The sequence below is a fragment of the Stackebrandtia soli genome, from assembly GCF_965137155.1.
In the GTDB taxonomy this organism is placed as follows: Bacteria; Actinomycetota; Actinomycetes; order Mycobacteriales; family Micromonosporaceae; genus Stackebrandtia; species Stackebrandtia soli.
The window spans coordinates 1-42,295 of sequence record NZ_CBCRZX010000003.1; the positions used below are offsets into that span (position 1 = coordinate 1).

Genomic DNA, 42,295 nt, shown 5'->3' on the forward strand with positions numbered 1-42,295 from the left:
ACGGTGCTGGCGCGCCGGACACCGGAGGTGCCGATGCGGGTGCGGACGGGGGTGGNCCCCACTGGNCGCCCTGTGGCGGGGGTGGTGGTGTTCCGGGGTTCCAGGGCGCTGGCGCGCCGGACACCGGAGGTGCCGATGCGGGTGCGGACGGGGGTGGCCCCCACTGGTCGGCGGGTGGCGCGGCCGGCGGAGCCGACGCGGGAGCCGCCGGAGGCGGAGCCCATTGACCGGGCTGCCCCGTCGTCGAGTCAGGGCTCCACGGCGCGGGTGTCGCAGGCGGGGGAGGGGTCGACGGGCGCCACGCTTGCGGTCGCTCGGGAGCCCAACCACCGTCGTGCTGCTGGGCGACGTCGGGCGGTGGCGGCGGCCCGGCCGGGCCGGTCGCGTTCGCCGCGTCCGCGTGCCACGGTGCCGGTGTCGCCGATTCGGGGGGTGGCGCGCCTCGTCCACCCGCGGCGAAACCGCCCGGAGGCGGTGCCATCGGCACACCGCACTGCGGGCAGCGCGGGGTTCCGCTCGCGACACGCGTGCCGCAGGCCACGCAACTGTTGTTGTCCATTTTCGCTCCGGCTCCAAGCCCAGCCAACACCGAGACGAACGGTCACGGCCGCAGCGAGCGGCGCCACCGACAGGCGTACACCGCAACCGGGGTGGCGGGGAGACCTTTCGTCGCTCTCAACGGTGCCACATGGCCGCAACCGCGTGACCGGCTGCACCGGTAGTTCCGGGTCGTCCGGTGAGTTGATCGTCTCAGGGCGTAGGCACGGGCGTCGAGGTCGTCCACGGCGGCATCACCTCCCGCGTGGTCGAGCGCCCGAGGCGGATCGGCGACAGGTGGAACGGGCCGCCGTGCTTCGGCATGCCGGAACCTTGACCGGCGCCGGAATCGCGTGGTGTCTTCGACCGAGCGTCTCGCCCGAGTCGGACGAAGCGTCGGCTCAGGGAGCCGGTGTCGGGGTCGTGCCCGGCGCGGGAGGCGGGTTCGCCTCGTCAGGCTTGACGGCCTCCTCGTCGCCGTTCGGCGGCGTCGGGATGTGCTCACCGTCGTCGAGCGGAGGATCGACGACGGTCGCCTCGACGACGCGGTGCGCGCCGAAGAAGTCGGCGAGCCACACCGGAACGATCTTGACGACGTCGCCGGGACGCGGCGCGTGCACCATCTGGCCGTCACCGATGTACATGCCGACGTGGTAGACCGAGGTCCAGTCGCCGGGACGGTCACCGTAGAAGATCAGGTCACCGGGCAGCAGCTTCTCGATCGGCACCGACATCGTGCGGGTCGCACGGAACTGGTCGTTGGCGACGCGCGGCAACTGCACCTTCTGCTTGGCGTACGCGGTCTGCACGAGCCCCGAGCAGTCGTAGGAGTTCGGCCCCTCGGCGCCCCACACGTAGGGCTTGCCGACCTGGCTCACGGCGAAGAGGACGGCCTCCTGCGCCTCTTCGGCGGCGACGAGACCGTCGATCTCCTTGCCGATGTCCTCCAGCTTGCGCTCGTTGTCGGCTTCTTCCTTCTTCTCCTGGAGCTCGATCGCCTCTTGGTTCTTGGCGATGAGCTTCTCGAGTTCGGTGTTGTCGTCCTTGAGCTGCTCGGTGAGCTCGGCGTGATCGTTCTCGGCGATCGACTGCGCGGCGAGGGCGGCGTCGTAGGACGCCAACGCGAGCTCGGCGGCTTCGGCGGCGTCGACGGCTTGTTCGGAGATCGCGGAGCTGTCGTCGTCGAGCAGGCCGGGGCGGACGCTGAACAGGTCGCCGAACTGGTCGGACAGGCCAGGAACCTGACCCGCAGAGTCCTGATAGGACTGGGTGGCCATCTCGCCCGCGAGGTCCGCGAGCTGGGCAGCCTCGGTCGCGAGGCCCTGCCAACGTTGGAACGCGGCGTTCGCGACGGTCGCCCGCTCGTCGACGTCCTCACTGGCGGCGGTGGTCGCCTCGCCGAGTTCGGCGACGCTGCGGGCCTGCTCCGCGATCCGGTTGGCGTAGGGGCCGCGGGTGATGCCCGGGCCCGCGACCGGGGAGTTGCCGGGGGTCGGCACCGGGTCTCCACCGACCAGACCGGGGTCGCCGGCTGGGCGGGAGCCATCGTCGGGGACGGCCAACTCGACGGGATCGGCGGACGCGGGGCCGCCGGTGGCCGCCGCGAGGACTGCCGCCGTGCCCAGACACAACACCACGCGGCCGACACGACGGGAGGAGGTGATCTTCATGTCTCGCCTTCGCAGGGGGGAGATATTTAGCAATGCCGATGAACACCATACGTGGACACCGCCCGTTGACACCAGTCGCACAGGTGAACGATTGTCACGAACTCGGGGTCGAGGGCGTGCGTGGGACCCTCGTCTCCCGCCACGCGACCTGTGGACGGCGCCTCACGCCGTCGTCCCACTCCCGCACCGTGACCGGCACGCCGGCGGCGTCGCGCCCCGAGTCCTTCGCCTCGCTAACGCGTCCACCTTCGAGTCCGATCGCGACGGCCAGCGTGGGTCCGTGCCCGGGCGGACCGGATTCGGCGGCGTCGAGCTCGCCCGAGGTGGACCGTCCGCACGTCCGCCTCGCCGAACGACGACACCTCGTGAGCACGACCGACACCGGCGAACCGGCGGTCTCCCCTCGCCGGTCGACCCGCGCCGCGTTCCGGTCGACCCGCGATGACGGGACGAGCAGGCGACCCTCGTTGAGAGGCATGAAAGAGAGCTGCCGCCCGGTCGGCCTCGCAGGGTGCGGCACGCGTCACGGCTGTAGGCTCCCTGGCACGTGGTTTCGAGGATCGAGGTGCGCGATGACGTCCGAAACGTTCAAACGCGAGATCGAAGAGAAGGTGGCTGCCGGGGAGCGACTGTCCCGTGAGGACGGTGTTGCCCTGTACGAGGTCGACGATCTCACCTGGCTGGGGCGTCTGGCGCATTCGGTGCGCGTTCGCAAGAACGGCGACCGGGTGATGTTCAACGTCAACCGGCACCTGAACCTCACCAACGTGTGCTCCGCGTCGTGCGCGTACTGCTCCTTCCAGCGCAAGCCGGGGGAGAAGGACGCCTACACGATGCGCGTCGAACAGGCCGTCGAGTTGGCCAAGCAGATGGAGGGCGAGAAACCCACCGAGCTGCACATCGTCAACGGCCTGCACCCGACCCTGCCGTGGCGCTACTACCCTCGCGTCCTGCGCGAGCTCAAGGCCGCGCTGCCCGAGGTCAGCCTCAAGGCGTTCACCGCCACCGAGGTGCAGTGGTTCGAGAAGATCTCCGGCCTGGAAGCCGACGCGATCCTCGACGAGCTGATCGAGGCGGGCCTGGAGTCGCTCACGGGCGGCGGAGCCGAGATCTTCGACTGGGAGGTCCGGCAGCACATCGTCGACCACGAGTGCCACTGGGAGGACTGGTCGCGCATCCACGCGCTCGCGCACGCCAAGGGCCTCCGCACCCCCGCGACCATGCTGTACGGACACATCGAGGAGCCCCGGCACCGGGTCGACCACGTGATCCGCCTGCGCGAGATGCAGGACGAGACCGGTGGCTTCTCCGTCTTCATCCCGCTGCGTTACCAGCACGACTTCGTGGACTCCAAGGACGGCAAGGTCCGCAACCGCATCCAGGCGCAGACGACCATGGCGTCGCCCGCCGAGTCGCTGAAGACCTTCGCGGTGTCCCGCCTGATGCTCGACAACTTCGACCACGTCAAGTGCTTCTGGGTCATGCACGGCCTCGACGTCGCCCAGCTCTCGCTGAGCTTCGGGGTCGACGACCTCGACGGGTCCGTCGTCGAGTACAAGATCACCCACGACGCCGACTCCTACGGCACCCCGGACACGATGAACCGGGAGTCGCTTCTGGAGCTCATTCGCGACGCCGGTTTCACGCCGGTCGAGCGCAACACCCGGTACGAGGTCGTGCGCACCTACGACCCGCCGGTCCCCGCTGCGCAGCGGCGTGCCGAACCCCAAGACGTGTGGAGCTGACGAGTCCGACAATGGCCGAGCGCAAGGAAACCCCCGAGGCCGAGGCGCCGCGCTTCCCGCAGCGCGACGAGGACGGCCGAATCGTGTCGCTTGTCGAGGCACTTGCGTACGCGCTGTTCATGGTCGCCGTCGGCGTCGTGCTGCTGTGCGTCATCGACGGTCTCTTCTGGATCTTCGGGGAGAGCTTCGGCCAGATCTCCGGCTGGATCAGCGGCATCCTCGCGGTGTTCATCTTCGTCGACGATTTCCGGGCCTGGCGTTTCGTCACGGCCCGTTGGATAGTCGCGCCCGTCGCCGCCGCGCTTGCCGTCGTCACCGGTCTCGGCCTCATCACCCTGCTGCCGGTCTGGTGGCTGCCGCTGCTGACGGGCGCCCTCGCCGTCGCGAGCGCCGTGGTCATCTACACGGTGCTGTGGTTCATCGGGGTTCGCCTGTTGAGCGGAGAACGCTGATGTCGCCGACAGTCACGTATCTGCTGGCCCGGCTCGCGCTGTTCGTCGTCATCGCGGTCGCCTTGTGGCCCACCGGTTTGCACCCGCTCGTCCTGGCGATGGCCGCGCTGCTCGGGGCGTACCTGCTGTCGCTGGTCCTGTTGCGTCGGCTTCGCGCCGCGATGCTCGCCGACGTCGACTCCCGGATGAATCGCCGCCGCGCGCACAAGGAACGACTTCGGGCGGCCCTCGCGGGCGAGGACGACTAGTCGTCAACGTCGGCGGAGACGTCCCGCGACCGTCCACCACAGCATCCGTGCCGTCGCGACCGGTCCGTACCGGACGCCGTCGGCGTACGGTTCGTCCCCTCTCAGCGTCGCGTCCGCGCCGCCGTCGACGAACACCACCTGTCCGGTCGTGAATCCGTCCGTCGGCGACAGCAGCCAGGAGATCGCCTCGGCGACGGCCTCGGGCGGTCCCGGGAATCCGAGTGGCTGCGGAAGCGCCTCGGCGACCACGCGCGCGGCGATCGGGTCCGCGAGGATCGTCCGTCGCGCGGTCTCGGTGTCGACGACGCCCGGTGCCACGGCGTTGATCGTCACTCCGGTTTCGGCCCACGTCGGGGCGGAGCGGCGGACCCAGCGATTCACCGCGATCTTCGTGGACCGGTAGACGGCGCCGCCACGGCGCCGGTCGACGGCGATCCGCGCCGCCTGTACCGCGTGGTCCTCGTTCCCGGACAGGCATGAGTCGACGATCGTCGCGTCGCCGTGCGACAAGGCGGAGGCCGAGGTGACGGCCACCGCGCGTCCGCCGGTCTCCGCGAGCGGTCCGTGTAGGCCGTCGAGCACCTCGACGGTGCCGAAGTAGTTGAGCCGCACGCCATCCGGCGTCGCCGCGCCGGTCCCGGCGCCGGTCGCGACGCCGTGCAGACGCGGTGCGAGCCGTCGGACGGCGGCGACCAGTGCCTTCCGTCCGGACCTGGTCGTGAGATCCGCGCGCACATCGACGTGGTCACCCGTTCCGCAGGCGATGACGGTCGCCCCGTCGCGGCGCAACAGATCGACCGTGGCCGCCCCGATTCCCGAGTCGGCGCCGGTCACGGCGTAGGTGCGTCCGGTGTGTCGCATGGTCTTCCTTTCGGTGCACTTGTGCATTGATGCACTAGTGTACTCTTTCCTTCGAGGAGGAACCATGACCGAGCACATGGGATTGAGGGAGCGTCGACGTCGTCGGACGCGCGCCGCCATCGTCGCCGCCGCGACCCGGCTGTTCTCGGAACGCGGCGTCGCCGACACCACGATCGCCGACATCGCCGCGGCCGCGGAGATCGCGCCCCGCACCTTTTTCCTTCACTTCCCGTCGAAGGAGGACGTCCTCTTCCACCACGTCGAGGAGTACGTGGACCTCGCGATCGACGCCGTCGCGCGGACACCTCTCGAGGACGGTCCACGACGCGCCGTCCGCTCCGCCGTCCGTTCCCTCGTCGACGCCTTCGACGCCACGTCCTCCGTGTCGGCCCTCGCCGACCAGCGGGCCGCGCTCGTCGCGCGCTCTGGGCCGGGCCTTCCCGCCACTCTCGCGGCACGCCTCGTCGACGCCCAGCGACGCGTGCTCTCGGCGGTCGCCGAACGGTTTCCGGGGCGGTCGGACAGCATGGTCGCCGCGCAGCTCGGCGCGTGCCTGTGGGCGGCCGCCTCGGCGGCGGTCGTCACGACGGGGGCCGCGCGCTCGTCGGCGATGCGCGAAGCGGTGGAGCGCGCCGCCGCCGGGTTCGACGAACCCATTTAGGTTATTGGCAATCGGCCGATTCGGTGGGCATCGTCGACCCATCGTCGGACGCGCCGCACCTTAGGGGCCGCCCGTAGAGGGCGCCCTTTCTCACGATGACACGCCGACACGTCGATGAACGTTCCGTAAATGATCAAGGCGATTCGACATATACGTCTGGTTGATTTGATTGCGATGAGATTGTCGACAATTTACCGAACGCGCGTCAACTCCCGCTTGTAATCCTCTGACCTGCGCAGACATGGCTCGATCGATCGTGGGAACACTCGCATTCGGCGGCATTTGAATGTGTCTTCGACGGCCGATTCGGCCGATGCCGATCCCCCTTTCGTCGCACTTCGGCGACCGAGATGGACAGCCTCTCGAAAAAATGATCGGGGTGCCTTTTCAACGCCCGAGTGGCGTCGTAGTATACGGTCCACTCACCGCATTCCATCTGTTGAGGAATGGCGGTTCTTCGATCATCATTCTTCGGCCCATTCGCGGGTCATTTCGCAGTTCAGGAGCATGCGCATGCACGCTATTTCACTGTCGGCCGAGCGCCTGTCTCGGCTGAAGGTCGGTTACACCGCCCGTGTCGTGGATCTGTCGGAACCCATGTTCCTGGTGAATGGCGCGGTGCCCCGTCGAGGCGATCTGATCGTGGCGCGGGTGAGTCGACTCGGCCAGCACCAGACGCTCGAGCAGCCCGGCGGTCGCCAGGCGACCCTGTACGAGGGCGACGAGATCCTCGTGGCCTGCGGCGCGCGTTACGCGCCGGACCAGTTCGAGGCGGAGCTCCCCGACGACCTCGGCCCCGCCGATCTCGTCGCCAAGGGCGGCGTCATGGCGAAGGTTCGGGCCCGGCACTCGACCATGGCCGCCCCGACCCAGATCGAGCCCCTGGGGCTGCTCGCGGGGCCGACGGGCCGCGTCCGCAATCTCGCCGACTACGCGATCGCGCCGCCGATCGAGGTCGTTCCCAACCCGCCGACGATCGCCGTCGTGGGCACCTCGATGAACTCGGGCAAGACGACGACCGTGGCGTCGATCGTGCGCGGCCTGAGCCTCGCGGGTCTGCGCGTCGGTGCCGCCAAGCTGACCGGCACCGGTTCCGGAGGCGACCCGTGGCTGTTCCGCGACTCCGGCGCGATCGAGGCGCTGGACTTCGTGGACGCCGGGCACCCGACGACGTACCGCGTCCCCATGGACGAGCTGGTGCCCGCCGCGAACGCGCTGTACGGCCGCCTCGTCAGCCTCGGCGTCGACGCGATCGTGCTGGAGATCGCCGACGGCATCATGCAGGCCGAGACGTCCCAGCTGGTGCAGCACCCGAGCCTGCGGTCGATGATCGACGCCTACGTCTTCGCGGCGGGGGACTCGTCGGGCGCGGTGTTCGGTGTCGATCGGCTGCGGGACTGGGGCCTGACCGTGTTGGCCGCCAGCGGCATGATCACGCGGTCCCCGTTGGGCATGCGCGAGGCGGGAATGGAACTCGACATCCCGGTGTACACCCCGAGCGACCTGGCGTCGCCGGAGATCGCGATGTCCCTGCACGACCGCGCGCGCGGCATCACCGTCGTCGAGTCGGCGATCCACGTCGGTCAGGCCGCCTGACGTCCGTCGTCGACGTCCACGAACCGTGACGATGGCCGGGACGACCGCGGCGGCTCGCCGCCGCGTCGTCTCGGATCCCGGCCGCCTCAGTTCGCCTGTTCGGCCGCCTGGCGCTTCTTCCGGTACGCGGTGAACTCCGGGTTGCCGAGGCCGTAGTACTCGTCGACGAGGGCGATCCGCTCGTACTGGAACTCCTGGACGACCGTGCGCGCCGCTTCCAGCGCGTACTGGAGGAACCGCTCCTCCTCGACGGCCTGCACGGTGCCGTCGGCGATCCGGACCTTCCAGTCCATGAGGGCGAGGGATCGCACTCGGACGATGTTGTCGCGGGAGGCGCCCTGCACCGTGAGCTGACGCAGCTCCGTCAGGTAACCGATGTCGGCGATCGAACCGGCCATTCGCGGATCGACGGTCCTCGTGCCGCCCGCCTCGTCGATGATCTGGTTGTAACCGCGCTGATACCCGGTGTACATCAGCTTCGCGAGGCTCGCCAGCTGGTGTTCCAGGGTGCGCTCGTCGTAGTACGGGTAGCAACCGGGCCGGAACTGAAGCTGGGGGTTCGTGAACCCTCCCTTGAGGACTCCGCGGATCTGGTTGTCCGGCGACACGACGCTGATGGTCATGCTCGCGGCTCGCTCGGCGATGGAAACCATGTGAAACCTTTCGAGGAGTGGTGAGCGTTGATACTGTAACCGCCCTTCCCATTCGAGCCCGTTAACCGCCCGCGCCGTGAAATCGCCGTGAGGTTTCGGGTGTGCTCTGTATGTAATGGCAATCGCTCGCTATCGTTCGATCCGGACACCGGACCGATCCGGACACCGGCGGGCAATCCGGAACACCCCGTGAGAAAGGTGCCTTGCATGGCAACAGAGATCAGTGTTGACGACCTGAGCCAGATGTGGCGGGTCGGCGCCGTCGACCTTCCGACGGCGGCCAACCAGTTCGCCGCGGCCGCGACCGCGATTCACGCCACCGCGGGGTCCGCGGACGGCGCTTTCACCGGCCCGGCCAGCGGGACGAGCCCCATGGCGGGGCCGTGGGCGACCCTGCGGAACACGTTGCAGGACAGGATCTTCGTCAAGACCAACGAGAACCTGAACAAGGCGGGCGACGTCCTGGCGGCGATGGCGATCGCCTTCTCCGAGCAGGACGCGAGCAACAAGACCGGTCTGGAGACCGCGATCGAGGGCATCGAGACCGGCCCCGACTACGAGCGTCCCCCGACGGAGCAGCACGCGCCGTCGTCGGACGAGCCCCAGTAACCCACTCTTCCTTACTCTTCCTCCAGGGTCACGGCACGAGCGATAGGACCCGTCGTCACGCGGGCGATGCCGACGGGCGTCCACGCCGCCGTCCCTCACATTCCCTCCCACACAAAGGTTCCAGCCAATGGGTGACACAGATTTCGCACAGCCGGTATCCGGGCGTGCCAAGGAGATCGAATACGTAAGCGCGGGCGACGTCGAGTCCGCCGTCAGCGCGATGATCGACGCGGCGGTCGACGCTCAGCACTACGAGGCCTCGATGACCTCGGGCTACTCGCGGGGCACCAACGTTCCGGAGCTCACGGACGCCTCCGACTACGACTGGATCAAGGCGTACTTCGAGCCGCTGTACGACCGCGAGCCGAACAACGCCTCCGACATGGCCGACGCCGTCGGCGCCACGAAGGAGTCGTTGGAGTCCGGCCGGACCACGGTCATCAGCCAGGCCACCAGCATGGTCGAGAAGTGGGCCGGTGAGGCGCAGCACGACTTCAAGAAGTACTTCCTCGACCCCTTCCCGAACGCGATCACCAACCAGAAGGCCGTCGTCGACGAGCTGCGGGTGGCCCTGCACATCTACGAGGGTGTCCTCCGGCAGGCCCGCGTGGACGCCAAGAAGATCGCCGACGAGACCAAGAAGGTGCTCGACAGTCTCAACGACTGCACCGCGGACGACTGGAAGGTCGCCCTCGGTCTCATCGGTGTCGCCGCGGCCGTCGTCGGCGCGATCCCGACCGGTGGCGCCTCCCTCGGCATCGCCGGGGCGATGGCGCTGGTCGGCGCGGGCGCGTCCCTCACGACGACCGCGATCGACGCCGCGAACATCGAAGGCGGTTCCGTCTCCTCCGTCCTGAACTCCTGTAAGGACGCCCTGGAGAAGGCCCGCGAGCAGATGACGAGCGAGGAGCAGGCGATCGCCGACGCGCTCAACGACAGCAACTCCGGCATCGACGGCGTTCTCTCCCAGATCGACCCGCTCGACGTCGCGACGGTCCTGCCGCACGAGCCGACCGGCGACGGCACACCCAACCTCACCGACGGCAATACCCCCGGCGAGGACGGTTGGCACCGCAACTGACCGGCTGAACCGTATGACGAACGTCCCGCCCGGAGCATTCGGGCGGGACGTTCGTCGTGAGTATCGTTTGCAGTCCGAAACCAGAGGAGAGACCGCGATGCGAGTGCTAAGGCGTGTTTGGGAGTCCACTTCCGGTGCGAGCGGGTCCCGGGTGGACGTGGCGCGAGGCGGAGGGGCCACCGAACACCGGTGGCGTCTTCGGGGTCACCGACACGGCGAGGCGCCGTCCGGGCCGCGCACAGTGAGTAGCGGGGCTGCCAAGTCCACCCTGGTTCTGTCGAGTGTGGTCGCGGCCCTGGTGCTGGCCGGGTGCGCCGGCACGGAGGAGCCGGACGACACGGCGTCGTCGAGCCCGCCGAAGCGCGAGCCGGTCGTGACGACCGAGGACGCCGGAGACGGTGGCGCGCTGGAGATCGTCGACTCGGGCTACTCCGTCGTGGAGACCGTCGACGGCCGGGTCGACGTCGCGTTCGCCGTCGAGGTGCTCAACACCAGCGAGACGGATCTGTTGGAGCAGGGCAACATCGGTCTGGTCTGGCAGTTGGAGGGCGGGGAGACCGCCACCGAGGAGTGGAACCACGTCATCGATCTGATGCCGGGGACGACGACGGTCATCGGTCGGGTCATGAGCCTGACGGCGGAGCCCGAGGACATGACGGTGGAGGTCACGGACGATCGGTGGTTCCCGTCGGATCGCCTGGGGGAGCTCGAGTTCGACGGAACGATCGCCGTGGCCGACGTGACGATCGAGCCGTCGTCGGACGGCGCCGAGGTGTCCGCGACGGTGACGACGACCGGGCCGTCCTCGAACGCGAACTGTCGGGGCGAGGCGCTCGTCGTCGCGAGGGACGCCGATGACGGCCTGCTGGGCGCGATCGCGGTGGCGGACGTGACGGAGATGTTCCCGGCGCGGGAGATCCCGATCGAGGGCGCCGTCGGCCAGTGGCCCGCGAAGGCGGACGCGGAGACCAGTGACATCGTCGTCAACTGGACGAACTGCCTGGACCTTTCCGACGGTTAATCCTCTACATGTGACTGTCTACGGCGCGATGGCATGCGCTGTAACGACTCCGAACATCGACAATCCATTATATATTTCGGTCCGGCGAAGGCGGACTGCGCTCGACGGTGGTTTTCCCCGCTTGCCACTACCCGGTAGGGTCAAGGGCCGCGGCCGGTGTGTGGCCGTGTGATCGTGACGCGAAGGTGGACGGTGATGGGTGTGTCTCGGTGGTGGCGCGGTGGCGTGGCGATCGTGGCGGTGATGCTCGCGGCGGGTTGTGGCGGCGTCGAGGCCGCTTCCGAGCCGGAGCCGTCCCCGTCCCCGATGTCGGGGCCGGTCGCTTCGGACGGCGGCGGGATCGTGATCGCCGAGTCCGGGTTCACCGTGCTGTCTGACGGCGACGTCGTCGTCGTGAGTTACGGCCTGCTGCTGCGCAACGAGAGTCGCGTCGACGCGGTGGCGAACACGTCGACCGCGTTGACGTGGTTGGACGAGTCCGGCGCGCAGATCGCGTCCGCGGCCGGTCGGGTCGCCGACGAGGAGGTCGGGATCACCTGGCTACCACCGGGAGCCTCGATGGCGGTGGCGGGGACGATGGAACTGGCGGACGTCCCGGTGGAACCGGAGATCGGCCTGTCCAAGTTCGACTGGATTCCCGTGTCTCTTGTCGACGGATGGGGTGAGCTCATCTCGACCGAGGCGTCCATTGACGAGGGTGACCCGACGACGATCGACTTCACCGTGATGTCGACGTTCAACGAGGCGATCGACGTTGAGGCGTCCGCGTTGTTGCGGGACGCAGGCGGTCTGATCGTCGGCGGGACGTCCTGGCGGGACTCCATGATCGGCACGATCGAATCGGGCGAGCTGCCGGGGAAGATCACTGTGGATGAATCGCAGTACCCGACGGTCGCGGAGACCGCGGACGTCTACCCGCACGTCGCCTATGGCACGTGGGACCCCGTCGTACGCCCCTGATCCGGATCAGTTCCCGGAACTCGGGATAGATCCTTTCTGGACCATGTTGCAGATCTCGGTCGTCTTCTCCGCGCCCGCCGTGATCGCCTGTCCATAGTGCTTCAACCAGGAGCGGAGTCCGTCCGGGGTGCCGGTCGCGAACGCCAGCGACGAACCGGTGTACTCCGGCGAACGACGCGCGTGTCCTGTGTCGACGGCAATGAGCGCGCGCGGATCGAGTCCCCGGGACGCCAGCGTCAGTCGGGCGGCGGCCCGGGCGATGATGCCGTTGGCGTGTTCGAACGGCCGCAACGCGAGCAGTTCGCCGTGCACGACGGCGGCGACGAGCGCGGCGGGCAGGCTGGTCTTGCTGGAGATGAGGACGCACAGCGTCGCGAGCCGGACGGAGCCGTCGCGGTCGATGTTGGGGCGTCCGAGGTCGTCCTCGTCACCGAGATCGCGAGCGGCGAGCAGGTGCAGCCGGGCGAGGACCTGGCGCGGGGCGGCCGTCCATTTGTCGGCGAGCGTCGGCAGTTCGGTCGCGACGCGCAGGGCGCCTTGGACGAGGGGGTCGGTGACCGTACCCGCCCGAACGTCGTCCAGGTCGTATTCCGCGCCTTCGAGGGCGGCGGAGGCGACCGCGCAGCGCAGCGATACCTCGGTGGCGACGGCGGCGCCGTTGTTGCGCAATGCCCGGTGCCACAACGCCCGGTCGACGTCCGCGCGTGCCTGTTCCATCGCGTCGGCGACTTCGGCGAGCTCCATCAGTGGGGCAAGGGGATCTTCCACGTCGCAGACCATACCGCCGATGCGAGGGGGCAGGTGACACGCGGGCAGGCACATTCGTCCTGCTTGGCATAGATGTGGATCATTGTGTCGATGGTGTTGCCCGCCGTGGTGGAAAAAGCGGTCGATCTCATCACGAACGGGCATGAGCGGGGACAATTCCGGGCATGGACTGACCCGTCGTCATGCGATCATGACGACGGTCTCGCTTTGGCTGCGTCATTGTGACCGGTATTGCTCGAATGTGCGCAAAATTCGACAAAACAATCACCGGGGCGCAGTAGCGTGGCGGACGTGCGGAGACTATGGTCTTGCTCATAACCTGCACGGGGTCGCCGGCGGGCCCGACTCACACCGGGCGCGCGGCGACCGTTCGCCGTCAGAGGCCAGTTTGGTCACAAGGCAAGGAGACCGCATTGAACGACACCCCGATACCAGCGTCAACCCTCGCGAATCTGCTCACCGAGACCAGGCGCTTCGATCCTCCGCCGGCACTGGCCGCCGCCGCGAACGTCACGGTCGACGCCTACGCCGAGGCCTCGGCCGACCGCCTCGCGTTCTGGGAGAAACAGGCCGACCGTTTGACGTGGGCCACGAAATGGGATCGAGTTCTCGACTGGGACAATCCTCCGTTCGCGAAATGGTTCACCGGCGGTCGACTCAACGTCGCCTACAACTGTCTCGACCGGCATGTCGAGGCCGGGCTCGGCGAACGCGTGGCGATCCACTGGGAGGGCGAGCCGGGCGACACCCGCACCATCACCTATGCCGATCTGTTGACTCAGGTGAAGAAGGCCGCCAACGCGCTCGAGTCGCTCGGGGTCGCGGCGGGCGACCGGGTGGCGATCTACATGCCGATGATTCCGGAGGCCGCCGTCGCGATGCTGGCGTGCGCCCGGATCGGCGCGACGCACTCCGTCGTGTTCGGGGGCTTCTCCGTCGACGCGTTGTCGGGCCGCATCCAGGACGCGGACGCCAAGCTCGTCATCACCGCGGACGGGGGCTACCGCCGCGGCAAGGCCAGCGATCTCAAGTCGACGGTCGACGAGTCGGTCGCGTTGTGTCCGAGCGTGGAGAAGGTCCTCGTGGTGCGTCGCACCGGCGGCGAGGTCGCCTGGGGTGAGAAGGACCTGTGGTGGGACGACGTTGTCGGCACGGCCTCGGAGGAGCATGAGGCGCGGGCCTTCGACGCCGAGCACCCCCTGTTCATCCTGTACACCTCGGGGACGACCGCGAAGCCGAAGGGCATCCTGCACACCTCCGGCGGTTACCTCACCCAGGTGTCGTACACCCATCACGCCGTCTTCGACCTGAAGTCCGAGACGGACGTCTACTGGTGCGGAGCCGACATCGGCTGGGTCACCGGGCATTCCTACATCGTGTACGGTCCTATGTCGAACGCCGCGACGCAGGTCATGTACGAGGGCACTCCGGACACTCCCCACAAGGGACGTTACTGGGAGCTCATCGAGAAGTACAGGATCTCGATCCTCTACACCGCCCCGACCGCGATCCGCACCTTCATGAAGTGGGGTGACGACATCCCCGCCGGCTTCGACCTGTCGTCGCTGCGCATCCTCGGCTCCGTCGGCGAACCGATCAACCCCGAGGCCTGGATGTGGTACCGCGAACACATCGGCGGCAACAACTGCCCGGTCGTCGACACATGGTGGCAGACCGAGACCGGCGGCATCATGGTCTCGCCGCTGCCCGGAGTCACCTCCGCCAAGCCCGGTTCCGCGCAACGCCCGCTGCCCGGCATCGACGTCGACGTGGTCGACGACCAGGGCCGGTCCGTTCCCAACGGGGGCGGCGGTTACCTCGTCATCCGAGAGCCGTGGCCGTCGATGCTGCGCACCATCTGGGGCGACGACGAGCGGTTCATCGACACCTACTGGTCGCGTTTCGACTCGATGTACTTCGCCGGTGACGGCGCCAAACGCGACGACGACGGCGACATCTGGCTCCTCGGTCGGGTCGACGACGTCATGCTCGTGTCGGGCCACAACATCTCCACCACCGAGGTGGAGTCGGCGCTCGTCGGGCACCCCGCCGTCGCCGAGTCCGCCGTCGTCGGGGCGACCGACCCCGTGACGGGTCAGGCGATCGTCGCGTTCGTCATCCTGCGTGCCGACGCGATGGACGGGGCCGAACTCACGGCCGCGTTGCGCGACCACGTCGCCAAGACCCTCGGCCCGATCGCCAAGCCCCGGCAGATCATGGTCGTCCCAGAACTGCCGAAGACCCGCTCCGGGAAGATCATGCGCCGCCTGCTCCGCGACGTCGCCGAACGCCGTTCCCTCGGGGACGTGACGACCCTGCAGGACCAGACGGTCATGCAGCTCATCGCCGACGGCATGACCAGCGGAAAGTCCACCGAGGATTGATCATAGTGGTGGATGGGGCGTCAAGGCCCCATCCACCATCCCGGCTCTCGGCCGCCGGACGCGCGCCGCTGAAACGCGGCATCCGTCTCATCGTCGCGTCACGTGGACGTGACCGTCCAGTCTCTTCGATAGGCTCGTGACCGGTCCGTGGCGTGCGGACCATCCGATGTCGACATGGCGAGGGTGCGATGCCGAAACGTAAACTGGCGCGGGCGACCGACGAGTTCGGTCGTTACCTACGCGTTGAGACCACCGGTGGAAAGTTCCTGCTCGTCGCGACGGTGCTCGCGCTCGTCGCCGCGAACGGCCCGTGGTCCGAAGCCTATCGCTCGTTCAGCGACTTCCGCGTCGGCCCGTCCGCGTTGCACCTCGACCTGAGCCTCGCGACCTGGGCGGCCGACGGCCTGCTCGCGGTCTTCTTCTTCGTCGCGGGACTGGAACTCAAGCGCGAGTTCGTTTCCGGTGAACTGTCGAATGTGCGCAGTGCGATGCTCCCGGTGTTCGGCGCGGTCGGCGGCATGATCGCGCCCGCGCTCGTCGCGCTCGCCGTCGCGTGGGGCGAACCCGGTGCCTCCTCGATCTGGCCGATCCCGGTCGCCACGGACATCGCGTTCGCCCTGGCCGTGTTCGCCGTCGTCGCCAGCGCGCTCCCGACGAGCGTGCGGATCTTCATGCTGTCGCTCGCCGTCGTCGACGACCTCCTCGCGATCCTGCTCATCGCGGTGCTGTTCACGGCCGGTCTCAACTGGACGGCGCTCGCCGTCTCGATCGGCTGCGTCGCGGTATACGCCCTGCTGCAACGATTCCGCGTCCGATTCCCGCCGCTGTACATCGTTCTCGCCGTCGTGGCATGGGCGGCGCTGCACGAATCCGGCATCCACGCGACGATCGCGGGCGTCCTCATCGCCTTCGCCACCCGCGTGAAACCCGACCCCGGCGAGCTCGAGTCACCGGGTCTGCGCGCCGAGCACCTCGTCCAACCCTTCTCCGCCGGGTTCTGCGTGCCCGTCTTCGCGTTCTTCGCCGCCGGCATCACCCTGGACGGCGCCGCGCTCGCCGCCCTCCCGACGGACCGCCTGGCGCTCGCCGTCGTGCTCGGCCTCGTCGTAGGGAAGCTCATCGGGGTGCTCGGTGGCACCCGTCTCTCCGTGTGGCTGCGACTGGCGACCCTCCCCTCTGGCGTCGGCTGGCGCGACCTGATCGGCGTGTGCGTTCTCGCGGGCTGCGGCTTCACCGTCAGCCTCCTCATGGCCGAGCTGTCCTTCGAAGGCACCGACGAACTCTCCCGGGTCAAGGCCGGGGTGCTCATCGGTTCGCTCATCGCCTCGTTGGCGGCCGCCTTCCTGCTGCGCCACCGCGTCCGCCAGCGCGAGGACGGCGCACGGCCCTGATCCGAGCGCTTTCGCAAGATCGCCAAGGGGTCGACACGCGGCGCGGTCGACCGGCGTCGACGGTTCGGTCGCTTAGGCTTGAGGGATGCCCGGTGTTAGACGATCCATCGATGAGACCGCGATCCTGGTGGACGGCCCGTGGCGACACCGTTTCGTAGACGCGAACGGCTCCCGCTTCCACGTCGCGGAGCAGGGTGACGGCCCGCTGGTCCTACTGCTGCACGGCTTCCCGGAGTACTGGTGGACGTGGCAGCATCAGCTCCCCCTGCTCGCCGACGCCGGTTTCCGCGCCGCCGCAGTCGATCTACGCGGATACGGCGCGAGCGACAAGCCGCCCACCGGTTACGACGTGTACACGATGGCCGCCGACATCATCGGCCTGATCCGAGCTCTCGGAGAGCGCGACGCGATCGTCGTCGGTCATGACCTGGGCGGGCTGCTCGGCTTCGCCGCCGCGGCCTTCCACCCCGCGAGTGTGCGGCGGCTCGTCGTCCTCTCGTCGGCGCACCCGTTGCGGCAGCGGGCCGCGCTCGCCGTCGATCCGCGCGGGCAGCTCGCCGCGAGCCGACACATCCTGGCGTTCCAGCTTCCGCGTTTCGAGCACGTCGTGACGCGCGACGACGCGGTGATGGTCGCGAACTTGATGCGCGCGTGGGCCGGTCCCCGGTGGCGGGAGACGCCCGAGTTCGCCGCGTACGTGCGCATGTGCCGGGACGCGATCCAACTGCCGCAGGCGGCGTTCTGCGCCCTGGAGGCCTATCGCTGGGCGTTGCGGACGTCGCTTCGGCTCGCGGGCCGTCGTTTCGTCCGTTTGTTGCAGCAACCGATCCGGGTTCCGACCCTGCAGTTGCACGGCGAGCGCGACAGCTGTCTGCTGCCGCGCACCGCGCAGGGGTCCGGTCGGTACGTGACGGCGAACTACGAATGGCGGCTGCTGCCCGAGATCGGCCACTTCCCTCAGTTGGAATGCCCGGAACTCGTCACGTCCGAAGTCGTTCGCTGGGCGAAGGACTGAGCGCGGCGGCCGTCAGACGACCGACTGTCGGTCGAGGCTCGAACGCAGCGGGTTCGGCCGGGTCTTGAGAAGTCGCGCCAGTTCGCCGCGTGCTTCGGCGACACCGGTGGTGCCCTGAACGCAGTAGTCCGCCTCGGCCGCGGTGAGCAGTTTGACGTTCACCAGGCGAATAGTCGACAAGGGACCATCAATGGTGGTCGGTATCTCGGTGTGGTCGAGCCCGAGCAGGACGCAGGGGTCGCGGCCGTCCCCGGTGAACGCGATCGCCTCGTCGGGCAGCACGACGCCCGGCAGGTCCATCGTCAGTGACCCGTAGTGCTCCAGCATGTCGAGGAAGCGGGTTCCGTTGCCGGCGACCGTGTTGGACACGGTCATCACCATCCGAGTGAGCCACGTCGCGGCGACGGTCATCGTGTCGGCGTCGGTCGGCAGGCCCTCGGCGATGCCGTAGACCTCGACGCCGAAGCCGTTCGACGGGGGTGCGTCGGTCCACTCGATGGGGTCGGCGAGGCCGTCGCTGGCGACGAGGAGGGCGTCGTCTCGGCGGGCGATGACGTGGGCCTGGCGCAGTCCTGGCCACCGTGGGCCGCCCATGAAGGACGGGTTGACGAGGTGGCCGATGACGTGTTCGTCGAGCCGACCCCACGAACGCCAGGCGTTCGCGAGCGCGTCATGGGTGGCGGGTCCGTGGAGTTCGGTGAGGTCCGGGGTGTCGTTCACCTGGTGAATCCTAGTGAGCTGTGGCCACTTCGGCATGGTGGCGTGTCCATCGGGGAATGCCTTGACGAGGCGTCCGTTCGGGTGTTCAATTAACTCAACAAGCGTTGAAATACTTGGAGGCGACCATGAGTCAACATCGAGACGACGTCGTGATCGTGGGGGCCGGCCCGACCGGGTTGCTGCTCGCCGGCGATCTCGCGGAGGCCGGCTGCGCCGTGACGGTCCTGGAGAAGCGCGACGGCGAGTCGAACCTGACGCGGGCCTTCGCGGTGCACGCTCGAACCCTGGAGACTCTCGACGCCCGTGGCCTCGCCGACGAGCTCATCGCCACCGGTCACCGAGAGGGTCGGCTGCGTCTGTTCGGCGGCGCCGATCTGCGAGTGGAAACCATCGACAGTCGGTTCCCCTTCGTCCTGATCACGCCGCAGTACCACACCGAACGCCTTCTGCGCCGTCGCGCGCTCGACGCAGGGGCGAAGATCCTCACGGGACGGACGGTGACGGACGTCGGGCAGGACGATTCCGGTGTAACGGTGATCGCGCGGACTCCCGAAGGGACCGAGGTCGAACACCGTTCGTCCTATCTGGTCGGAACGGACGGAGTCCGGTCCACCGTTCGCGAGGCGCTCGGTCTGCCCTTTCCCGGGCGACTCGCGATCGGGTCGATGGTGCTCGCCGACGTCGCGTTCGACGACCCTCCACGAGAGACGGTGACGGTCAACGGGACCTCGGCCGGGTTCGTGTTCATCGCGCCGTTCGGGGACGGGTACCACCGCGTCATCTACCGGACCTTCGGCGATACGAGGCCGGAGGACGCGCCGGTGGAGCCGGAGGAGATTCGGCGGCTGCTGCTGGCGGTCTTCGGTCGGGACTTCGGCATGGCGGACGTCCGGTGGACCTCGCGCTTCCACTCGGACGAGCGGCAGGTGCCGCGCTATCGCGTCGGCCGGGTCTTTCTCGCGGGGGACGCCGCGCACGTGCATTCCCCGGCGGGCGGCCAAGGCATGAACGCGGGCCTGCTCGACGCCGCCAACCTCTCCTGGAAGCTCGCCGCCGCGGTCCACGGTTGGGCCGTCCCCGGCCTCCTCGACTCGTACTCCGCCGAGCGGCATCCGATCGGCAAGGACGTGCTGCGCGCCAGCGGAATGATCCTGCGGGTCGGACTGCTCCGGTCGGCGATCGCTCGGAGCGTTCGCAACGCCGTCGTCGGGACCATGCTCCGTCTGCCCCCGGTGATGGGGCGCGCGACTCGGCTCGTGTCGGGGGTCGGAGTGCGGCTTCCGGTGCCGTCCGGCGTCGGAAGCGCCGTCGGACGGCGTGCGCCCGACGTGTTGGTGCGGCCGGAATCGGCCGATGGAGCGACTCGCCTGTACGAGGTTCTACGCGCCGGCAAATTCGTCTACATCGCTTCGTCCCATGGGGAGGTACCGCCCGAGTTGGTCGAGCATGTGGTGTCGGTGCGTCCACAAGGTAGCGACGGGTGGGCTCTGCTCGTGCGGCCGGACGGTTACATCGCTTGGGCTGGCAAGGATAAGGAAACGCCCGTATGGATCGGCGGCTTCCTCGCTCCGACTTCGTGACGAATAGTATTCCGCTTCGACCGCCGAGGTCTCCAATATCATTGAGGAATACAGAAATCTAGATCTAGCAATGAAACTCGGTGTTGTCTAGACTTGCGGCTGTGTCGGCGAGCCCAGTCCGACGCTGATCGGTGATCAACGTTGGATCGGTGTGTCGATTTCCGGTTCTACCTGGTCCGTTATCGCGATTGGAGCGGATTGACGTCCATAGTGTCGTTCCCGGTCTCACGTCCTCGGATGTGTACTCCCGCTGACGGCGGACGTCGGATTCCGCGACTCGCGTCGACGCGCGGTATGTGCCAGGCATTCGACACCGAGCCCGGTCGCCGTTCATTCCCGGAAACGCAGAAGGAGCCATTCCATGTCTAAAAAGGTTGAACGTAAAACGGTCGCCCTCGACAAGATCCTCGGTGACCTCGAGCGGCAGATCGACGGCAAGGCGGCCGCGGCCCGCACCTGTTCCCGCTACATGTACTGCGTTTAGAGGTCGTCCTGTCGCCGGTCGTCTCGATGTCACACCGATGTGTCGCAGTGAGTCACCCTCGATTCGCTCCGCCGCGTTCCGGTTCGGACCCCCAATCGGCGGCGCGACCTCTTCGTCCATCGTGGGAAGTCGCCCACGACGGTTCCGAGGTGTCCGAAACGGCCTTCGGGAACGATAGCTCTCAGAATCCAGAGCTGGACTCACGTGGTCACCGTCCGTAGGCTCGCGCACGTGCCGAGCGGTATCGCGGGGCAGGTGGGCGACGGACCGGTCACCGTGGAAACCAGGGTCTGGTCTCTCACCTCCCTTAGATTGGAGTGCTTCGATGTCCAAGAAACTTGAACGACAGACGGTGTCCCTCGACCACATGATCGGCGAGCTCGAGCGCAAGATCGACGGCGCGGCCCCGACCAAGCGCACCTGCTCGCGCTACATGTACTGCGTCTAGCCGATTCTCTTGCTCGCTCCACCTGAGCGAGAGGGCATCCCGAGGCGGGCCGGCCGACGGTTCTTCGTCGGTCGNCCCCCCGAGGAGCGAACCTCCGTCCGTTGACCCGAAGCCACGATTCAGCAAGGAGTTCCGTCATGCGCAGGAAGACCCGCCGCGACAACGCCATCGCCGCAATGCTGGGCGATCTGGAGTCCAAGGTCGACCGTCGGACGAAGGCCGCGTCCGTCACATGCAACTCGCATCTATTGCGAACCCTCGAGCGCCTGAGCAACCGGCTTCAGGATCGGCCGTCGGTGGCCGGATCGCCGTGAGGGAGTGATCGACATGCCGATAACGAACGAACGGCGCGCCGTCGTCGACAGGATGCTCGGTGAGCTGGAACGCAAGGTCGAGGCCTGCGAGCAGGCGACCCGCACCCGTTGTGCCGAACCTCCACCGCGTCTAGAACCGATGGGTGACCCATCGACGTGGTTCCTCTTGATCGATCCGCCGCTCTCGAAACGGGACGTCGGATCGATCGAGGCGGAGCACGGTCCGGGTCCGTCCGAAGTCCCGACCAGCACCGCCTCCAATCCGATCCGTTGACACGAAACCGTATTCGCGTCACAACCGCTTTCGGAAGGTACGCAACAGTTGTCGCTCACCGTGATCTGGCGCGCGCCGGACGCCCCGCCGACGGCCACCGAGTCGGCCCGCCGCTGCGCCGAGACGTTGCTGGCCGACGGCGCGGAGACGGCGTTGCCGTTCGCGACGTTGACCGACGCCGGGCGCCTGCTTCGAATCGCGCCCCCGTCGGGCGCCGTCGACACGTTCGCCCGATGCCTCTCCGTCCCGGCCTTCGGTCCGCTGCGGGCACTATGCCGGCGCGTCGACGACTGGTGCGTCGGCACCGGCCGTGACCGCGCCGAACTGATCGGCCCGGATGTCCTGACGACACGCAACGGGGCCCTTTTCGGGCCATTGTGGTCGGAGGCCTTCGGGATTTGCGCGGCGAACCGGCATCCCGACGTCGAGGGCTTCGTGGCCCGGCGTGGCCGGTGGTATCTGGACTGGCTCGGCGACTTTCTCGACCGCTTCGCCCGCGATCGCGACCGCTTCACTGACCACCATGGACCAATCCTCGCGTTGTCGACGCACGGCAACGAGAGCCACAACCACGGTCGCCGTGTGCTTCGCGTCGATCTTGACGGCGGCGCCCTCGCCTACAAGCCACGCCCCGCTCGCGCCGAGGCGCTGATCCTGGCGGACGGTGGCGACTCGCTGTTCGGTCTGCTCAACGGGCTGCCGTCCGAGCACGGCGACGTCGATCTCCCCCAAATGTCCATATATGACGGAAGTGGCGAGGACGGTACCGAGTACCTCTGGCAGCGTTGGCTTTCCGTCGCGCCGTCGCGGCGGCTGACGGACGGTTCCGCGCTCCTCGGCACCGTGCTCGACGAGGACGAGGCGGCCTGGTTCCACAAGCGAGCGGGAGCGCTCGCGGCGGCCTGCGTCGCGTTCGGCGTCGGGGACCTCGGGGAGGGAAACCTCCTCGTCGCTGACGACGGCGACCAGCGTCGGTACGTGCCCGTCGACCTGGAGATCGTGGCCCGTCCGGCGCCTCGCCTGTCCGATACCGGGCTGGTGCAGTCGGACGCGACCGACACCCACCACGTCGGCTTCGAGAACCGAGCGCGCGAATGCGGACACGAGGGCGCTCCGGCCTTCCTCGACGTGACCGGCGATCGCTGGACTCTCCGCTTCGTCGATCGGCCCTGGCAACGCGACCACAGCGCGATCGTCGTCGCCGACGAGGACGGCGACGTGGGATATGGGCCGTACCTCGACGACGTCGTCTCCGGCGCCTTCGGCGTGTGGGCGACCCTGTGCCGAAATCGCGACACGGTCACGGAAGCGGCGACACGTCTGCTGTCTAACACGCCGATTCGAGTCCTTCCGCGCTCCACCGCCGACTATTCGGACGCCTTGGCACGCTGGACCCTGCTCGGCGAGCCCCTCGATCCCTCGTTCACCGACACGGAACTCCGACAACTGCACGCGGGAGACGTCCCCTACTATGTGTCCGATGTCGACACCGGGGTGATTCGCTATCTCTCGGACGACGGTTGGGTCCGCGCCGACGTCGACCGTCCCGCGGACGCGCCGGACGCCGACACTCTCGCCGGAAAGCATTGGGATCTCACGAGTCTCGGACCGGTCCTGCGCGACCTGATCGCCTTCGCGGCGACCGACGGCGGTGATCGTCCGCCTGTCGACTCGATCAGTCTCCCGTGGCCGCGCGCCGGACACGTCCTTCACTACACATGGGACGACGCCATGATCCGGCTGCGTCCGGAAGCCGTGGAGGCTTTCTCGTTCGAGGACGAGCGCGCGGCGATCGCCCGGCGTCTGTGCCGTCTCGACGATGTGGACGCCGTGCTGCGGGCCGAATGGGTCGACAGCGACTTCGCCCCCGGGGAGACGGCCGACCGGCTGCGGGCGCTCACCAGTGAGGGTCTGCGTTGGCTCGAGACCGTCGTGGACCTTCACGGCTGGCCCGATGCCGAACTGGTGGGGCCCGACGCCAGCGCGGCGGCCTGTCGCCTCGTCCAGCACGCGGAGGGCCAGCTCGCTCGTCGCCTACGGATGCTGGCGGCGATGCGCGCCGCCGTCCGGATGGAGGCGATTCCCGCCTCGGAGCTCGCCTACACGGAGGACGCGCTGCTCATCGCGCGCGGACTCCCGCAGCGGTACGGCACCAAGTTCGCTCGCGAGGGCGATCGATTCGTACCGCATCCCGTCTCCGATCCGGACTCGGTGGACGAACGACGGCGCGAGATGGGTCTCGAATCATTGGCGCGGTACGCCGAGAGGATTCGGCGGCGCTTCGACAAGGAGGACACCAGTGACCCCACATGAGGACCTCACGACGGCGTGGCTTGCTTCCGCCGTCGCGTTCGTCCGGCTCGACGAACCGGCGTTGCCGAGCGACGCGGTGTTCGAGGCGATCGTCGACGCCTGCGCCCCGTTCCGACGCGGCATGCGGTACTCCGTCGTCCCGGCGGTCACATTGGACACCGAGCGTGGCCGGGTTCCGGACGTCTCGGACCTGGTGCCGAAACACGGTGAGAACCTCGACGGTTATCTGTCCTCGATGAGCGAGCGCGGCGAAGGCTGGGCGCTCACCGTGACCGAGCCCCTGTTCGACCACTACGCCCTGTGGGCTCTGCTGCGGAAACGACTCTCGGCACTGTGGATGGAGGTCGGACATCCGATCATGCCCGTCGGCACCGAGGTGATCCTCGCCGACGGCCACGGAGTCCTCCCGGTCGCGCCCGTCGACGAGACCACGATGTACTTCGGGCTCTCCGGCTCGACCGTCATCGAGATCGGGGACGACGCCCACCCCCTCGACGCGGGTGCCGTGCTCGTGGCACCGGCGGGCACGCGCCCGCGACTCGCCTCGGCCGCGGCCTCGATGGTCGCGCGCGTCCGCGTCCTCGCGAGGGGGAGCGCTCCGATCGTGGAACTCGTGGACGTGTTGGCCGCCAACGCCGACGCGTTGGGCGACGGAGCCGTGGCGTACCGACCATGGGACGACTCCGACGGTGAGCTTCCGGGCCTGTTGGACACCGAGCCCGTTCTCCTGGCGGAGGAGGTCGCCGACGCGAGCGTGCTCGAACGCTGGCAGGCGGTGCAGTGGCTCGGCCGGGTCAGTTCCGCGGGTCTGGAGCCGCCGCCCTCGCCACGCGAACCCGAGGCACTGGATGACGATGACGTGCTCGCGCTCGTCACCGACGTCCACATTATTCCCGAGCCGAACTCTGACCGTTCACTGTGGGGTGTCAACGGACAGGTCTTCACCGTCACGGGCACGATTCCCGGGACGGTGCTGGATCGACTGCGCGCCAAACCGACCGCGACGGTCGAGGAGTTGTGCAGCTACGCCGACGGCGAGGACAACGGCGCCCTGCCGCTGCTCTACCGGCTTTACGTGATTCGGGCCATCGACCTGGTGGAGAGGCGGAACGCATGACCGGGTACGACATCGAGGATCGGCTGGACTGGGACCGATTCGCGACCCGCTATTGGGGGCGCCGTCCGGTTCGGTACCGCGCGGCGGTTCAAGGTCCGACCGATATGGATACCGTTTACTCGGCGGTCCTCGCCGCGTGCGCTCCGACGCCGGACGGTCGGATTCCGTCGATCATCCAGTTCACGAGCGGCAATCGTCGTCGAGTCGACGCGGCGCCGTGGTTGCCGACGGCGACCGACGTCGATTTCGCGGCGTACGGCGCGCGGATCACCGACCTGCTCGGCGGTGAGGCGTACGCGTTGACCGTCAACGGCGTCCACATTCCGTCGGCCGCGCTGTGGGACAGCCAACGTCGATTTTTCGGCGAACTGTGGAAGCGGGTCGGCCTGCCCCGCACCAGCGCGATCACGACCCTCTTCCACGGCAACTACGCGTACACGCCCGTCGGTGTCCACAAGGATCGATTCGCGACCTTCATGTACGTCCTATCGGGACGAAAGCGGATGCGCATGTGGCCGAAGCGGCCCTGGGATCACGACGCCACGACGATCACCGACTACCGCGAGCACCACGACTCGTCGATCTCGATCGACGCGGACGCGGGGGATCTCGTCTACTGGCCCTCCAGCTACCACCACGTGGGCGAGAATCTCGGCGAAGAGCCCGCCACCAGCATCAACGTCGGATTCCCGTGGGAGGGTCATCGGACGATCTACGACCTGACCGAGCTCCTGTCGACGTCCTACGCCGACGATCTCATCAGTCACGCCACCGCACTAGGCACCTCGGTGCCCACATGGGACGGGCCATGGAACGTGCCCTTCGATCAGCGGTCCGCGCGGTCGACGCTCGCCTCGGCCCGTCGGCTCGCCGAAGGCGCGATCGTCGGGAGCTCCACGAGGACGAGGCGGATCACGGTGGCGTTGGCGCGCCACACCGCCGCGGGCTTCTGGCCGACGCCGCGGCCGTTGCCCGTGCCGACACTCACCGGGGCCGAATCGGTGCACGGCACGGCGAGACCGGTCGTGTGGTCCGCCGTCGGTGGTCGTACCTGGTACTCGGCGGTGGGGCAGGTCGCCTCGACGGCGCTGCCCGGTTCGGAGCTCGATCGACTCGTGGCGGCGCTGCGCTCCGACGCCCCGGCCCGGGTCGCCGGGCTGGCGCCGGACGCCGAGACGCGCGAGGTGCTCGCCCGCCTGGTCTCGTGGCGGGCGGCGATTCTGAGCTGACGCGGCTGCGCCCGGCTCCCTGATCTCCGTGGCGTGAGTCGTCCGGACGTCCCCGGGATGGCTAGGTCGACACCGCTTCGGGGGCGCCACGCGACCCCTCGACGCCGGGGTCGACGCCCGTTCGCGATGGTCCCGACGTCCGTGCCACAGCCCGTCCGCCTCGCGACGGTGCGGCCTCTATCGTTGCGGGATGACAGTGGAACCTGGGGCCGTCGTCGGATCGCGCGAGCGGCGGCTCGGCATCCTCGTGGACGAGCTGCGCGCCGACGTCGCCAATGGACTGCACTACGATCCGGCGCCGGGGGACAAGGAGCGCTTCATTGAGCTCAGGGACCGCGTCGCCGCCCTTATGTCCATGATAGACCTTCGAGACGCGGACACCCTCGGTCGGATCTTCGCCGCCGACGGTGGACCGCGCACCCCGCTGCTCGGCGTCGTGCTCGTCCTCAGCGATCAGCGGCGCGGTCTGCTCCTGCGGATCGGCGACGACGGCATCGCACGGGCGCCCCGGGCGTTCGTCGACCCCGCGATCGATCCGGAGGCGGCGGTGAAACGGCTCGCCGCGTCGGTGCTCGGTGGTGAGGAGGCCCTGCCGGTGCCGCATGGCCTGTGCGACAGCATCGCGGCGGGTGTACCCCAGGCGCACACCTACTATCTGACCTATGTGGTCGATGTGACCTTCATGGACACCACGGGCCTTCCGCTGGTCGAGGTCGACCGGGCCGAGGCCGTCGACCCGCTGACCGAGTACCTCGTCGCGGGCGCCGAGCGCACCGTTCTGGAGGTGCCGTTCGCACCCACTCCCGAGGTCCGCGACGAGTTCGGTCGGATCCGCGCGATCGCGGCGGCTGGCCGGGACGCGACCGCCGACCCCTACAACGTCAACCGCTTCGGCCGCGTCGTCGAGACGATGGACCAAGTCCTCGACAGCATGGACAACGACACTCCCTTGAGGCGCCACGACTTCGGTCTGCTCGACGTCGTCACCCCCATCACGGCGGCCGAGACCCTGATCCTCGACGAGAGGGCCCGGGTCCTGCTGATGCGGCGCGCCGACACGGGGGAGTGGGCGATGCCCGGCGGCGCGTGCGAGGTCGGGGAGACCTCGGCCGCGACCGCGGTGCGGGAGACGGAGGAGGAGCTCGGCATCCACGTCGACATCGAGGGTCTGGCGGGCGTGTATCCGAACCGGCAGGTCGGCGTCGACGACGAGTGGGTCCTGTTCCTGTACGTCGGACGACTCGCGGACGCGTCGCAGAAGCCTCAACGGACCGCCGAGGCCGCCGACTTCGGTTGGTACGCACTCGATCAGCTCGACGACCTGCGCATGTTCCCCGGGCATCGCGTCAAGATCGAACGGGCCGTTCGCGCCGCCACCGGTTGACGTTTCGGTTCTTTGGTCCCGCTCGAACGGGGCGGTGGTCCCGTTTCGCGATGTTCGACGACCAGGCCAATGAGGACACCGGGAATTCCGAACGCGGGCACGAAAAAGCCGAATGGCCACGGGGGAAGCCATTCGGCGTAGGACAGATCACATCACGCGAGAACCGGTCCGCGCATAGTACTTTCGGTTGATCGAAGTCGTCCTACCGGTTAGGACGACCCGCCGATTCCGTTAAGTGCCAGGTCAAAACGGGGCACTTCACGGTCACTCACTCCACTGTGCGCAATATTGGCACATTCACGCACCGGCCATGGCGAGCCTCTTGGTGCGGGAAGCTCCATTCCTTCCGCACCGCACCGCCGACGCCGCTTCCGTCGATGCCGTAACGTCGGGTCCATGACCAGACCGTCAGCGGCGATCCGCCGCGCCTGGGGCGTCGACGGCGACCCCGTTCTGTTGGACGGTGGCCAAGGAGTGACCTGGCGCGTAGGGGGCCTGGTCCTCAAGCCGGGCTGGGAACCCGAGACGACGTGGCGAGCGGCCGTCCTGTCCCGACTGACCACAACGGATCACTTCGCGGTGCCGGAACCGATGCCGACCCTCGACGGTGCCTGGTGGCAGGACGGATACGAGGCCTGGCGTTTCGCGGACGGCGCCCCCGATCCGTCCCGAGTGGATGACATCGTGCTCGCCGGACTCGCCTTCGGGGACGCGTTGCGCGCCGTGCCTCGGCCGTCCTTTCTCGACGATCGGGACGATCCGTGGGCCGTGGCCGACAGGATCGCCTTCGGTGAGGCGCCTCCGCCCGAGCTTCCCGTCGTCCTGAGACTGCTCGACGTCGCGGGGCCCGTGACCACACCGTCCTCCCTGATCCACGGCGACCTACTCGGCAACGTCATGTTCGCCCCCGGTCGTCGACCGCTCGTCATGGACTGGCCCCCGTACTGGCGTCCCCGTGCCCACGCGTCGGCGGTCGCCGTCATCGACGCGATGTGTTGGCACGGCGCCGATCCCTCCGTCCTGGACCGTTGGTCGCACCTACCGGAATGGAACGGCATGTGCGCCCGAGCGCTGGTATTCCGCATCGCGACCGATCGGTTGGCCGCCGCGACCGGGGCCGAAGTCCACCCGGCGTACGCGCGCGCGATCGACGCCGTGCTGGATCGGGCGGCCCGGGGCGCGGCCTTATTCGGCGCGCTGACGACCCACGCGCGCGTTCGCGAGTCTCGGCCCGCACCGGGGGTGGCTTCGCGGGATCGGTCGGCGGAGCAGCGCCCCGGTCCGGGCGTTGGTGTCCCGCTTTCGATCGGGCGCGGGCCGCGCGTGCGCGGATCTCGTGATGTGACTCCGCGGTTCGGACGCCACCGCTGCTCTCGGGCCGCGCGTAGGAGGTTCGTCCTGCCGGAGCGGTTCCCGCATCGGCCTTCGTGTGTGCCGCGGCGAAACGAAGCGACGACGCGATCGAGGGCCGTCGTCGCCGCCTCGATCCGCCGAGTCGGCCATGAGCCTCCAATAAGGGGAGTCGAATCCGTCTCGCCCGCTCGCCCGCTCGCCCGCTCGCCCGCTCGCCCGCTCGCCCGCTCGCCCGCCGGGCGGCCGGGGTCAGGCCGTGCCCGTGTACCCGTCGGCCTTCACCGCGGGCATCAGCTTGCCCGCTCGTCATCGCCTCCGGCCGGGCACAATCGGGGGTATGCCGCCCCGTTTCATAGCCACCGACCTCGACGGCACCCTGCTGCGCGACGACCGCTCCGTCTCTCCTCGCACCGCCGCCGCGATTCGCGCCTGCCGTGATCGCGGCATCGTCATGGCCGCCGTCACCGCGCGTCCCCCGCGCGTCTTCGACGAGTTCACCGAACTGCGCGACCTCCTCGATCTGGCGATCTGCTCGAACGGTGCGCTCGTCTACACCTTCGACGAACCGCGTCGTGTCCACTTTCGCGGTGCCATGTCCGTTCCGGTGGCGCGCAAGGCCTGCGCCGCCCTGATCGCGGCGATTCCGGGTGTCACCCTGGCCGTGGAGACCGGTTTCGTCGTCGTCGGCGAGCGCTCCTACGTCCGCACCGATCGCATCGGAGAGGCGCGCGTCGTCGTTGATTCCATAGAGGATGCTCTCGTGGAGGCCGATCAGATCGCCAAGCTCCTGGCGCACGTGCCCGGCGGTGACGCCGACGAGATGTTGGCGGCGGCCACCTCGGCGGAACTCGGCGACGTGGTGGTCAGCCACTCGGGCGGGCGCGGACTCCTCGAGATCGCGGCGGCGGGCGTCAGCAAGTCGATCACCCTCGGTCAGGTGTGCGTCGAGCGCGGACTCGGCGCGTCCGATGTGATCGCATTCGGGGACATGCCGAACGACGCCGACATGCTTCGCTGGGCGACCACGTCGTACGCGATGGCGAACGCGCACCCCGCGGCCAAGGCCGCGGCCACCGACGTCACTTCGAGCAACGAGGAAGACGGCGTCGCGATCGTCCTCGAACGCATCCTGGGACACCACACCTAGGTCTCACCCGCACAAGTCCTGCTCGTCCCCGACTCCAACACCGAGGACCTCCGCGACCTCACGCAGTGGATTACGGACCACCAGACAGCCCCGTCCGTCTACTTCCGCTTGGTTGGGTAAAAACTCCGCTTGGTTGGTCAAATTGCGAAAACACGCCTAATTCCGACATTTGCCCAACCAAGCGGGACTTTTGCCCAACCAAGCGGAGAACGTCGTTGGTCGGCACCGTCTTGCCTCGTGCTGTTCGTGCTGTTCGTGCCGCACCGCCCAGTAGCGGTGCGTGCCGCGTATGCCGTTCCGGCAAGCGAGCCGTGTCGCGCGGCTTCGCGGTGGATCGGTGATCGTCGTCTCGTCCTCGTCGAATGATCGAGTGAGAACACCTGTGGCGCAACACATCTCCGCAGCAAGGTCGGAATCGGGGCGGGATTTTCCCGGGCGAGGGGCCGTCGAGGTGCGGTAGCCTTCCAGCCACTGATCGCCTTCTTTACACAAGGATCCCCGCTTGCGCCTGTCTCTTCGGCCGACCGCGCCCCCGCGACTCGTCCACGCCCGTCTCGGTGTGTTCGGGTGCTTCGCGACCTCCGGCCTCGTGATGGGCGTGTGGGCCGCCAACCTGCCGTCCCTGGACGAGCGGCTGTCGCTCGGGCCCGCGCGGCTCGGCACCGTACTCCTACTGGTCGCCCTCGGCGCGCTCCTGATGATGCCGATCGCCGGACGCCTGTGCGACCGCCTGGGCAGTCGCACGATCGTCCGCTTCACCGGGCCGCTGGCCGTCCTCGCGCTCCTGGGGCCCGCGTTGGCGAACTCGTACCTCGTCCTCTGCGTGGTCGCCCTCGGCTACGGGGCGGCGATCGCGCTCGGCGACGTCTCCATGAACGTCAACTCCGTCGAGCTCGAAGCACACTATGGACGCCCCATCGTCTCGGCGTTCCACGGCCTGTGGAGCATGGGCGGAGCGCTCGGCGGCGCGTTGACCGCGCTCGGTCTGTATCTCGGGCTCGGCGGACAGACCATGCTCACCGCCTCAGCGCTGATCGGTTTCGTCGTGTTCATCGCGTGCGCCCGGCCCTTGCTGCCCGCACCGCTCGTCGCGGCGGAGACGACGGCGGGTACGGGAGGCTCCCGTCGCCTCGCCACCGGGCTCGTCCTACTGCTCGGCGTCGTCGCCCTCGCCGGGCACCTGAGCGAGGGCGCGGCGATCGACTGGGCCGCCTTCCACACCAGGCAGGTCCTCGCCAGCGACGTCGCCACCGCCCCGATCGCCTACACCGTCTTCAGCACCGCGATGACGGTCGTGCGACTGTTCGGCGACCCGATCCGGGAGCGGTTCGGTGCCGCGTTGACGCTGTGCGGCGCCGGAGTGTTCGCCACCATCGGTTACGTCCTCGTTCTCATCGCGCCGCTGGCTTCGGACGCCGCGATCGCCGTCGCCTTCGTCGGCTGGGCGTTCGCCGGGGTCGGGCTCGCGACCGTCGTCCCCGTGATCTTCAGCGAGGTCGGCGCGGCGGGTGGCGCCGAGGTCGGCAAGGCCCTCTCGACGGTCACGGCGTTCGGCAGCGCCGGTCTGCTCGTCGGACCCGCCGCGATCGGTCACCTCGCCGACGCGACCGACCTTCCGACGGCGTTGCTCGTACCGACGGCGCTCGCCGTGCTCGTCGGGGTGGCCGGTCCGTACGCGGTCCGCGCGTTGCGGCGGGATCGGGCCGTCGCCCCGGCTACCGTCGTCGTCTGAGCCAGTGCCGTCGACCCGTCCTCCGGAAGTCGAACGTTCTCGATGTCTCTGGGGTTGTTCGTCGGCCGAGACTGAGGAGAACCTCAGCCTCGATGTCGGTGGCTCGCCCCATGGTCGTGCGGTCCGATAGCTTCTACGGTTGAGTCCGCACACGGCATTCGACGTGATCGCCATGACGGTGAACCCGTCCGCGAGACCCGCCGGTGTGCTGCTCGATGGCGACCAGAGGTTGTCCCGTTGTCTCGGGTCGGGTGAGGCGCTGCTCAGGGCGTCGGTCGGCAAGGCGGAGTTCGCCTTCGGCCGTTCGTGTCTGACGTCGCCGACCGAGTTTCCGGGTAACGGGACAGCCGCTATGCGACGAAGGATGAACATGACGAGTACCGATGGCGTACTGGCCGGCATCACCGACTGGGCCGTCGGCCTGATGGAGACGATGGGGGCGCCGGGAGCGGGCCTCGCGATCGCGTTGGAGAACCTGTTCCCGCCGCTGCCGAGCGAGGTGATCCTGCCGCTCGCCGGATTCACGGCCAGCCGAGGCAACATGAGCCTCTTCGACGCGATCCTGTGGACGACGGCCGGATCCGTGGCCGGGGCGATCGCCCTGTACTACGTGGGATTCGTCTTCGGTCGGGAGCGGATCATCGCGATCGCGACGAAACTACCCCTCGTCAAGGTCTCCGATATCGAGAAGACCGAGGCGTGGTTCGCCAAACACGGCGTGAAGGCCGTCTTCTTCGGAAGAATGATCCCGATCTTCCGGAGTCTCATTTCCATACCGGCCGGTTTGGAACGAATGAAGCTGCCGGTGTTCCTTCTATTCACGACACTCGGCAGTCTTATTTGGAACACCATTTTCATTGTGGCCGGATATCGACTCGGCGCGCATTGGGAAGTCGTCGAGGAATATGTCGGCGTCTATTCCAAGGCGATTGTCATCATCGTGCTGCTCGCCGTCGCCCTGTTCGTCGTACTGCGTATTCGATCGTTGCGTCGAGACAAGAACAACGGCGGCGACTCAAGCGCGCCCGAACCGACCACGCCCGATGTGCCGGGTGGTTCTCACAGCATTGGCGACGGTTACTACCGGTCGAGCAATCAGGGCCCGACCGCCTGACCCGATCGACTTTTCCCGCCCGGCGACGCTCTCACGTCGTCGGGCGTTCGCGTGAGCGTGACCGCCGGTGGTCCACGCGCCGGTGACCGGCCGGGCGAAGCCGCAGCGTGCGACCTCGATGACCGGCGCACGTTCGTCGCGCCGCACACGGGATAACGAACGGCCGCTATTCACCGAAATACCGCAGGACGGCCAAGACTCGCTTGCTGTAGTCCGAAGACGCGGGCAGATCGAATTTGGTGAATATGGAGGCGACGTGCTTCTCCACGGCACTGCGGGATACGTGTAGCCGCCGCGCGATGGCGGTGTTGGTATGACCCGCTGCCATCAGACGCAATACCCGGTGTTCCCCTGGAGTGAGCGACCCGAGAACATCGCTCTTGTCGACGCCGGACAGCAATCGACGGACCACCTCCGGATCGAAGGCGCTGCCCCCGCCGCCCACTCGCGACAACGCGTCGAGGAATTCCGTCACGGCCGCCACCCGGTCTTTCAGCAGGTAGCCGACGCCCGCGATATCGCCCGACAGAAGTTCCACCGCGAACCGCTTCTCGACGTATTGGGACAAGACGAGAACGCCGATGCCCGGATACGCGTCGCGCACGGCGAGCGCGGCGCGCAGCCCCTCGTCGGTGTGCGTCGGCGGCATCCGGACGTCCAGGACGACGACGTCCGGTCGGTGCGTTCCGACGACNTCGNGGCCCTCGTCGATCAGCAGTCGGGCGATGCCCTCTCGCAGCAGTGCCGAGTCCTCGGCCAGGATCACCCGCATCGCATCGTCGCCTCGATTCGCGTCCCCGCTCCGGGAGGACTCCACAGTTCCAATTCGCCGTCGACCGCCGCGACCCGTCGTCTCAAGCCGGTGAGCCCGACGCCGTCGGCGTCGGCCCCGCCGCGTCCGTCGTCGGTGACGACGACGCGCAACTCGGGACCGACGCGTTCGACCGTGACGTCGACGCGCTCGGCCCCGGAGTGTTTGGTCGCGTTCGCGACCGCCTCCGACACGACGAAGTAGGCGACCGTCTCGACTGGTCGGGGCGGTCGTTCGTCGACGCGGATCGCGAGTGTGACGGGGATCGTCGCGCGTTCGGCGAGGGTATCCAACGCGACGCCGAGCACCGACCGGTCGAGCGCCGCCGGGTAGATCCGCCAGGACACGTCTCGCAGATCCGCGAGCGCGGCCAGCGCCTCCCGATGGGCGTCAGCGAGCAGGTCGTCCCGGTCCCCGTCGCGACGGGCCCTGCCGATGAGCATGCCGAGCGCGACGAGCCGCTGCTGGACGCCGTCGTGGAGGTCGCGTTCGATGCGGCGCCGTTCGGTGTCGACGGCGTCGACGACGGCCGCGCGGCTGGTGGAGAGCTCCACGATCCGGTCGCGTAGCGCCTGGTCCGGTCGCGGTCCGAGGAACAGCAGCGCGGTGCGGTGTTCCAGCGTCGCGGCGCCGATCAGTCCGAAGTAGGCGGTGAAGGCGAGGACGAGGCACAGCACGCCGAGGTATCCGACGTTGAAGGGAGAGGGCTCGACGCCGTCGACGGCCGCGCCGATGCTCCACGCGGACAGGGCACGGCCCGCCGTGACCGCCCCGAAGCCCGTGATCAGCACGAGGAGCGCCCCGACGAGCCCGATGGGGGTGCGGGCCGCGATGTAGCGCCAGACGCGGGAGCCGGGCGCTCGTGGCACCGGCTGCCCGAAGCACCGTTCGACCCGACGGATCTCCCAGCCGACGATGCGGTGGGCGACGGCGTCAAGGCTCCGACGTCGGTTCGTTCCCCGGTAACTGGCGGCCAGCAGTGGCGCGCACACGACGAGGACGAGGGCTTCGACGACGGCGCTGGCACCGCCGATCGTGAGGCCGACGAGCCTGGCCGCCCACGCCACGGGGGAGTGGGGCGAGCGTGAGGTCGCGTCGGTCATCGGGCCTGCCGGGTCGGGTGATGGGGCTTTGAGCGGGGCAACGATAGCCCGGCCTGTCAACGTGTCGGCGTGACCGCGTCGTCAGCCGCGCAGTGACGCCGGGGGTCGCCGACCCGGAAGCAGCGCGACGGCCGCGAGCGCCAGGACCCCGACCGACAGCCCGGCCTGGGCCGCGAGCGGGAGGCTTCGCAGGGTCGCGAGGGCGCCTCCGCCGCTGGGCTCGGAATCCTTCGCGGGGGGAGGAGTCGGCGTGTTCGACGACGGTGACGGGCTCGGTGACGGGCTCGGCGAGTACGACGGGACCGGGCTGGGATCCTTGCCGCTGTCGTCGACGAGCCGCAGCTCAGGACCGCCCGACCAGGGGGTGTCCACAAGGGCGGGTATAGTGAGGACACACGCGGCCAGGACACATACGACAACGCGCGCCGCGGTCGCGATTCTGGCGATGATTCGCCACGGCGACCGAGGCGCGTGCGCATCGTTACGCTCGCTCCCCCTCACGCAATAGATGTTAGCCATCGATGAGCGTGAAGGTCGACAAGTATCACGATCAGGTGACGATGATTGACTTCGACGTTACGTAGAAGGTCTGGCATACTTCGCTGTCATGGAAATCCTGCATCTCATCCTCCGCTACGCCCACCTCCTGGGATTCGCGATGATCTTCGGTGGATGGCTGGTCGCCTACCTCAGCCGCCGCTACACCGTCAACGTCGCGATGCTCTGGGGCACAGTCGTTCAGCTCGTCACGGGCATCATCCTCGCGGCGCCGCTGCCGGACCGGGAGGTTCAGCCCGATCCCGCCAAACTCGGCGTCAAGCTCGTCCTGGCGGTCCTGCTCGCCGTCATGATCTGGATTCCGCACCTGAAGAAGCGCGAGTCCAGCTCGAAGGGTCACTTCATCGGCATCGGAGCACTCGCGGCCATCACCGCCGGCGTCGCGACCTTCTGGACCTAGGAATCCGGGCGACTCGGTTCGGCCCGCCCGGACCGAGTCGTCACGGCGAGGCGGCCGTTCGGGCGCCGCATCGTCCGAACTCGACACCATTATGTGGACGATCGGCGGTCCGGACCCGGGACGTCGCGACTCGGCGGGGCCAAAGTGCCCGATGATCATGAGGTGTCGTCCCGTTACGCAGCGAATAGGCCAAGACGGGTCGTCCGATCGCGGCGCGAACGACATTCGTCCGCGCCGCAATTCGTTGCGCCCGGATGTGCGAAAAGAACCGTTCGCGGTCGGCTGCGAACACGAACGATCAAGGCCCGATAAGTGATCGGACCCACTATCTGCCCACAATCGGTCCAATTCTGGCAGACGGTGCTCATTACGGCTTAATAACATCGCACTACAACTTGGCGTCGATGTCGGTGAGGTCGGACAAACCGGTATTACCATCCGTTTCCTAGTGAACCGCTAATCAGCGGTGCCCTCAGGAAGGAGATAGGCCCTTGCGCAGCATGCGTGGGAAGAGAACGGCCGCAATCAGCGTGACATGCGGTCTTGCGCTGTTTGTCGCCGCGTGTGGAGAAGCGCCGCAGGAGGACGCGACCGAGGAGAAGGACTTCAAGGGCTGCATGGTGACGGACATGGGTGGTCTTGACGACCGCTCGTTCAACACCTCGGCCTGGGCCGGCATGCAGAATGCCGAGAAGAAGGACCCTTCGATTCAGATCGTTCCCAAGGAGTCCAAGGCGCAGTCCGACTACGAGACGAACCTGCAAGACCTGATTGCCCAGGACTGTGACCTGATCCTCGCGGTCGGTGGCCTGATGACCGACGCGCTCGCCGTCGTGGCCGAGGAGAACCCGGACCAGCAGTTCGCGATCGTCGACTCCAGCCTGGTGATGGACAACGTCTACGCGATGGAGTTCAACACCGCCCAATCATCCTTCCTGGCCGGGTACGTCGCCGCCGGTGTCTCCAAGACAGGCAAGGTTGCCACCTTCGGTGGGCTCAACATCCCCTCGGTGACGATCTTCATGGACGGCTACTACGAGGGCGTCCAGTACTACAACGAAGAGAACGACACCAACGTCGAGGTCCTGGGCTGGGACCCCAACAAGGGTAAGGAAGGCGAGGGCGTCTTCGCCGAGAGCTTCGACGACACCGGCATCGGCACCGAGATCAGCCGCACCTTCATCGAGCAGGGTGCGGACGTTGTCTTCCCCGTGGCCGGTAAGACCGGAGTCGGTGCCCCGACCGTCACCGCCGAAGACCCCGACCAGCACTCCATCTGGGTCGACACCGACGGCCGCGACTCGGTGCCCGAGTACGCCGACGAGTTCCTGACCACCTCCGTCAAGAACATCACCGGCGCCGTCGAGGACCTCCTCATCGCCGCCGCCTCGGGCAAGCCGCTGACCGGTCGCTCCGTCGGCACCCTCGAGAACGAGGGCGTCTCCGTCGCGGAGTTCAACGACGCCGTGAACGAGGAGCTCACCGAGAAGGTCAACGCCGTCAAGCAGAAGATCATCGACGGCGAGATCGTGATCGAGTCGAAGAAGCAACCGACAGCCGAGTAGGGGTTGTTCCGTCACTGTGGGTCGTCGCCGATCCTTCACGTGACGGAGACCGGCCCCAAGTGTGGTGGTCCTGCCCAGTGTTTCCGTGGAATCACTGGGCGCCAAGGACTGTGACAACTAGGGCTGACTAAGCTCGCACGAATGCGATAACGGGTGGCTCCCGCTACATGCGGGAGCCACCCGCCCTGCGATAACCATCGGGCGCAAAGGAGCGCGACCCTGAGACTCGAACTGCGTGGTCTGACCAAGAGGTTTGGCAGCCTCGTCGCCAACGACCACATTGACCTAACAGTGGAACCGGGCGAGATTCACGCGCTCCTTGGCGAGAACGGTGCCGGTAAATCCACGCTCATGAACATGCTGTACGGCCTGCTGTCCCCCGATGAGGGCGAGATCCTCATCGACGACGTGCCGCAGACCTTCAGTTCCCCCGGAAGGGCGCTCGCCGCCGGTTTGGGCATGGTGCACCAGCACTTCATGCTCGTCCCGGTGTTCACGGTCGCCGAGAACGTCATGCTCGGCCGCGAGTCGACCTCCGGCATCGCCGGAATCCTCGACCGTCGCCGTGCCCGTGCCGCCGTGCGCCGCGTCTCCGAGCAGTACGGACTCGCGGTCGACCCGGACGCCCTCGTCGAGGACATCCCGGTCGGCGTCCAGCAACGCGTCGAGATCATTAAGGCGCTGCTGTCGGACTGCGAACTCCTCATCCTCGACGAGCCGACCGCCGTCCTGACCCCCCAGGAGATCGAGGAACTGCTCGACGTCATGCGCACCCTGCGCGACGACGGCAAGTCCATCGTCTTCATCAGCCACAAGCTCAAGGAAGTCAAGGCGATCGCCGACCGGATCACCGTGATCCGACGCGGCAAGGTCGTCGGCGAGGCTTCCCCCGCCGCCTCCGAGTCCGAGCTGGCCTCGATGATGGTCGGTCGTGACGTCAAACTCAAGGTCGACAAGCGCCCCGCCCGCCCCGCGGAGCCCGTCCTCGAGATCGACGGTCTCACCGTCGTGGACGAACGCGGCACGCACGCCGTCGACGGCCTGTCCCTGACCGTGCGTGCCGGGGAGATCGTCGGCGTCGCGGGTGTCCAGGGCAACGGCCAAACGGAACTCGCCGAGGCGATCATGGCGCTCGCGCCGACGGTCGGCGGCAGTATTCGCATCGACGGGCGGGACCTGGCACACGCCTCGACCAGCGACATCATCGAATCCGGGGTCGGGTACATCCCCGAGGACCGCAGTGTCGACGGTGTCGTCAAGGACTTCTCGATCGCGGACAACCTGATCCTCAACCGGTACAACAAGGAGCCGTACGCCAAGAACGGCGTCCTCAACAAGGCGACGATCGCGCGCAGCGCCGTCGAGAACATCGAGACCTTCGACGTCCGGACCGAGTCGGCGGAGACCACCGCCGGGAGCCTGTCCGGCGGCAACCAGCAGAAGGTGATCGTGGCGCGGGAGTTCTCCCGTCCGCTGCGACTCTTGATCGCCGCTCAGCCGACGCGCGGTGTCGACGTCGGCGCGATGGAGTTCATCCACTCGCGGATCGTCGCCGAGCGGGACGCCGGAGCCGGCGTCCTCGTCATCTCGTCCGAACTGGACGAAGTGCTGTCGTTGGCGGACCGCGTCGTCGTCCTCTACGACGGCAAGATCCACGCCGAGATCAGCCCGGACACCCCGCGCGACCAGATCGGTCGACTCATGGCGGGCGCGGACGCGGAGGAGGCCCGGTGAGCCCACAATCCAAGGACAAACCCGTGAAGAACGAGCGCCCGATCACCGGTGACGGCGAGACCCAGACCACGACCGACCTTCCCCCGGTCCGGGACTCCAAGCCGTCGTTCGGGAAGACCTTCGTCGGGTACGTGACCACCGCCAACAACGTCATGGTGACGATCTGGTCGTTCGTCCTCGCCATGTTCATCGGCGGCCTGATCATCGCCATCTTCGACGACACGGTGCGCAAGTCGTTCACGTACTTCTTCGCCCGGCCAGGCGACGCGTTCGCGGCGGTCGGCAACGCGTTCGGCAACGCCTACGTCGGCCTCTTCGAGGGAGCGATCCTCAACGTCGAGGCGCTCAACGAGTGGATCGCCGGCGACGGTACCTTCGTCCAGGTCCTCCGGCCCATCTCCGAGACGCTGACGTACAGCGCCCCGCTGATCTGCACCGGCCTCGCGGTCGGTGTCGCGTTCAAGGCGGGCCTGTTCAACATCGGTGCTCAGGGCCAGGCCATCATGGGCGCGGCGGGCGGCCTGATCGTCGGCTTCGCCATCGACGCGCCGATGATCATCCACCTGCCGCTGGCCCTGATCGGCGGCATGCTCGCCGGTGCCCTGTACGGCGCCGTGCCCGGTGTCCTCAAGGCACGGACCGGCGCCCACGAGGTGATCACGTCGATCATGCTCAACTACGTCGCCGCGACGGCGCTGCTGTGGTTGATCTCGACGGAGTTCGTCCACCACCCCACCCGCAACGACCCGATCAGCAAGGCCGCCGCCGAATCCGCGCAGCTGCCGCAACTGTTGACGTTCGGTGGTTCCGCCCTGCGCATGAACCTCGGCATCATCATCGCGGTGCTCGCGGCGTTCGTCGTGTGGTGGCTCATGTCGAAGTCGACGCTCGGCTTCCGCATGCAGTCCGTCGGCCTCAACCCCGACGCCTCCCGCACCGCCGGAATGTCCGTTCCCGGCACGTACGCGACGTCGATGTCGCTCGCGGGCGCCTTCGCCGGGCTCGGTGGAGCGCTCCTCGCGCTCGGCATCAACCCGTACGCGTTGACTCCCGACGTCGCCGAACAGATCGGCTTCGACGGCATCACCGTGGCGCTGCTCGGACGCGCCAATCCCGGCGGGATCGTCGCGGCCGGCCTGTTGTTCGGCGCCATGCGCGCCGGTGGAAAGACGATGCAAGACTTCATGCCACTGGACATGGTGACGCTCCTGCAGGCCCTCATCGTCATGTTCATCGCCGCCCCGGCGTTGGTCAAGACGATCGTCCGGCTGCGCACCCCCAAGGGCGGACTGTCGATGATGACGGCGAAGGGCTGGTAAGACGATGACCACGATCGCTGTATCCGAAGCCGCCGAATCCAAAGCCCTGCACGGGTTCTGGACACGGTCCCGCAAGACGGGCCTCACCCTCGCGGTGTTGGGCCTGGTCGTCGTCCTCGTCGGCCTGTTCGGCATCTCCTCCACGGACAGCATCCACCTCAGTTTCAACGTGACGTTGGAAGCGACCCTGCCGGCCATCAACGCCCGGTTGATCATCGTCCTGCTGGGCGTGATCGGCCTCGCCGCCGGCGTCGTCCTCGTCCAGTCCCGGGTGGCCCGCTTCGGCGTCTACACCGGGACGGGCGTCGGGGCGCTCGCGCTGGGCGCGCTGTTCATGGCGACCGCCCCCACCGGCGCCGTCATGCCGCTCGAATCGATGCTCAGCGGCTCGATGTTCCTCGCGCTGCCGCTCATCTTCGGATCCCTCTCCGGTGTCCTGTGTGAACGGTCCGGCATCATCAACGTCGGCATCGAGGGCCAGTTCCTCGCGGGCGCGTTCTCCGGCGCGCTCGTGGCGACGATGACCGGCAACCTGTGGATCGGCGTCCTCAGCGCCTGTATCGCGGGCGCCCTCGTGACGTACATCCTCGCCGCGCTGGCCATCAAGTACCGCGTCGACCAGGTCGTCCTCGGTGTCATCCTCAACCTGCTGGTCGCGGGTCTCACCGGCTACCTGTACGACACCCTCATGGCGCCCGACCAGTCGGCGTACAACAACCCGGGCAAGGCCCCGACGTGGAACATCCCGCTCCTCGGGGACATTCCGCTGATCGGCCCGGTCCTGTTCCGGCAGAACATCTTCACGTATCTCGCGCTCGCGCTCGTCGCGGGCATCTACGTGATGCTGTTCCACAGCCGGTGGGGCCTGCGCACCCGCGCCGTGGGGGAGCACCCCGCGGCCGCCGACACCGTCGGCATCAAGGTGAACGCCCTGCGGATGCAGAACGTCCTCATCGCCGGCCTCGTGTCCGGCCTCGGCGGCGCGTTCTTCACCATCGGCACCGGGCTGGACTTCTCCAAGGACATGACCGCCGGAAAGGGCTTCATCGCCCTCGCCGTGCTCATCGTCGGTCGGTGGAGCCCCCTCGGCGCGTTCTTCGGCGCCCTGCTGTTCGGTTTCGCCGACCGGACGCAGACCTTCCTGGCCGCGGTCGGTTCCCCCGTGCCGACGCAGTTGCTGTCGATGCTGCCGTACCTCGTCACGATCGTCGCGGTCGCGGGTCTCATCGGACGCGTCCGAGCGCCGGCCGCCGACGGAAAACCGTACATTAAGGAATGACCCGGCGCTCGCCTCGATCACCGAGGCGACACCGAGAGCACGTCGACGGCCGGACCGAACACCTCGGTCCGGCCGTCTCTCGGCTGGGGCGCCCTTCGAGTGGCGCCGAGCTGTCGGACCGCCCCACGGGCCCGCTGACAGCCCATTCCGCCGCACCACCGCCCTTCCCCGAGGCCTCGCGTCCGGGGCCCGTTCCCGGCGTGCCGGACGACGCTCGCACCGGCGCGCCACTCGACCTGACCTAGGATCATCCACATGACACACACGATCGACTCCGAAACGTGGGACCGCCTGCGCGCGGAGGCCGTCACCGCCATGCGACGCGCGTACGTCCCCTACTCGAAGTACCCCGTCGGAGCCGCCGCGCTCGTCGACGACGGACGGATCGTGTCCGGGTGCAACGTCGAGAACGCCTCGTACGGGCTCACCCTGTGCGCCGAGTGCGGCCTAGTGTCGAACCTGGCGATGACCGGCGGCGGACGCCTGCTCGCGATGGCGTGCGTCGACGGGGACGGGAACGCCCTCACCCCGTGCGGCCGCTGCCGGCAACTCCTGTTCGAGCACGGCGGCCCCGAATGCCTCATCGACGACGCCACCGGCCCGCAACCCCTCGACGTCCTCCTGCCCCTGGCCTTCGGCCCCGACCACCTGACGTGATCGACGAC

At 68.1% G+C, this 42,295-nt stretch carries 39 protein-coding genes and 1 pseudogene; 31 read left to right on the forward strand and 9 right to left on the reverse strand.

The window, feature by feature from the left end:
* Nucleotides 1-938: 938 nt before the first annotated feature.
* Nucleotides 939-2,207: a C40 family peptidase gene (locus ACM9NP_RS02365; RefSeq protein ID WP_415644881.1), complete on the reverse strand. Its 1,269-nt coding sequence runs from the start codon at nucleotides 2,205-2,207 to the stop codon at nucleotides 939-941.
* Nucleotides 2,208-2,779: 572 nt separating this feature from the next.
* Between ACM9NP_RS02365 and mqnE the strand changes: the two genes are divergently transcribed.
* The 3 genes from mqnE to ACM9NP_RS02380 are packed head-to-tail and all read left to right on the forward strand — an operon-like array spanning nucleotide 2,780 to nucleotide 4,652.
* The gene (gene mqnE / locus ACM9NP_RS02370) at nucleotides 2,780-3,952 is read left to right on the forward strand and encodes an aminofutalosine synthase MqnE (RefSeq protein ID WP_415644882.1); all 1,173 of its coding nucleotides are present in this window, start codon (nucleotides 2,780-2,782) and stop codon (nucleotides 3,950-3,952) included.
* 11 nt (nucleotides 3,953-3,963) lie between these two features.
* Nucleotides 3,964-4,404: a hypothetical protein gene (locus ACM9NP_RS02375; protein ID WP_415644883.1), complete on the forward strand. Its 441-nt coding sequence runs from the start codon at nucleotides 3,964-3,966 to the stop codon at nucleotides 4,402-4,404.
* The gene (locus ACM9NP_RS02380; protein WP_415644884.1) at nucleotides 4,404-4,652 is read left to right on the forward strand and encodes a DUF4229 domain-containing protein; all 249 of its coding nucleotides are present in this window, start codon (nucleotides 4,404-4,406) and stop codon (nucleotides 4,650-4,652) included. The genes ACM9NP_RS02375 and ACM9NP_RS02380 overlap by 1 nt, the downstream gene beginning before the upstream one ends.
* Nucleotides 4,653-4,655: 3 nt before the next feature.
* Here ACM9NP_RS02380 and ACM9NP_RS02385 read toward each other — a convergent pair whose 3' ends face one another.
* Nucleotides 4,656-5,513 (reverse strand): SDR family oxidoreductase, encoded by an 858-nt coding sequence (locus ACM9NP_RS02385; protein WP_415644885.1) that lies wholly within the window; start codon nucleotides 5,511-5,513, stop codon nucleotides 4,656-4,658.
* Nucleotides 5,514-5,577: 64 nt separating this feature from the next.
* Here ACM9NP_RS02385 and ACM9NP_RS02390 point away from each other — a divergent pair, with 64 nt between their 5' ends.
* Both ACM9NP_RS02390 and ACM9NP_RS02395 read left to right on the forward strand, forming a co-directional pair.
* On the forward strand, nucleotides 5,578-6,174 hold the full coding sequence (locus ACM9NP_RS02390) for a TetR family transcriptional regulator (RefSeq protein WP_415644886.1): 597 nt from the start codon (nucleotides 5,578-5,580) through the stop codon (nucleotides 6,172-6,174).
* 513 nt (nucleotides 6,175-6,687) lie between these two features.
* The gene (locus ACM9NP_RS02395) at nucleotides 6,688-7,770 is read left to right on the forward strand and encodes a DUF1611 domain-containing protein (RefSeq protein WP_415644887.1); all 1,083 of its coding nucleotides are present in this window, start codon (nucleotides 6,688-6,690) and stop codon (nucleotides 7,768-7,770) included.
* Between the two features lie 86 nt (nucleotides 7,771-7,856).
* On the opposite strand, the gene ACM9NP_RS02400 is transcribed toward ACM9NP_RS02395, so the two are convergent.
* A complete protein-coding gene (locus tag ACM9NP_RS02400) occupies nucleotides 7,857-8,423 on the reverse strand; it encodes a hypothetical protein (protein WP_415644888.1) in 567 nt (188 codons plus the stop codon).
* Nucleotides 8,424-8,630: 207 nt separating this feature from the next.
* On the opposite strand from ACM9NP_RS02400, the gene ACM9NP_RS02405 reads away from it, so the two are divergent.
* The 4 genes from ACM9NP_RS02405 (at nucleotide 8,631) to ACM9NP_RS02420 (ending at nucleotide 12,094) form a co-directional block, all read left to right on the forward strand.
* The gene (locus tag ACM9NP_RS02405) at nucleotides 8,631-9,032 is read left to right on the forward strand and encodes a hypothetical protein (protein ID WP_415644889.1); all 402 of its coding nucleotides are present in this window, start codon (nucleotides 8,631-8,633) and stop codon (nucleotides 9,030-9,032) included.
* 127 nt (nucleotides 9,033-9,159) lie between these two features.
* The gene (locus ACM9NP_RS02410) at nucleotides 9,160-10,113 is read left to right on the forward strand and encodes a hypothetical protein (protein WP_415644890.1); all 954 of its coding nucleotides are present in this window, start codon (nucleotides 9,160-9,162) and stop codon (nucleotides 10,111-10,113) included.
* A gap of 241 nt (nucleotides 10,114-10,354) precedes the next feature.
* Nucleotides 10,355-11,134, forward strand: a complete 780-nt coding sequence (locus ACM9NP_RS02415) for a hypothetical protein (protein WP_415644891.1) — start codon at nucleotides 10,355-10,357, stop codon at nucleotides 11,132-11,134.
* Between the two features lie 195 nt (nucleotides 11,135-11,329).
* On the forward strand, nucleotides 11,330-12,094 hold the full coding sequence (locus tag ACM9NP_RS02420) for a hypothetical protein (protein WP_415644892.1): 765 nt from the start codon (nucleotides 11,330-11,332) through the stop codon (nucleotides 12,092-12,094).
* A gap of 6 nt (nucleotides 12,095-12,100) precedes the next feature.
* On the opposite strand, the gene ACM9NP_RS02425 is transcribed toward ACM9NP_RS02420, so the two are convergent.
* Nucleotides 12,101-12,874, reverse strand: coding sequence for a Fic family protein (locus ACM9NP_RS02425; protein WP_415644893.1), 774 nt, complete (start codon nucleotides 12,872-12,874; stop codon nucleotides 12,101-12,103).
* Between the two features lie 401 nt (nucleotides 12,875-13,275).
* On the opposite strand from ACM9NP_RS02425, the gene acs reads away from it, so the two are divergent.
* The 3 genes from acs (at nucleotide 13,276) to ACM9NP_RS02440 (ending at nucleotide 17,652) form a co-directional block, all read left to right on the forward strand.
* The gene (acs, locus tag ACM9NP_RS02430; RefSeq protein ID WP_415644894.1) at nucleotides 13,276-15,246 is read left to right on the forward strand and encodes an acetate--CoA ligase; all 1,971 of its coding nucleotides are present in this window, start codon (nucleotides 13,276-13,278) and stop codon (nucleotides 15,244-15,246) included.
* A 188-nt stretch (nucleotides 15,247-15,434) separates the two neighbouring features.
* On the forward strand, nucleotides 15,435-16,637 hold the full coding sequence (nhaA, locus tag ACM9NP_RS02435) for a Na+/H+ antiporter NhaA (RefSeq protein WP_415644895.1): 1,203 nt from the start codon (nucleotides 15,435-15,437) through the stop codon (nucleotides 16,635-16,637).
* Nucleotides 16,638-16,722: 85 nt separating this feature from the next.
* The gene (locus tag ACM9NP_RS02440) at nucleotides 16,723-17,652 is read left to right on the forward strand and encodes an alpha/beta fold hydrolase (RefSeq protein ID WP_415644896.1); all 930 of its coding nucleotides are present in this window, start codon (nucleotides 16,723-16,725) and stop codon (nucleotides 17,650-17,652) included.
* A 12-nt stretch (nucleotides 17,653-17,664) separates the two neighbouring features.
* Here the strand turns inward: ACM9NP_RS02440 and ACM9NP_RS02445 are convergent, their stop codons facing one another.
* Entirely contained in the window at nucleotides 17,665-18,372 is a 708-nt protein-coding gene (locus ACM9NP_RS02445; protein ID WP_415644897.1) for a hypothetical protein, read from the reverse strand.
* A gap of 125 nt (nucleotides 18,373-18,497) precedes the next feature.
* Here ACM9NP_RS02445 and ACM9NP_RS02450 point away from each other — a divergent pair, with 125 nt between their 5' ends.
* The 13 genes from ACM9NP_RS02450 (at nucleotide 18,498) to ACM9NP_RS02510 (ending at nucleotide 32,861) form a co-directional block, all read left to right on the forward strand.
* Nucleotides 18,498-19,952, forward strand: a complete 1,455-nt coding sequence (locus tag ACM9NP_RS02450) for an FAD-dependent monooxygenase (RefSeq protein WP_415644898.1) — start codon at nucleotides 18,498-18,500, stop codon at nucleotides 19,950-19,952.
* Between the two features lie 361 nt (nucleotides 19,953-20,313).
* Nucleotides 20,314-20,436: a hypothetical protein gene (locus ACM9NP_RS02455; RefSeq protein ID WP_415644899.1), complete on the forward strand. Its 123-nt coding sequence runs from the start codon at nucleotides 20,314-20,316 to the stop codon at nucleotides 20,434-20,436.
* Nucleotides 20,437-20,761: 325 nt separating this feature from the next.
* Nucleotides 20,762-20,884, forward strand: coding sequence for a hypothetical protein (locus tag ACM9NP_RS02460; RefSeq protein ID WP_415644900.1), 123 nt, complete (start codon nucleotides 20,762-20,764; stop codon nucleotides 20,882-20,884).
* A 137-nt stretch (nucleotides 20,885-21,021) separates the two neighbouring features.
* Nucleotides 21,022-21,198 (forward strand): hypothetical protein, encoded by a 177-nt coding sequence (locus ACM9NP_RS02465; protein WP_415644901.1) that lies wholly within the window; start codon nucleotides 21,022-21,024, stop codon nucleotides 21,196-21,198.
* A 13-nt stretch (nucleotides 21,199-21,211) separates the two neighbouring features.
* On the forward strand, nucleotides 21,212-21,472 hold the full coding sequence (locus ACM9NP_RS02470; protein ID WP_415644902.1) for a hypothetical protein: 261 nt from the start codon (nucleotides 21,212-21,214) through the stop codon (nucleotides 21,470-21,472).
* A 48-nt stretch (nucleotides 21,473-21,520) separates the two neighbouring features.
* Nucleotides 21,521-23,785 carry a DUF4135 domain-containing protein gene (locus ACM9NP_RS02475; RefSeq protein ID WP_415644903.1) on the forward strand — a complete coding sequence of 755 codons (2,265 nt, stop codon included), beginning with the start codon at nucleotides 21,521-21,523 and terminating at the stop codon, nucleotides 23,783-23,785.
* Nucleotides 23,772-24,902 carry a cupin domain-containing protein gene (locus ACM9NP_RS02480; RefSeq protein WP_415644904.1) on the forward strand — a complete coding sequence of 377 codons (1,131 nt, stop codon included), beginning with the start codon at nucleotides 23,772-23,774 and terminating at the stop codon, nucleotides 24,900-24,902. Before ACM9NP_RS02475 ends, ACM9NP_RS02480 begins: the two co-directional genes overlap by 14 nt.
* On the forward strand, nucleotides 24,899-26,131 hold the full coding sequence (locus ACM9NP_RS02485; RefSeq protein ID WP_415644905.1) for a cupin: 1,233 nt from the start codon (nucleotides 24,899-24,901) through the stop codon (nucleotides 26,129-26,131). The genes ACM9NP_RS02480 and ACM9NP_RS02485 overlap by 4 nt, the downstream gene beginning before the upstream one ends.
* Nucleotides 26,132-26,321: 190 nt before the next feature.
* The gene (locus tag ACM9NP_RS02490) at nucleotides 26,322-27,515 is read left to right on the forward strand and encodes an NUDIX domain-containing protein (protein WP_415644906.1); all 1,194 of its coding nucleotides are present in this window, start codon (nucleotides 26,322-26,324) and stop codon (nucleotides 27,513-27,515) included.
* 396 nt (nucleotides 27,516-27,911) lie between these two features.
* Nucleotides 27,912-29,306, forward strand: coding sequence for a hypothetical protein (locus tag ACM9NP_RS02495; RefSeq protein ID WP_415644907.1), 1,395 nt, complete (start codon nucleotides 27,912-27,914; stop codon nucleotides 29,304-29,306).
* Entirely contained in the window at nucleotides 29,206-30,015 is an 810-nt protein-coding gene (locus ACM9NP_RS02500) for an HAD hydrolase family protein (protein ID WP_415644908.1), read from the forward strand. Before ACM9NP_RS02495 ends, ACM9NP_RS02500 begins: the two co-directional genes overlap by 101 nt.
* A 502-nt stretch (nucleotides 30,016-30,517) precedes the next feature.
* The gene (locus ACM9NP_RS02505; protein ID WP_415644909.1) at nucleotides 30,518-31,747 is read left to right on the forward strand and encodes an MFS transporter; all 1,230 of its coding nucleotides are present in this window, start codon (nucleotides 30,518-30,520) and stop codon (nucleotides 31,745-31,747) included.
* Nucleotides 31,748-32,117: 370 nt separating this feature from the next.
* Nucleotides 32,118-32,861 carry a DedA family protein gene (locus ACM9NP_RS02510; protein WP_415644910.1) on the forward strand — a complete coding sequence of 248 codons (744 nt, stop codon included), beginning with the start codon at nucleotides 32,118-32,120 and terminating at the stop codon, nucleotides 32,859-32,861.
* Nucleotides 32,862-33,027: 166 nt separating this feature from the next.
* On the opposite strand, the gene ACM9NP_RS02515 is transcribed toward ACM9NP_RS02510, so the two are convergent.
* The 4 genes and pseudogenes from ACM9NP_RS02515 to ACM9NP_RS02530 form a co-directional block, all read right to left on the reverse strand.
* Nucleotides 33,028-33,555 (reverse strand): LuxR C-terminal-related transcriptional regulator (locus ACM9NP_RS02515; protein ID WP_415644911.1); only part of this gene is annotated, 528 nt, incomplete at its 5' end.
* Nucleotides 33,556-33,560: 5 nt separating this feature from the next.
* Nucleotides 33,561-33,633 (reverse strand): annotated as a pseudogene (locus ACM9NP_RS02520) (DNA-binding response regulator); the annotation flags it as partial.
* Complete coding sequence (locus ACM9NP_RS02525) at nucleotides 33,624-34,775, reverse strand: sensor histidine kinase (RefSeq protein WP_415644912.1); 1,152 nt, start codon at nucleotides 34,773-34,775, stop codon at nucleotides 33,624-33,626. The gene ACM9NP_RS02525 and the pseudogene ACM9NP_RS02520, both read right to left, overlap by 10 nt.
* 81 nt (nucleotides 34,776-34,856) lie before the next feature.
* Entirely contained in the window at nucleotides 34,857-35,147 is a 291-nt protein-coding gene (locus ACM9NP_RS02530) for a hypothetical protein (protein ID WP_415644913.1), read from the reverse strand.
* Nucleotides 35,148-35,382: 235 nt separating this feature from the next.
* Here ACM9NP_RS02530 and ACM9NP_RS02535 point away from each other — a divergent pair, with 235 nt between their 5' ends.
* The 6 genes from ACM9NP_RS02535 (at nucleotide 35,383) to ACM9NP_RS02560 (ending at nucleotide 42,287) form a co-directional block, all read left to right on the forward strand.
* Nucleotides 35,383-35,733, forward strand: a complete 351-nt coding sequence (locus ACM9NP_RS02535) for a hypothetical protein (RefSeq protein WP_415644914.1) — start codon at nucleotides 35,383-35,385, stop codon at nucleotides 35,731-35,733.
* 500 nt (nucleotides 35,734-36,233) lie between these two features.
* Nucleotides 36,234-37,298, forward strand: coding sequence for a BMP family lipoprotein (locus tag ACM9NP_RS02540; protein WP_415645089.1), 1,065 nt, complete (start codon nucleotides 36,234-36,236; stop codon nucleotides 37,296-37,298).
* Nucleotides 37,299-37,517: 219 nt separating this feature from the next.
* Complete coding sequence (locus ACM9NP_RS02545; RefSeq protein ID WP_415645090.1) at nucleotides 37,518-39,032, forward strand: ABC transporter ATP-binding protein; 1,515 nt, start codon at nucleotides 37,518-37,520, stop codon at nucleotides 39,030-39,032.
* Nucleotides 39,029-40,351 (forward strand): ABC transporter permease, encoded by a 1,323-nt coding sequence (locus ACM9NP_RS02550; RefSeq protein ID WP_415644915.1) that lies wholly within the window; start codon nucleotides 39,029-39,031, stop codon nucleotides 40,349-40,351. The genes ACM9NP_RS02545 and ACM9NP_RS02550 overlap by 4 nt, the downstream gene beginning before the upstream one ends.
* Before the next feature lie 4 nt (nucleotides 40,352-40,355).
* On the forward strand, nucleotides 40,356-41,630 hold the full coding sequence (locus ACM9NP_RS02555; RefSeq protein ID WP_415644916.1) for an ABC transporter permease: 1,275 nt from the start codon (nucleotides 40,356-40,358) through the stop codon (nucleotides 41,628-41,630).
* A gap of 255 nt (nucleotides 41,631-41,885) precedes the next feature.
* Nucleotides 41,886-42,287 carry a cytidine deaminase gene (locus ACM9NP_RS02560; protein ID WP_415644917.1) on the forward strand — a complete coding sequence of 134 codons (402 nt, stop codon included), beginning with the start codon at nucleotides 41,886-41,888 and terminating at the stop codon, nucleotides 42,285-42,287.
* The last annotated feature ends 8 nt before the right edge of the window (nucleotides 42,288-42,295 follow it).

What these genes read in the sequence shown, in the direction of transcription:
- ACM9NP_RS02460 (WP_415644900.1), top strand. Translation starts at nt 20,762, where the DNA reads ATGTCCAAGAAACTTGAACGACAGACGGTGTCCCTCGACCACATGATC.
- ACM9NP_RS02560 (WP_415644917.1), top strand. Translation starts at nt 41,886, where the DNA reads ATGACACACACGATCGACTCCGAAACGTGGGACCGCCTGCGCGCGGAG.
- ACM9NP_RS02485 (WP_415644905.1), top strand. Translation starts at nt 24,899, where the DNA reads ATGACCGGGTACGACATCGAGGATCGGCTGGACTGGGACCGATTCGCG.
- ACM9NP_RS02525 (WP_415644912.1), bottom strand. Translation starts at nt 34,775, where the DNA reads ATGACCGACGCGACCTCACGCTCGCCCCACTCCCCCGTGGCGTGGGCG.
- ACM9NP_RS02450 (WP_415644898.1), top strand. Translation starts at nt 18,498, where the DNA reads ATGAGTCAACATCGAGACGACGTCGTGATCGTGGGGGCCGGCCCGACC.
- ACM9NP_RS02375 (WP_415644883.1), top strand. Translation starts at nt 3,964, where the DNA reads ATGGCCGAGCGCAAGGAAACCCCCGAGGCCGAGGCGCCGCGCTTCCCG.
- ACM9NP_RS02385 (WP_415644885.1), bottom strand. Translation starts at nt 5,513, where the DNA reads ATGCGACACACCGGACGCACCTACGCCGTGACCGGCGCCGACTCGGGA.
- nhaA (WP_415644895.1), top strand. Translation starts at nt 15,435, where the DNA reads ATGCCGAAACGTAAACTGGCGCGGGCGACCGACGAGTTCGGTCGTTAC.
- ACM9NP_RS02510 (WP_415644910.1), top strand. Translation starts at nt 32,118, where the DNA reads ATGACGAGTACCGATGGCGTACTGGCCGGCATCACCGACTGGGCCGTC.
- ACM9NP_RS02440 (WP_415644896.1), top strand. Translation starts at nt 16,723, where the DNA reads ATGCCCGGTGTTAGACGATCCATCGATGAGACCGCGATCCTGGTGGAC.
- ACM9NP_RS02425 (WP_415644893.1), bottom strand. Translation starts at nt 12,874, where the DNA reads ATGGTCTGCGACGTGGAAGATCCCCTTGCCCCACTGATGGAGCTCGCC.
- ACM9NP_RS02555 (WP_415644916.1), top strand. Translation starts at nt 40,356, where the DNA reads ATGACCACGATCGCTGTATCCGAAGCCGCCGAATCCAAAGCCCTGCAC.
- ACM9NP_RS02470 (WP_415644902.1), top strand. Translation starts at nt 21,212, where the DNA reads ATGCCGATAACGAACGAACGGCGCGCCGTCGTCGACAGGATGCTCGGT.
- ACM9NP_RS02465 (WP_415644901.1), top strand. Translation starts at nt 21,022, where the DNA reads ATGCGCAGGAAGACCCGCCGCGACAACGCCATCGCCGCAATGCTGGGC.
- ACM9NP_RS02420 (WP_415644892.1), top strand. Translation starts at nt 11,330, where the DNA reads ATGGGTGTGTCTCGGTGGTGGCGCGGTGGCGTGGCGATCGTGGCGGTG.
- ACM9NP_RS02395 (WP_415644887.1), top strand. Translation starts at nt 6,688, where the DNA reads ATGCACGCTATTTCACTGTCGGCCGAGCGCCTGTCTCGGCTGAAGGTC.
- ACM9NP_RS02540 (WP_415645089.1), top strand. Translation starts at nt 36,234, where the DNA reads ATGCGTGGGAAGAGAACGGCCGCAATCAGCGTGACATGCGGTCTTGCG.
- ACM9NP_RS02455 (WP_415644899.1), top strand. Translation starts at nt 20,314, where the DNA reads ATGTCTAAAAAGGTTGAACGTAAAACGGTCGCCCTCGACAAGATCCTC.
- ACM9NP_RS02380 (WP_415644884.1), top strand. Translation starts at nt 4,404, where the DNA reads ATGTCGCCGACAGTCACGTATCTGCTGGCCCGGCTCGCGCTGTTCGTC.
- ACM9NP_RS02365 (WP_415644881.1), bottom strand. Translation starts at nt 2,207, where the DNA reads ATGAAGATCACCTCCTCCCGTCGTGTCGGCCGCGTGGTGTTGTGTCTG.
- mqnE (WP_415644882.1), top strand. Translation starts at nt 2,780, where the DNA reads ATGACGTCCGAAACGTTCAAACGCGAGATCGAAGAGAAGGTGGCTGCC.
- ACM9NP_RS02410 (WP_415644890.1), top strand. Translation starts at nt 9,160, where the DNA reads ATGGGTGACACAGATTTCGCACAGCCGGTATCCGGGCGTGCCAAGGAG.
- ACM9NP_RS02535 (WP_415644914.1), top strand. Translation starts at nt 35,383, where the DNA reads ATGGAAATCCTGCATCTCATCCTCCGCTACGCCCACCTCCTGGGATTC.
- ACM9NP_RS02490 (WP_415644906.1), top strand. Translation starts at nt 26,322, where the DNA reads ATGACAGTGGAACCTGGGGCCGTCGTCGGATCGCGCGAGCGGCGGCTC.
- ACM9NP_RS02500 (WP_415644908.1), top strand. Translation starts at nt 29,206, where the DNA reads ATGCCGCCCCGTTTCATAGCCACCGACCTCGACGGCACCCTGCTGCGC.
- ACM9NP_RS02495 (WP_415644907.1), top strand. Translation starts at nt 27,912, where the DNA reads ATGACCAGACCGTCAGCGGCGATCCGCCGCGCCTGGGGCGTCGACGGC.
- ACM9NP_RS02390 (WP_415644886.1), top strand. Translation starts at nt 5,578, where the DNA reads ATGACCGAGCACATGGGATTGAGGGAGCGTCGACGTCGTCGGACGCGC.
- ACM9NP_RS02405 (WP_415644889.1), top strand. Translation starts at nt 8,631, where the DNA reads ATGGCAACAGAGATCAGTGTTGACGACCTGAGCCAGATGTGGCGGGTC.
- ACM9NP_RS02400 (WP_415644888.1), bottom strand. Translation starts at nt 8,423, where the DNA reads ATGGTTTCCATCGCCGAGCGAGCCGCGAGCATGACCATCAGCGTCGTG.